This window comes from Saccharothrix obliqua, from assembly GCF_019375475.1.
GTDB lineage: Bacteria > Actinomycetota > Actinomycetes > Mycobacteriales > Pseudonocardiaceae > Actinosynnema > Actinosynnema obliqua.
Genome location: NZ_JAHXGQ010000003.1, coordinates 806,546 through 863,938 on the forward strand (window position 1 = coordinate 806,546; position 57,393 = coordinate 863,938).

44 protein-coding genes (2 of these 44 only partly in view) are annotated in these 57,393 nt (G+C 73.3%); 21 read left to right on the forward strand and 23 right to left on the reverse strand.

Features of this window, described 5'->3' with window-relative positions:
• The 3 genes in view from KZQ38_RS13215 to KZQ38_RS13225 are tightly spaced (each overlapping or abutting the next) and all read left to right on the forward strand, a layout consistent with a single transcriptional unit that may run on beyond the window.
• A protein-coding gene (locus KZQ38_RS13215; RefSeq protein ID WP_219441633.1) for a glycosyltransferase family 4 protein crosses the window boundary here: on the forward strand, positions 1 to 15 show its end. The gene continues 1,419 nt to the left of window position 1, outside the view; the window shows 15 of its 1,434 coding nt (coding positions 1,420-1,434); the start codon falls outside the window, past its left edge; its stop codon occupies positions 13 to 15.
• Positions 12 to 3,563: a glycosyltransferase gene (locus KZQ38_RS13220; RefSeq protein WP_219441641.1), complete on the forward strand. Its 3,552-nt coding sequence runs from the start codon at positions 12 to 14 to the stop codon at positions 3,561 to 3,563. Before KZQ38_RS13215 ends, KZQ38_RS13220 begins: the two co-directional genes overlap by 4 nt.
• Positions 3,560 to 5,119 carry an ArnT family glycosyltransferase gene (locus KZQ38_RS13225; RefSeq protein ID WP_219441650.1) on the forward strand — a complete coding sequence of 520 codons (1,560 nt, stop codon included), beginning with the start codon at positions 3,560 to 3,562 and terminating at the stop codon, positions 5,117 to 5,119. The genes KZQ38_RS13220 and KZQ38_RS13225 overlap by 4 nt, the downstream gene beginning before the upstream one ends.
• A gap of 53 nt (positions 5,120 to 5,172) precedes the next feature.
• Here KZQ38_RS13225 and KZQ38_RS13230 read toward each other — a convergent pair whose 3' ends face one another.
• Complete coding sequence (locus KZQ38_RS13230; RefSeq protein ID WP_219441651.1) at positions 5,173 to 5,904, reverse strand: TauD/TfdA family dioxygenase; 732 nt, start codon at positions 5,902 to 5,904, stop codon at positions 5,173 to 5,175.
• Positions 5,901 to 7,085, reverse strand: coding sequence for an MFS transporter (locus tag KZQ38_RS13235; RefSeq protein WP_219441878.1), 1,185 nt, complete (start codon positions 7,083 to 7,085; stop codon positions 5,901 to 5,903). The genes KZQ38_RS13230 and KZQ38_RS13235 overlap by 4 nt, the downstream gene beginning before the upstream one ends.
• A 689-nt stretch (positions 7,086 to 7,774) precedes the next feature.
• Here KZQ38_RS13235 and KZQ38_RS13240 point away from each other — a divergent pair.
• From KZQ38_RS13240 to KZQ38_RS13255, 4 genes are all read left to right on the forward strand, one after another.
• The gene (locus KZQ38_RS13240) at positions 7,775 to 7,915 is read left to right on the forward strand and encodes a hypothetical protein (RefSeq protein WP_219441660.1); all 141 of its coding nucleotides are present in this window, start codon (positions 7,775 to 7,777) and stop codon (positions 7,913 to 7,915) included.
• Positions 7,916 to 8,038: 123 nt separating this feature from the next.
• Complete coding sequence (locus KZQ38_RS13245; RefSeq protein WP_219441662.1) at positions 8,039 to 9,919, forward strand: asparagine synthase-related protein; 1,881 nt, start codon at positions 8,039 to 8,041, stop codon at positions 9,917 to 9,919.
• Positions 9,916 to 10,350, forward strand: a complete 435-nt coding sequence (locus tag KZQ38_RS13250; protein ID WP_219441664.1) for a lasso peptide biosynthesis B2 protein — start codon at positions 9,916 to 9,918, stop codon at positions 10,348 to 10,350. Before KZQ38_RS13245 ends, KZQ38_RS13250 begins: the two co-directional genes overlap by 4 nt.
• Positions 10,347 to 10,616 carry a lasso peptide biosynthesis PqqD family chaperone gene (locus KZQ38_RS13255; protein ID WP_219441666.1) on the forward strand — a complete coding sequence of 90 codons (270 nt, stop codon included), beginning with the start codon at positions 10,347 to 10,349 and terminating at the stop codon, positions 10,614 to 10,616. Before KZQ38_RS13250 ends, KZQ38_RS13255 begins: the two co-directional genes overlap by 4 nt.
• Before the next feature lie 7 nt (positions 10,617 to 10,623).
• Here the strand turns inward: KZQ38_RS13255 and KZQ38_RS13260 are convergent, their stop codons facing one another.
• Complete coding sequence (locus KZQ38_RS13260) at positions 10,624 to 11,610, reverse strand: sigma-70 family RNA polymerase sigma factor (RefSeq protein WP_219441668.1); 987 nt, start codon at positions 11,608 to 11,610, stop codon at positions 10,624 to 10,626.
• A gap of 312 nt (positions 11,611 to 11,922) precedes the next feature.
• Here KZQ38_RS13260 and KZQ38_RS13265 point away from each other — a divergent pair, with 312 nt between their 5' ends.
• Together KZQ38_RS13265 and KZQ38_RS13270 are read left to right on the forward strand one after the other, a co-directional pair.
• Complete coding sequence (locus tag KZQ38_RS13265) at positions 11,923 to 12,813, forward strand: coiled-coil domain-containing protein (protein WP_219441670.1); 891 nt, start codon at positions 11,923 to 11,925, stop codon at positions 12,811 to 12,813.
• A gap of 273 nt (positions 12,814 to 13,086) precedes the next feature.
• Complete coding sequence (locus KZQ38_RS13270) at positions 13,087 to 18,531, forward strand: ATP-binding protein (RefSeq protein ID WP_219441672.1); 5,445 nt, start codon at positions 13,087 to 13,089, stop codon at positions 18,529 to 18,531.
• Between the two features lie 46 nt (positions 18,532 to 18,577).
• Here KZQ38_RS13270 and KZQ38_RS13275 read toward each other — a convergent pair whose 3' ends face one another.
• Positions 18,578 to 19,150 carry a D-alanyl-D-alanine carboxypeptidase family protein gene (locus tag KZQ38_RS13275; protein WP_219441674.1) on the reverse strand — a complete coding sequence of 191 codons (573 nt, stop codon included), beginning with the start codon at positions 19,148 to 19,150 and terminating at the stop codon, positions 18,578 to 18,580.
• 27 nt (positions 19,151 to 19,177) lie between these two features.
• Positions 19,178 to 20,074 carry a class A beta-lactamase gene (gene bla, locus KZQ38_RS13280; RefSeq protein ID WP_219441676.1) on the reverse strand — a complete coding sequence of 299 codons (897 nt, stop codon included), beginning with the start codon at positions 20,072 to 20,074 and terminating at the stop codon, positions 19,178 to 19,180.
• A 117-nt stretch (positions 20,075 to 20,191) separates the two neighbouring features.
• Between bla and KZQ38_RS13285 the strand changes: the two genes are divergently transcribed.
• Both KZQ38_RS13285 and KZQ38_RS13290 read left to right on the forward strand, forming a co-directional pair.
• Entirely contained in the window at positions 20,192 to 21,082 is an 891-nt protein-coding gene (locus tag KZQ38_RS13285; RefSeq protein WP_219441678.1) for a LysR family transcriptional regulator, read from the forward strand.
• Complete coding sequence (locus tag KZQ38_RS13290) at positions 21,079 to 21,972, forward strand: serine hydrolase (protein WP_219441680.1); 894 nt, start codon at positions 21,079 to 21,081, stop codon at positions 21,970 to 21,972. The genes KZQ38_RS13285 and KZQ38_RS13290 overlap by 4 nt, the downstream gene beginning before the upstream one ends.
• A 7-nt stretch (positions 21,973 to 21,979) precedes the next feature.
• Here the strand turns inward: KZQ38_RS13290 and wrbA are convergent, their stop codons facing one another.
• Positions 21,980 to 22,585 carry an NAD(P)H:quinone oxidoreductase gene (wrbA, locus tag KZQ38_RS13295; protein WP_219441681.1) on the reverse strand — a complete coding sequence of 202 codons (606 nt, stop codon included), beginning with the start codon at positions 22,583 to 22,585 and terminating at the stop codon, positions 21,980 to 21,982.
• 212 nt (positions 22,586 to 22,797) lie between these two features.
• On the opposite strand from wrbA, the gene KZQ38_RS13300 reads away from it, so the two are divergent.
• From KZQ38_RS13300 to KZQ38_RS13310, 3 genes are all read left to right on the forward strand, one after another.
• On the forward strand, positions 22,798 to 23,124 hold the full coding sequence (locus tag KZQ38_RS13300) for a hypothetical protein (protein ID WP_219441683.1): 327 nt from the start codon (positions 22,798 to 22,800) through the stop codon (positions 23,122 to 23,124).
• 268 nt (positions 23,125 to 23,392) lie between these two features.
• On the forward strand, positions 23,393 to 26,023 hold the full coding sequence (locus KZQ38_RS13305; protein ID WP_219441685.1) for a LodA/GoxA family CTQ-dependent oxidase: 2,631 nt from the start codon (positions 23,393 to 23,395) through the stop codon (positions 26,021 to 26,023).
• Entirely contained in the window at positions 26,020 to 27,117 is a 1,098-nt protein-coding gene (locus tag KZQ38_RS13310; RefSeq protein WP_219441687.1) for an FAD-dependent oxidoreductase, read from the forward strand. Before KZQ38_RS13305 ends, KZQ38_RS13310 begins: the two co-directional genes overlap by 4 nt.
• Positions 27,118 to 27,125: 8 nt before the next feature.
• Here KZQ38_RS13310 and KZQ38_RS13315 read toward each other — a convergent pair whose 3' ends face one another.
• Complete coding sequence (locus tag KZQ38_RS13315; protein ID WP_219441689.1) at positions 27,126 to 28,415, reverse strand: YcaO-like family protein; 1,290 nt, start codon at positions 28,413 to 28,415, stop codon at positions 27,126 to 27,128.
• A 562-nt stretch (positions 28,416 to 28,977) separates the two neighbouring features.
• Between KZQ38_RS13315 and KZQ38_RS13320 the strand changes: the two genes are divergently transcribed.
• Positions 28,978 to 30,330 carry a hypothetical protein gene (locus tag KZQ38_RS13320; protein ID WP_219441691.1) on the forward strand — a complete coding sequence of 451 codons (1,353 nt, stop codon included), beginning with the start codon at positions 28,978 to 28,980 and terminating at the stop codon, positions 30,328 to 30,330.
• Here KZQ38_RS13320 and KZQ38_RS13325 read toward each other — a convergent pair.
• From KZQ38_RS13325 to KZQ38_RS13340, 4 genes are read right to left on the reverse strand one after another with little or no spacing between them, the layout of a single operon-like run.
• Positions 30,230 to 32,299, reverse strand: coding sequence for a hypothetical protein (locus KZQ38_RS13325; RefSeq protein ID WP_219441693.1), 2,070 nt, complete (start codon positions 32,297 to 32,299; stop codon positions 30,230 to 30,232). The two genes, KZQ38_RS13320 and KZQ38_RS13325, sit on opposite strands and share 101 nt — an antisense overlap.
• A gap of 18 nt (positions 32,300 to 32,317) precedes the next feature.
• Positions 32,318 to 32,941 carry a TetR/AcrR family transcriptional regulator gene (locus KZQ38_RS13330; RefSeq protein ID WP_219441695.1) on the reverse strand — a complete coding sequence of 208 codons (624 nt, stop codon included), beginning with the start codon at positions 32,939 to 32,941 and terminating at the stop codon, positions 32,318 to 32,320.
• 46 nt (positions 32,942 to 32,987) lie between these two features.
• Positions 32,988 to 33,476, reverse strand: a complete 489-nt coding sequence (locus KZQ38_RS13335; RefSeq protein WP_257901221.1) for a hypothetical protein — start codon at positions 33,474 to 33,476, stop codon at positions 32,988 to 32,990.
• On the reverse strand, positions 33,473 to 34,546 hold the full coding sequence (locus tag KZQ38_RS13340; protein ID WP_219441882.1) for a DNA polymerase III subunit beta family protein: 1,074 nt from the start codon (positions 34,544 to 34,546) through the stop codon (positions 33,473 to 33,475). Before KZQ38_RS13340 ends, KZQ38_RS13335 begins: the two co-directional genes overlap by 4 nt.
• Positions 34,547 to 35,165: 619 nt before the next feature.
• Between KZQ38_RS13340 and KZQ38_RS13345 the strand changes: the two genes are divergently transcribed.
• Positions 35,166 to 35,720 carry a GNAT family N-acetyltransferase gene (locus tag KZQ38_RS13345; RefSeq protein ID WP_219441696.1) on the forward strand — a complete coding sequence of 185 codons (555 nt, stop codon included), beginning with the start codon at positions 35,166 to 35,168 and terminating at the stop codon, positions 35,718 to 35,720.
• Here KZQ38_RS13345 and KZQ38_RS37065 read toward each other — a convergent pair.
• From KZQ38_RS37065 to KZQ38_RS13380, 7 genes are all read right to left on the reverse strand, one after another.
• Positions 35,697 to 36,926 carry a cytochrome P450 gene (locus KZQ38_RS37065; RefSeq protein WP_219441698.1) on the reverse strand — a complete coding sequence of 410 codons (1,230 nt, stop codon included), beginning with the start codon at positions 36,924 to 36,926 and terminating at the stop codon, positions 35,697 to 35,699. The genes KZQ38_RS13345 and KZQ38_RS37065 overlap by 24 nt on opposite strands.
• A 62-nt stretch (positions 36,927 to 36,988) precedes the next feature.
• Positions 36,989 to 38,293 carry an NAD(P)/FAD-dependent oxidoreductase gene (locus KZQ38_RS13355; RefSeq protein ID WP_219441701.1) on the reverse strand — a complete coding sequence of 435 codons (1,305 nt, stop codon included), beginning with the start codon at positions 38,291 to 38,293 and terminating at the stop codon, positions 36,989 to 36,991.
• Between the two features lie 11 nt (positions 38,294 to 38,304).
• The gene (locus tag KZQ38_RS13360; protein WP_219441703.1) at positions 38,305 to 38,994 is read right to left on the reverse strand and encodes a class I SAM-dependent methyltransferase; all 690 of its coding nucleotides are present in this window, start codon (positions 38,992 to 38,994) and stop codon (positions 38,305 to 38,307) included.
• Positions 38,978 to 40,567, reverse strand: a complete 1,590-nt coding sequence (locus tag KZQ38_RS13365; protein WP_219441705.1) for an amino acid adenylation domain-containing protein — start codon at positions 40,565 to 40,567, stop codon at positions 38,978 to 38,980. The genes KZQ38_RS13360 and KZQ38_RS13365 overlap by 17 nt, the downstream gene beginning before the upstream one ends.
• Positions 40,564 to 40,836 (reverse strand): acyl carrier protein, encoded by a 273-nt coding sequence (locus KZQ38_RS13370; protein WP_219441707.1) that lies wholly within the window; start codon positions 40,834 to 40,836, stop codon positions 40,564 to 40,566. Before KZQ38_RS13370 ends, KZQ38_RS13365 begins: the two co-directional genes overlap by 4 nt.
• Positions 40,833 to 41,990, reverse strand: coding sequence for an acyl-CoA dehydrogenase family protein (locus tag KZQ38_RS13375; RefSeq protein ID WP_219441709.1), 1,158 nt, complete (start codon positions 41,988 to 41,990; stop codon positions 40,833 to 40,835). The genes KZQ38_RS13370 and KZQ38_RS13375 overlap by 4 nt, the downstream gene beginning before the upstream one ends.
• Positions 41,991 to 42,004: 14 nt before the next feature.
• A complete protein-coding gene (locus KZQ38_RS13380; RefSeq protein ID WP_219441712.1) occupies positions 42,005 to 43,342 on the reverse strand; it encodes an NAD(P)/FAD-dependent oxidoreductase in 1,338 nt (445 codons plus the stop codon).
• Between the two features lie 867 nt (positions 43,343 to 44,209).
• Between KZQ38_RS13380 and KZQ38_RS13385 the strand changes: the two genes are divergently transcribed.
• The 4 genes from KZQ38_RS13385 to KZQ38_RS13400 all read left to right on the forward strand — a co-directional run bounded on the left by KZQ38_RS13385 (position 44,210) and on the right by KZQ38_RS13400 (position 49,615).
• On the forward strand, positions 44,210 to 45,394 hold the full coding sequence (locus tag KZQ38_RS13385; RefSeq protein WP_219441713.1) for a cation:proton antiporter: 1,185 nt from the start codon (positions 44,210 to 44,212) through the stop codon (positions 45,392 to 45,394).
• Between the two features lie 269 nt (positions 45,395 to 45,663).
• On the forward strand, positions 45,664 to 46,380 hold the full coding sequence (locus tag KZQ38_RS13390; protein ID WP_219441715.1) for a hypothetical protein: 717 nt from the start codon (positions 45,664 to 45,666) through the stop codon (positions 46,378 to 46,380).
• Positions 46,377 to 47,312: an ATP-binding protein gene (locus tag KZQ38_RS13395; RefSeq protein ID WP_219441717.1), complete on the forward strand. Its 936-nt coding sequence runs from the start codon at positions 46,377 to 46,379 to the stop codon at positions 47,310 to 47,312. The genes KZQ38_RS13390 and KZQ38_RS13395 overlap by 4 nt, the downstream gene beginning before the upstream one ends.
• On the forward strand, positions 47,309 to 49,615 hold the full coding sequence (locus tag KZQ38_RS13400) for a hypothetical protein (protein WP_219441719.1): 2,307 nt from the start codon (positions 47,309 to 47,311) through the stop codon (positions 49,613 to 49,615). The genes KZQ38_RS13395 and KZQ38_RS13400 overlap by 4 nt, the downstream gene beginning before the upstream one ends.
• Positions 49,616 to 49,618: 3 nt before the next feature.
• Here the strand turns inward: KZQ38_RS13400 and KZQ38_RS13405 are convergent, their stop codons facing one another.
• From KZQ38_RS13405 to fxsA, 3 genes are all read right to left on the reverse strand, one after another.
• Entirely contained in the window at positions 49,619 to 50,608 is a 990-nt protein-coding gene (locus KZQ38_RS13405; RefSeq protein ID WP_219441721.1) for a hypothetical protein, read from the reverse strand.
• Positions 50,586 to 54,278: an FxSxx-COOH system tetratricopeptide repeat protein gene (fxsT, locus tag KZQ38_RS13410; protein ID WP_219441723.1), complete on the reverse strand. Its 3,693-nt coding sequence runs from the start codon at positions 54,276 to 54,278 to the stop codon at positions 50,586 to 50,588. The genes KZQ38_RS13405 and fxsT overlap by 23 nt, the downstream gene beginning before the upstream one ends.
• A gap of 100 nt (positions 54,279 to 54,378) precedes the next feature.
• Positions 54,379 to 54,543, reverse strand: coding sequence for an FxSxx-COOH cyclophane-containing RiPP peptide (gene fxsA, locus KZQ38_RS13415; RefSeq protein WP_219441725.1), 165 nt, complete (start codon positions 54,541 to 54,543; stop codon positions 54,379 to 54,381).
• 215 nt (positions 54,544 to 54,758) lie between these two features.
• Between fxsA and KZQ38_RS13420 the strand changes: the two genes are divergently transcribed.
• Complete coding sequence (locus KZQ38_RS13420) at positions 54,759 to 55,898, forward strand: aKG-HExxH-type peptide beta-hydroxylase (RefSeq protein ID WP_219441727.1); 1,140 nt, start codon at positions 54,759 to 54,761, stop codon at positions 55,896 to 55,898.
• Between the two features lie 33 nt (positions 55,899 to 55,931).
• Here KZQ38_RS13420 and KZQ38_RS13425 read toward each other — a convergent pair whose 3' ends face one another.
• Both KZQ38_RS13425 and KZQ38_RS13430 read right to left on the reverse strand, forming a co-directional pair.
• Entirely contained in the window at positions 55,932 to 56,471 is a 540-nt protein-coding gene (locus tag KZQ38_RS13425; protein WP_219441729.1) for an RDD family protein, read from the reverse strand.
• 45 nt (positions 56,472 to 56,516) lie between these two features.
• Positions 56,517 to 57,393: the 3' portion of an aminotransferase-like domain-containing protein gene (locus tag KZQ38_RS13430; RefSeq protein ID WP_219441730.1), read on the reverse strand. 560 nt of this gene lie beyond the right edge of the window; 877 of the gene's 1,437 nt are visible here — the last part of the coding sequence; its start codon lies off the right edge, out of view; its stop codon occupies positions 56,517 to 56,519.

A 57,393-nucleotide genomic window follows, 5' to 3' on the forward strand; every position in this document is an offset into this window, starting at 1 on the left:
TCGGGCCGGCTATGAGCGGTCGGAGCGCGTTGCACGCGAGTGCCGTGGTGACGGCGGCGGCCGGGCTGGTCGGTGTCGTGAGCTTCGCGGGCACCATGGTCATGGCACATCTGCTGCCGACCGGCCAGTTCACCGTCTACAGCGCGGCGCACTCGTTGCTCACCACCGTTGGGGTGGTCTCGGGGGCATTGGTGCCGTTGCCGCTGGCACGTGTAGTGCGGGCGCATCGCACCGGCGAACCCGAGCGGAGGTCGGCCGTCGCGTTCGCCTCGACGGTCGCGCTGTCGGGTGGCGTGGTCGCCGCGGTGGTGGTCTTCGCGATCGTCCTTGGCCTCGCGTCGCCGGTGATGGCCGTGTTGACGGGCATCTCGGCATTGGCGGTGTTCGCCGCCTCACCGGTGTGGGGCTGGATGCAGGGCGAGTCCCGGTTCGGTCTGCTCGCGACGGTGGCGGTCGCCGAGGTGCTGTTGCGTCTGGCGCTCGCGTTCGCCGCGGTCGCACTGGGCTTCGGTGCGTCCGGTGCCATCGCCGGTTACGCGGTCGGCACGGTGGCCGTGGTGGTGCTGGGCCTCGTGGTGATGTGGCCGGACCGCGGTGCGCGACTCGACTCGATGTGTGATCGCGACCGCTGGAAGGAGACCGTCGCGCTCGCATCGGTTCAGTTCACCGTGTCGGCTCTCGTGAGCGCGGACGTCGTCCTGGTGGCGGTGGTCGCGGCGGAGTCCGCGGCAGGTGCCGGTTACCAAGCGGTCGCGGCCATCGCGAAAGGGCCCGTCTACGTCGCGGCGAGCGCCGCACTGGTGAGCTTCCCGGCGCTTCGCAACGCTTCCCGGAGTGCCGCGCCGCGGGTCGCCGGAGAGATGCTGCGGTCGTTCGCCCGCCTCGCGCTCCCGGTCACCGCGGTGATCGCGACGGTGCCGACACCGTTCATCGGCGCGATCCTGCCCGGCGCGTACCTGGACTCGGTGCGGCTGGTTCCGTGGTTGGCCGTCGCGGGTCTCGGTTCCGGCGCCGTGAGCACCCTGGTGATGGTGCTCCTGGGCTCGGGCGCGCTGCGGAGGTGCTGGGCGGGGCTCGCCGTTTCGGCGGTGATCGTCCCGGCGGGGCTGGTGACCGGTTGGGCCTCGCAGGGGACGATCGGGATGGCGCTCGGCGCTGCGGCGGGCACCTGCCTCTCCGCGGCCTTCTGCCTGGCACTGGCGTGGCGATCACTGCCAGGAGCGCTGGGAAGCGCGGCGTGGCGAGCCCTCCCACTCCTCGCCGTGCTCACCGGAACCCTGGTCCTGGCCCGGTTCTCCACCCTGTTGTGGTCGGGTGTGGCCGTGGTCGCCGCGGTCGCGGTACTGCGGCCCCGGGACGGGGAGTCGAAGGCCCCGGGTCGTCGGCTCGACGTCCTGCACCTCGGGTTTGAGGACGTGGCCATGCCGGGTGCGGGCGGTGGCGCCCTTCGCACCCACGAGATCAACAAGCGCCTGGCCGCCGCAGGGCACCGGGTCACCGTGCTGGTGACCAGGTTCCCGGGTTGTCGGGACCGGGTCGAGGACGGCGTGCGGTACGTCCACGTCGGCATCGGCGCGGGCCGGACGCTCGTCGGGCGGGTCGCCGGGTATGCGCTGACCCTGCCCTACCACGTGCGTCGCTTTCCCGCCGACCTGGTCGTGGAGGACTTCTTCGCCCCGATCTCGACCATGGCCGCACCGCTGTGGACCGGGCGCCCGACGGTCGGAGTCGTGCAGTGGCTCAACGCCAGGGGGAAGAGCGACCAGTACCACCTGCCGTTCCACCGGGTGGAGCGGTTCGGCGTGCGCCGGCACCGCGACCTGATCGCGGTGTCGCACGGCGTTGCCGGTGCGCTGCGAGAACTCAACCCCCACGCGGACGTCGAGGTGATCGGCAACGGCGTCGACCCGGCCGCGTTCACACCTCCGGCCTCCGATGGTGACGATGTCGTCTATGTCGGCCGCCTGGAGGCGGAGCACAAGGGGTTGTACGCACTCCTGCACGCTTGGACGACGGCGAGCAGGCACACCGGGGGCGATCTGGTGATCGCGGGGACCGGACCCGACGAGGCAGCCCTGCGCACGTTGGCGGAAGGACTCGGTATCGCCCACCGCGTCCGGTTCGTCGGCTGGATCAGCGGAACCGCGAAGTTCGAGCTGATGGCCCGTGCCCGCCTGGTGGTCGTCCCGTCCCAGTACGAGTCCTTCGGCATCGTGGCCGTCGAGGCGATGGCCACCGGCACGCCCGTGCTCGCCTTCGACATCCCGTGCCTGCGCGAAGTCGTGCCCGCCGGCTGCGGAGAACTGGTCCCGCCGTTCGACGTGGCGGGGTACGCCGATGCGATCGTCCGTGGTTGGCACAGGCGCAAGACGCCGTCGAGCGTCGACCGGGCGAAGCGGTTCGCCTCGTCCTTCGACTGGGACATGCTGGCCCGCTGCCAGGAGAACGTCTACCTGCGCCGCGTGCACGGCAGGACCGCGCACAGCCCCACAGCCGTGGTTCGTGCGCAGGTGGCCGGGCTGGGACGTGGTCGTGCGAGGAGCAGGCCACCGCGGCTGGTGCTGGTCGGCGACGTCGCGGCGGACGGCATCACCGAGTGGTCGGCGCTCCTCGCCGCACGTCGAGCGCTCGACGAAGACGCCGGGGTGACCGTCCTGTCCGGTGTGCCCGAGCGGATCGGCTCGCTGCTCCGGACGCCCGCGGTCCGGCTCACCGTCGGCAACCTCGTCAGGGCTTTCCGCGGGTGCGACGGCATCGTGGTGGCGGGAACCGCCTTCGGCCCCGGGATGTCGGTGGCGGGGCGTCTGCTACCGCACCTGGCCGCGATCGCACGGTGCGCCGGGCGTGATGTCGTCTACGTCGGGATCGGTGTCCGCGACGGACTGGCGGCACACGTTCTGCGGAGTCTGCGCCGGGCGGCCGCAGGGGCACGAGCGTTCACCGTGCGCGATCGGAGGTCCTTCCGGCACTTGGATTCGCGTCGCGCGCGGATCTGCCACGTCGGCGACACGGGCGTCCAGGTGCCGTCAGCTGACCCGGCGGTCGCGCGTCGGCTGCTGCACGAGGCGGGTCTTGCCACGACGAGGCCGATCCTGCTGCTCGTACCGGAGGCGCCGGTTGACGGCACGTGGTTCGGGCGAGTGGCCGAGGATCTCGTGACCGCCGCGCGAACGTGGTTGGCGGGCGGGGGCTCCGCGGCGGTGGTCGGCCTGTCGCGAGCCGCGAACGGCACCGACGAACAGGAGCGGACGACCGCCTCCCTCATCCACGCGATCGCCGCCGCGGCCGGCGACGTCGCTCTACCGGTCCTCGGGCCAGACCTCACCCCACCCGTGGTGCGGGCGGTCTTGGGCGAGGCGGATGCCGTTCTCGGACAACACCTCCACCTCCTCCTGACGGCGTGGCACATCGGCGTTCCGTGTGCCTGCTCCACCACCGACGAGCAGATCGGATCGCTGGTCCAGGAGCACGGACTTCCCGTCCTGAACGGCGAACGGGCTGCTCAATGGCTCGACTCGATAATCCGAAATCCGATACTGATCGACTCAAGGCGGTACAGATGACGGCAACCGTGCGCACGATCAAACCACGCGCGGGCGTCCTGGGTTCGCTCCGGGTTCAGGGAGCGTGGTGGTACTGGCTCGTGCCGGTGGCCTTGGGCCTGGGTGCGTTCTACATCCGGGCGGTGGGGCTGCGGACCGCCAACGAGGTTTTCATCGATGAGCTGACCTACGTGGACCTCGCCCGCGACGTCGCGGACGGTTACCTGCCGAACTTGAACGGGGAGCTGTTCTTCCTGCACCCACCGGGTTGGTTCCTGGTCACCGGTCTCGTCGTCAAGGCTTTCGGCCTGACCGGGTCGGCCATCGAGGTCGTGTACCAACTCCGGTGGCTCAACGCCGTGCTGGGCGCCCTGGTCGTCGTGCTGGCGTACCTCATCACCAGGCGGGTCAACAACGCCGCCGCGGCCACGCTGGTAGCGGTTGTCCTGGCGTTCGACCCCTTCGTGCTGCGGATGGACAGTCGCGTGATGATGGAAACGCCGACCACGGCCCTGCTGATGGCCGGTTGGCTGGTGCTGCTCCCCGCCGTGCGCCACTCGGCACCGTGGCGCCCGGTCGTCGCCGGGCTGCTGTTCGGTTGCGCGGTGCTGGTCAAGGACATCGGCTTCGTACTGGCGGTCGTCCCGCTGCTCCTCGCCCTCGTCTGGCGGCGGACGTTGGCACCGCGCCTGGTTCTGGTCGCCGCGGGGGCGACGATCGTGCCATACGCGATCTACCTCGTGTTCCTGCTGCTCGGTGGTCACCTGGGTGATTGGTGGACGGCCAAGTCGCTCGGACTCGGGCGAATGGCGGGTCTGGTGCAGATCAGTGGCTTCAACGCGCCGAACGCGCCGAACCTGGGCAGCCGCCTGGTCGAGGAGGTCGGCCGCTTCGGCACCAGTTACGTGCTGATCCTGCTCTGCCTGCTGGCCGGTGTCGGCGCTTCGTTCAGCGCCAGTGCGCCACGACGGTTGATCGGGCTGATCGCGCTGGTCAGCGGAGCCCTGGGCGTTTACGCGGCGTTCATCGGCACGCTGGAGGAGCAGTTCGGCTACTACGTCGTCGTCCCTTCGGCGCTCGCACTGGCCGTCGTCGCGGTGGAGAGCGTGGAGCGCGGTCTGCTCAACCGGAAACTCGTGGTCGGTGTGGCGGTGGCGTTCGCGGCGCTGACCGCGGTGCTGGGGCTCAGCGCGAGGCTGGTCACGGACGACGCGTACCGGCGGGTGGACGCGTGGTTGACCAAGAACGTCCCACCCGGGACGAAAGTCGGTTTGACCGGGGTGACCGCCGAGTTCGCCTACCTGCCCCGGACCGGGTACGGGGTGTGGCCGTCGTTGGAGTCCCTGGCGAAGCACGACGCGGAGTACGTCGTGACCCAGCGCCGGAGCCTGCGCGACGGCTACGGGTACGCCGCACCGGAACTCCTCGACTGGCTGAGTCGCAATGCCTTGCCCGTTTACTCCGCCGGTGGTCCCACCGGCGAGCAGACGACGGTGTGGCAGTTGAGCACCTACCGCACGGCGAAGGCGGTCCGCACCGGCGAGCGGATCCCACCGGTCAACGGGCCGCACGAGTAGCGGCCCGGGTCCGCCGATGCGCCTCCGCCCGGAGGCGCATCGGCATCTTCGTGTCAGAACGCGTCGTCCGTGCGGACCGTTTGGATGTGGGTGGTCCGCACACCGCGGTGCTCGTCCCTGCCGTGCCAGCAGCGGTAGTTGTCCAGCACCAGGATGTCGCCTTCGTGCAACGTGAAGCGGGGTAGCGCCGCCTGTGCGCGGTGGACCTCCTCGGTGATGCGGGACAACGTGGCGGTGATGTCGTCCGTCGCGGGGTCGCGGTGCAGCGGGGCGACGCCGTCGGTGCGCCGGGTGATGCGCCTGCCGGTGCGGGTGTGCTCGACGAGCCTGCCGACCCGCGGTGTTGCCGGCATGCCGCGGGTCCCCGCCCACCGGCCGTAGAGGTCGACATCCGTGCCCGTGAGGAACGCCCGCAGGTCCGGGGGCAGGGAGTCCGTGAAGGCGTGGGCGTCCAGTGCGAACGACTCCCCACCGGTGGTCGCCTGGCGCGTGAGCATGACCAGCACGTAATCCTCGTCGGGGTGCCGGCGGCGAACAGGCGTGCCCGCGACGTCCACGACGATGTCGAAGCTGTCGGCGTGCAACGGCACGACGTTCCCGTTCACCGAACGCCTCGTGCGACAGGGGTACAGCTCGCGGAGGCGGGAGCCGAAGAGCCGCGCGGCGGCCGTGGTGAGCGAGTCCGGCACGGCCGGGAGTCCGGTGAGGACCACGGCCCCGGTCCGGGTGAGGTCGTCGCGGGCTCGCTCGATGTCGTCCGTGCGCCGCGGGACGATGGCCGTCATCGAGCCGCCCGGAATTCACGTGCGGACGGGACGAGCGCCGCCACGGCCGGTGCGGCGAAGCAGACCACCGCGCACGTGATCAGCACCGGTTCGGCGCCGAAGGCGTCGATCGCGGGTGCGATCAACGACAAGCCGAGCGGCGCGAGGCCGTAGGACAACAGGAAGTCGAGCGAGGAAACGCGGGCCAAGGACTGCGGCGCCACTTCCCGCTGGGTGGCGGTGAACCACGGGACGTTGAACAACTCGATGCCCAGTCCCGCCACCACGTAGGCGAGGACGACGATCTCCGCCGGAACGGGCAGCAGGAGGATCAGCGGGGCGAAGCCGTAGCAAGCCAGCCCGGCGAGCGCCACCCAGCCCTGTGCGCGCGGTTGCCACCGGGCCACGACCACCGCGCCCACCAGCGCTCCCGCGGTGTAGGCGGTGAGCGCCGCAGCGAGCACCGCCTCACTGCCGTACCGGTCGCGGCTGACCAGCGGCAGCACGACGCCGGTCGCGGAGTAGCCGGTGGCTATCACAGCGGTGAGGGCCCCGAGACCGGCGAGGAACCACGGGTGGCGGCGCGCTTCGCGGACACCGGCGCGGAAGTCCTCGGTGAACCGTGGCCGAGCGGTCCCGGACGCGCCGACCCGGGTGGTGCCGGGCGGCGGGATCAGTGCTGCTCCGAGCCACAGCGCGCCCACGGCGATGAGCAGTGCACGGGTGTCCACGACCGCGGCGAGCAGCGCGGTGCACCCGGGTGCGACCAGCGTGGTGATCCGCACCGCGAAGGTCATCGCCGCGTTGGCCCGCTGCCGCTGGTCCTCGGCCACCACCTCGGCCGTCAGCGCTTGGAAGGCCGGGCGGCAGGCCCCTTGTCCGGCCCCGGCGCACACCGCGGCGGCTGCCATCAACGCGGTCGACCGCCCCATCCCGAGCGCGATCACCGGAGCCGCGACCCCGGCGACCAAACCCGCCCACAGCACGACCAAACGGCGCGAGTGCCGGTCGGCGAGCACGCCGGCGACCAGCACGGCCGCGATGAAGCCGGCCGTGCGAGCGGCGAGCAGGAAGCCCAACTCGACCGGCGTGATCGACCGGTCGAGCACGGCGAGGCCCAGGATGAAGGGCAGTGCCCAGGTGGCGAGACCGGATGCCGTCGCACCTGTCCAGAGCCGGAGGAAGGGCACGCTCCGGAACACCGGTGCCGCCCGCTCTTCTGTCGGTACGACGTCAGGCACGGCGTGGACTCCTCCCGTAGGGGCTATTTGGGAACGATTGTCGGAAGTGTATGCGGCGGGGAGGTGGGGCCGTGTGCTCCGTGCTCCGCTGCCCGCCGGTCGGGCAGCCGGTGCGTGGTGCCGGAGCCGTCGCGGGCGAGAACCCTTCCGGGAGAAGGGGTTCGTCCGGGAAGCGGTCACCGGGGTCGTGGCGGCTCGCCCTGCGGTGAGGCGACCCGGGCGGCCTCGTCACGTGGTCGGGTGTGCTCCGACCCCGTCGACCGGAGGCGGAACGTGCGCGATCGGACTAGCCGACAACCCCCGCGGGCAAGTGCGCGCCGGGCCACGGGGTGGCCGTGCGGTCTCCACCGCCGGGCGATGGTGAATTCTCGCGAATCGCCCGGACGGCACATCGCCAAATGCGGTCCGTGTGCGGAATCCGGTGCAGAACACGGTTGGGCGGAGCGGTGAATCACACGTGTGCGTGAGCCGGCACATTCGAAACCCTTCACCGCGTTCCGGTGGAGTGGCTCGACTAATGCGTGTGGCGGGATACCCGGGTGAACCATGCGGACGAGTGGTTTGCCGGCGGTCGTCTTGCGACCTTTTCGGCGTGCCCGGCATGTTGGGGCCGATGGCTTCCCGGTCATCGAAACACACGAGGAGTGGAAATGATCAAGAAGTCGCTTCCGGCGCGTTACGAGTCCCCGGTCGCCGCCGAGGTCGGCCGGTTCACCACGGAGACCAAGGGCAGCAAGCCCCGGGGCAAGCGGGACGGTACGACGCCGTTCCGGAAGATCAAGACCTGGTGACGTCGGCCTGACCGCCGGTTGTTACCGAAGAGCACGTCGAGGTGGGAGTCGGATTTGTTCGGCTCCCACCTCGACGCGCGGGGCGCGTGAATGCGGTGGGACCTACGGCGAAAGGGCAGTGACGTGCTTTTCAAGCAGCGGCGGAGCAGGCGGTTCGCGATCGACGGCGGCCTGGTCGTGCTGCCCGATTCCGCGGCGGCGGCGCGGGTGTTCGAGCGCGTGCCGCACGACGAACCCGACGTCGTGCGCCACCCGTCCGGTCGGCCGTGGCTGGTGGGGCGGTGGTCGCCGCGGGACCTGGTGGTGGTCGACGAGGGGCCGGTGCGCGTGGTGTTGTTCGGGTTCTGCCCGGTCGACCCGCGTGAGGTGCGCGCGCACCTGGTACGCGTCCGGCACCCGGCCGACCTCGACGCGCTGGCGCGGGTCCTGCCCGGCTGCGCGCACCTGGTGGCTTCGGTCGACGGCGAGGTCAGGTTCCAGGGCACGATCGCCGGTGTGCGCCGCGTGTTCACCGGACGGGTCGACGGGGTGTCGGTCGCGGGCGACCGGGCCGACGTCGTGGCCGAGGTGGTGGGTGCGGAGCCCGACGTGGACATGCTCGCGGTGGGATCGGTGTTCCCGCTGTTCATCCCGCCGCTCGGGGAACGCTCCTGGTGGCGCGGTGTCGAGGCCGTGGCCCCCGACTCGTACCTGCTGCTCACCCGGGACGGGAGGAGCCGGTCCGCCCGGTGGTGGACGCCGCCGGAGCCGGAGCGCTCGCTCGCGGCGGGCGCGGCCGAGCTGCGTCACGTGCTGGGAACCGCTGTCGCGCGGCGGAAACCGGCGGTGGGCAGGTTGTCGGCGGACCTGTCGGGCGGCATGGACTCCACGTCCCTGTGCTTCCTCGCCGCCGAGGGCACCCCGGACCTGCTCACGTTCCGCTGGCTCGACGGCAGCCCGCTCAACGACGACCGGCACTACGCCGTCGAGGCGAAGCGCCGGCTCGACCGGGCGGAACACCTGGAACTGGCGGTCGACGGCGGGCTGCGCGAGCTGGTCGCCGTGGACGAGTTCACCGACGCGGAGGAACCGCAGATCTGCGCGAGCGGGATGACCCGCATCAGGCGCGGCATCGACACCCTTGTGCGGCAGGGCGCGACCACGCACCTGTCGGGCCACGGCGCGGACGAGCTGTTCACCGCGACGCCCTTCTACCTGCACAGCCTGCTGCGCCGGAAACCGTGGACGGCGTTGCGGAGAGCGCGGGTGTACCGCGCACTGGGGCGGTGGCCGCTGCTGCCCACCATCGCCGCGCTGGCCGACCGCCGCGGCCTGGACGCGTGGTGGCGGAGGTGCGCCGACGAGCTGAGCCGCCCACTCCCCAAGCGCGCGCCCCTGCTGGACTGGGCGTCACGCATGGCCGCCTCGCCCTGGGCCACGCCGGAAGCGGTGGACCTGTGCCGGGAAGTCCTGCGTGGTGTCGCCGACGAAGCACGACCCTTCGCGGTCGACCGCGGCCAGCACGAGGCGGTGAGCAGCCTGCGCACGGCCGGGATGTTCGCGAGGCAGATGGTCCGCACGCACGCCGACCGCGGCTTGCGCTTCGAGGTGCCGTACCTGGACGACGGCGTGGTGGAGGCGGCGCTCGCCGTCCGCACCGACGAGCGCTACACACCTTGGCGCTTCAAGCCCCTGCTCGCCGAGGCCATGCGAGGACTCGTGCCCGACATGATCCTCAACCGGTACACCAAGGGCGACTACGAGGAGAACAGCGAACTCGACATGAAGCGGCAGATCCCGAAGATCCTGGAACTACTGGAGGATTCCGCGCTGGCCGCGCGCGGCATGATCGACCTCGACGCCGTGCGCGCCCGGTTGAGCCTGCCCCCGGACGTCATGAACGACGACATGTCGGTCCATCTCGACAACGTGGTGAGCATCGAGATGTGGTTGCGCGCCACCGACGCGCGGAGTGGTGGGCGGCACAGCGCATCCGCTGTGCACGAACCGGTGGAGGTGTCATGAGCACGCCCTGCGCCGTGCCCCCGCGGGCACGGCTTCCCTGGCACAAGAAGGTGCTCCCGGCCGCGGCCGCGGGGGTCGCGGCCGGGTTGGCGCGGCTCTCGCCGAAATCCCTGCGCGCCGTGATGGAAGTGGTCCGCCGCAACGCGCGGGCCGCCACCGCGGCCGAGGCGTCCGCGGCGCGTTCGGCGGTCGTCGCGGTCAGCCTGCGCTGCGCCGTCGACGGCTGCCTGCAACGGTCGATCGCCACGGCCCTGCTGTGCCGGGTCCGGGGCACGTGGCCGACGTGGTGCGTCGGCGTGCGGACGATCCCGTTCGGCGCGCACGCCTGGGTTTCGGTCGACGGCCGCATGATCGACGAAGGCGTGCCCGACGACACCTACCGGCCGCTGATCACGATCGGTCCCATGCCCACCCACGTGGAGGAACGGTGAACCTGAGACTGGGAGCCGACACGGTCGGCACCGAGGCCGAGGACGGCATGGTCCTGCTGAACCAGCGGACGGGCGCCTACTGGCAGCTCAACCAGATGGGCGCGCACACGTTGGAACGACTCCTCGCCGGGCGGACGGAGAGCGAGGTCGCGGACGAGTTCGCCGCCGTGTACGGCGTCGACCCGGCCCGTGTGCGCGACGACATCACCGCCATGACGGAACGACTCCGGGAGGCGGGGCTGGTCGAGCGCGGTTCCGGCCGCTGACCGCGGCTCAGCCGGCCATGGCCAGCACCGCGCCGCTGCGGTCCGGGTCGCGCAGCAGGCGCAGCGACTCCTTCTCCAGCTGGCGGATGCGCTCCCGGGTCAGGCCGATCTCGGCGGCGACCTCCTGGAGGGTGCGCTGGCGACCGTCCCGCAGGCCGTAGCGCAGGGCGATGATGTGCGCCTGCCGCTCCGGCAGCGACGCCACCAGCGCCCGCAGCTCCTCGGCGAGCTGCGCCTGCTCGACGATCTCGTGCGCCTGCACGCCGTCGCCGTCCTCGATCAGCTCACCCACCACCGTGTCGGTGTCCTCGCGCACCGGCGCGTCGAGGCTGATCGCGGCGCGGTCGGCCGCGCGCAGCTCCACCAGCCGGGCGGTCGACATGCCCGCCGCGGCGGCGATCTCCTCGGTGGTCGGGTCGCGGTCCAGCTCCAGGCGCAGCCGCCGTTCCGCGGCCGTCGCCTTGGCGAGCTGCTCGGCCACGTGCACCGGCAGCCGGATCGTCCGCGTCTGGTCCGCGAGGCCGCGCTCGATGGCCTGGCGGATCCACCACGTCGCGTAGGTGGAGAACTTGAAGCCCTTGGCGTAGTCGAACTTCTCCACGGCGCGGATCAGCCCGAGGTTGCCCTCCTGGATCACGTCCAGCATCGGCATGCCGCGGTTGGCGTGCTTGCGCGCCACCGACACCACGAGCCGCAGGTTCGCGCGGACCATGTGGTCCTTGGCGTCCCGGCCGTCGGCCGCCACCGCGCGCAGGCCGGCACGGCGCTCGGTGGTCAGCGGTGCGCTCTCCCCGGCGTCGGCCGCACGCAGCAGCTCGGCGGCGTACACGCCGGCCTCGATCCGCCTGGCCAGTTCGACCTCGTGGGCCGCGTCGAGCAGCGGCGTGCGGCCGATTTCCCGCAGGTAGCGACCCAGCAGGTCGGCGTCCTGGGACTGGTCCCGACCGGACTCCGCGCGGCGCGTCCGGCGGGCGGCGTCCATCGTCGACGGCATGTCATCTCCTTGTCGGATCACACCCCGGCGCGCGCGAAACGGCAGGGGGAAAGGGCGAGTTGACCGGAGGCGGCGCGATGCCCGCCTCGCGCCCTGGAGGGCGACTTCTGTCCAACGAAACCCGTGCACCGTGAATTCCCGGTCGTGGGCCGCCGTAATCGCGTGACCGCGACGCGGGCGTGGGGGGTGACGGGAACCACCGCGAAACACGCCCGTTCGGCGCAATACCGGGAACCCGGACCGGCTCAGGTTCGTAGTAGCGGGTGAGCGGCCCGAACGGGCCGCCGGCGGACGAGAGGAAGGTGGGATCAGGTGTCGGCCCCGGACCTCAGCACCGGCCAGCGCACCGGCGACGACGGCGTGGTGCCGCTGCGCACCGACTTCGACCTGGTGTGGCGTGGCTACGACCGCGGCCAGGTTCAGCACTACGTCCGCGCCGTGGAGGCGGACCTGCGGCTGCTGGCCGCCGACCGCGACGCCGCGGTGGCGAACGCCGAGGCACTCGCCCGCCGGTTGGAGGAGACCCGCCGGCAGGTCCGGGAGCTGACCGAGCGGGTCGACCGGATCAGCCGCAGCCCGATCGACCCGGACGCGTTGTCCGAGCGGTTGCGGCGCGTGGTCGAGCTGGCGCACGCCGAGGCCGCCGAGATCACCACGCGGGCGCGGGCCGCCGCCGAGCAGCACTGGTCGGCCGCGCGGCAGGCCGCCGACCGGCTGCGGGAGCGCAGCGAACGGGTGGTCGCCGAGCTGGACGCGCGTCGTGCGGAGCTGGAGGCCGAGCACAGCGAGGTGATGGGCCGGGCCCGCGCGCAGGTCGAGGCCATGACCAGGCAGGCCGAGCAGCGGCGCCGCGATTTCGACGAGCAGGCGGCGCGGTTGCGCGAGGAGGAGGAGAAGGACTTCCACCTCGCGATGGCGTCCCGCCGGGAGGAGGCGGCGCGTGAGCTGGCCCGGGAGCGGGCCGCCGCGCGGCAGGAGGCGGACCGGCTGGTCGGCGAGGCCACGCGGCACGCGGACCGGATCGTCGCCGAGGCCCGTCGCCAGGTGGCCGAGCTGGTGGACCGCCGCGACCGGGTCGCCGCCGGCCTGCACGCCATCGAGGGCATCCTCGCCGACGCGGAACCGCTGCTCGACCCCCTCCCCGAGGAGGTCGAGCCCCCGGAGCGCACGCTGCGCCTGGCCCGCGAAGGGGCTGCGGCGTGACGCGGCGTCACCGGCCGGTCGCGGTGTGACGAACCCGGCTCGCTACCGCGCGGCACGGGTTCGCGGCCGAACGTGAGGTACGGCACGGGCGCGGGCCGCCGGGTACCGCGCCTGTGCCTGTGATCGACGTCATCTTTGTCGGGTCTCTACAATTTCCCGGGCGTGACACGGTTGGTTACGGCATTTTGCTGTGGACCAGGTACACGAGAAGGTTCCGGGTGGAGTGGGTCTGCCAGGCCCACCGCGGGGTGTCTACAGCAGGAGGCTCGGTCGGTGTTCAGTCGTGTTGCCATCGTCAACCGCGGAGAGGCCGCGATGCGGTTGATCCACGCCGTCCGGGAGCTGTCCGCGGAGACGGGGACGCGGATCGAGACCGTCGCGTTCCACACCGACGTCGACCGGACCGCCACGTTCGTCCGCGAGGCGGACCTCGCGCACGACCTCGGCCCGGCGTCGGCGCGGCCCTATCTGGACCTGGCGGTGCTGGAGCGCGCGCTGCGGGAGAGCGGCGCGGACGCGGCGTGGGTCGGCTGGGGCTTCGTCGCGGAGGACCCGGCGTTCGCGGAGCTGTGCGAACGGGTCGGCGTCACGTTCATCGGGCCCGGCCCGGAGGCCATGCGGCAACTCGGCGACAAGATCGGCGCGAAGCTGATCGCCGAGGAGGTCGGCGTGCCGGTCGCGCCGTGGAGCCGGGGCGCGGTCGAGGACCTGGACGCCGCCCTGGCCGCGGCCGACGAGATCGGCTACCCGCTGATGCTCAAGGCCACCGCGGGCGGCGGCGGGCGCGGCATCCGCGTGGTCACCGACGCGGCCGAACTCGCCGACGCCTACGAGCGCACCAGCCAGGAGGCGGCACGGGCGTTCGGCAGCGGCGTGGTGTTCCTGGAGCGCCTGGTCACCGGCGCACGGCACGTCGAGGTCCAGGTGATCGCCGACGGACAGGGCACGGCGTGGGCGCTCGGCGTCCGCGACTGCTCGGTGCAGCGGCGCAACCAGAAGATCATCGAGGAGTCGGCGTCGCCGGTGCTCAGCGCGGAGCAGGCGGCCGAGCTGAAGTCGTCCGCCGAGCGGCTGGCCGTCGCCGTCGGCTACCGGGGCGCGGCGACCGTCGAGTTCCTGTACCACCCCGGTGACAGGCTGTTCGCGTTCCTGGAGGTCAACACCCGGCTCCAGGTCGAGCACCCCATCACCGAGTCGACCACTGGGTTCGACCTGGTCAAGGCCCAGCTGTGGGTGGCGTCCGGGCGTCGGCTGGAGGGCGAGCCGCCGGTGGAGCGCGGTCACGCCGTCGAGGCGCGCCTGAACGCCGAGGACCCGGACCGCGACTTCGCGCCCTCGCCGGGCCGCATCGCCCGGCTCGACCTGCCGTCCGGTCCGGGCATCCGCGTGGACACCGGCGTCAGCGAGGGCGACACCATCCCCGCCGACTTCGACTCGATGATCGCCAAGATCATCGCGCACGGCCGCGACCGGGACGAGGCCCTGGGCAGGCTGCGCCGCGCGATGGCCGAGACCACCGTGATCATCGAGGGCGGCGCGACGAACAAGAGCTTCGTGCTCGCCCTGCTCGACCGGCCCGAGGTGGTGGGCGCCACCGCCGACACCGGCTGGATCGACCGCGTGCGTGCCGAGGGCGACCTCGTCTCCCACCGGCACTCGGCCGTCGCGCTGGCCGCCGCCGCCATCGAGGCGTACGAGGAGGACGAGCGCGTCGAGCGGCAGCGCCTGCTGTCCACGGCGTTCGGCGGCCGTCCCCAGGTGCGGCACGAGAGCGGCCGGCCGCTGGACCTCAAGCTGCGCGGCGTGGGCTACCGCGTGCGGGTGGCCCGGGTCGGCGCGCACCGCTTCCGGGTGGGCGTCGAGGCGGGCGGCGACGTCCGCACCGCCGATGTCGAGATCGACCGGTTCGACCGGCACACCGGGCAGATCGCCGTCAACGGCGCGCGGTACCGCCTGGCCACCGACACGCACGGTCCGGTCCACCTGGTCGAGGTGGACGGCGTCACGCACCGGGTCAGCCGCGACGAGGGCGGCGTGCTGCGCGCGCCGATGCCCGCGCTGGTGGTCGCCACGCCGCTGGAGGTCGGCGCGGAGGTCGAGGCGGGCGCGCCGGTGCTGGTGCTGGAAGCGATGAAGATGGAGGCGGTGCTGCGCGCGCCGGTCAAGGCGCGGCTCAAGGAGTGCCTGGTCTCCGTGGGCAGCCAGGTCGGCGCGGGCGCGCCGCTGCTGCGGCTGGAACCGCTCGTCGACGACGCGGCGGCGGACATCGTGACCGACGGGGCCGTCGAGCTGGACCTGCCGCCCGCACCCACCGAGATCCCGGCGGCGGACCGCGCCGCGCGGGGCCGGGAGGACCTGCGCGGCCTGCTGCTGGGCTTCGACGTCGACCCGCACGACGACCGCCGCGTGCTGGAGGACTACCTCGTCGCGCGCCGGGCCGCCGGTGCGGGCAACCGGCCGCTGGCCGAGGAACTGGCCCTGGTCGACGTGTTCGCCGACCTCGCCGACCTCAGCCGCAACCGGCCGACCGGCGAGGAGGCGGGCGCGCACGTGCACAGCGCCCGCGAGCACTTCCACACCTACCTCCAGAGCCTCGACGTCGAGCGCGCCGGGCTGCCCGCGTCGTTCCAGGACAAGCTGGCCAAGGCGCTCGGCCACTACGGCGTCGCGGAGCTGGCGCGGTCGCCCGAGCTGGAAGCCGCGGTGTTCCGGATCTTCCTGGCCCAGCAGCGCGCGGTGGCGGACTCGGCCGTCGTCACGGCGTTGCTGCGTGCCTGGCTGCGCGAGCCGCCGCCGGGCGAGGCGATGCGGGAGACCGCCGGCCGCGCGCTGGAGCGGCTGGTGTCCGCGACCCAGGTCCGCTTCCCGGTGGTGTCCGACCTCGCGCGCGGCGTGGTGTTCGCCTGGTTCGGCCAGCCCCTGCTGCGCCGCAACCGGGCCCGCGTCTACGCGGCCGTCCGCGCCCACCTGCGTCACCTCGACGCGCACCCGGACGCCGCGGACCGCGCCGAGCGGGTCGCCGAGATGGTGCGCAGCACCGAGCCGCTGGTGCGGCTGCTCGGCAGGCGGCTGGTCCGGCCCGGCCTGGACCACTCCGCCATGCTGGAGGTGCTGACCCGGCGGTACTACGGGAACAAGGGGCTCACCGCCGTCCACACCCGCGAGGTGGCGGGCTGCCAGTTCGTGGTCGCCCAGCGGGACGGTTCACGCGTGGTGTCGTCGGCGGCGCGGTTCGAGGCGTTCGGCGACGCGTTGCGCGGGCTCGCGGAGCTGGCGGGCGGTGCGGACGCCGTCGACGCGGACATCTACCTGGCGTGGGAGAACCAGCCGGAGGACTTCGACGCGATGGCCGCCGCGCTGCACGCGGTCGTCGCCGCCCACCCGCTGCCGCACCGGGTGCAGCGGGTCACCGCCACCGTCGCGGGCAGCGGCGGCGCGGTCATGCACCACCACTTCACGTTCCGCCCGTCGACCACCGGGATGGCCGAGGAGCGGCTGATCCGCGGCCTGCACCCGTACATCGCGCAGCGGATGCAGATGGAGCGGCTGCGCGAGTTCGACCTGACCCGGCTGCCGTCCACGGACGAGGAGGTCTACCTCTTCCAGGCGGTGGCCCGGGAGAACCCGTCCGACGACCGGCTGGTGGCGTTCGCGCAGGTGCGCGACCTGACCGAGCTGCGGGACCAGGACGGCAGGCTGGTCGCGCTGCCCACCGCGGAGGACACCGTCGCCGCCTGCCTGGAGTCGATCCGCCAGGCGCAGTCGCGGCGGCCGTCGGGCAAGCGGTTCAACACCAACCGGATCGTGGTCTACGTGTGGCCGCCGAGCGAGATCACCCGGGCGGAGCTGGAGGTGCTGGTCGAGCGGGTGCTGCCGACCACCGCCGGCGCCGGGCTGGAGGAGGTCCTGTTCATCGCGCGGCAGCGCGACCGGAAGACCGGTGCGCTGGCCAAGATCGCGGTGCGGATCTCGTTCGACGCCACCGGCGGCACCGCGCTGACCGTGGGCGAACCGCCGGTGGACCCGGTGGTGCCGATCGACGCCTACCGGCTCAAGGTGCTGCGCGCCAGCAGCCGCAACACCGTCTACCCGTACGAGCTGACCAACCTGCTCGGCGAGTTCGTCGAGCACGACCTGGACGACGACCACGCGCTGGTGCCGGTGGACCGCCCGAAGGGGCGCAACACGGCGGCGATCGTCGCGGGCGTGGTGACCACCCGCACCCGGCGGCACCCGCAGGGCGTCCAGCGGGTGGTGCTGCTCGGCGACCCGACGAAATCCCTCGGCGCGCTGTCCGAGCCGGAGTGCCGCCGGGTGATCGCCGCGCTGGACCTGGCGGAGCGGACGGGGGTGCCGGTGGAGTGGTACGCCCTGTCCTCCGGCGCCCGGATCTCCATGTCCTCGGGCACCGAGAACATGGACTGGGTCGCGGCGGCGCTCAAGCGGATCGTCGAGTTCACCCAGGCCGGCGGTGAGATCAACATCGTGGTGTCGGGCATCAACGTCGGCGCGCAGCCGTACTGGAACGCCGAGGCGACGATGCTGATGCACACCAGGGGCGTGCTGGTGATGACGCCGGACTCGGCCATGGTGCTCACCGGCAAGCAGGCGCTGGACTTCTCCGGCGGCGTGTCGGCGGAGGACAACTTCGGCATCGGCGGCTACGACCGGGTGATGGGCCCGAACGGGCAGGCCCAGTATTGGGCGCCGGACCTGGTGTCCGCGCGCAACGTGCTGATGGCCCACTACGAGCACACCTACGTCGCGCCGGGCGAGTCGGGCCCGCGACCCGCGCGGAGCACCGACCCGGTGGACCGCGACATCTCCGACTACCCGCACGTGCTGGAGGGCAGCGACTTCACCACGGTCGGCGAGATCTTCTCGGCGACCGCGAACCCGGACCGCAAGAAGGCGTTCGACATCCGCACGGTGATGCGCGCGGTGTCCGACCAGGACCACCCGGTGCTGGAGCGCTGGGCGGGCATGGCGGACGCGGACACCGTCGTGGTGCAGGACGCGCACCTCGGCGGTCGGCCGGTGTGCCTGCTCGGGGTGGAGTCCCGGTCGGTGCCGCGTCGTGGTTTCCCGCCCACCGACGGGCCGGACGCCTACACGGCGGGCACCCTGTTCCCGCAGTCGTCGAAGAAGGCGGCGCGGGCGATCAACGCGGCCAGCGGCAACCGGCCGCTGGTGGTGCTGGCCAACCTGTCCGGTTTCGACGGTTCGCCGGAGTCGATGCGCAAGCTGCAACTGGAGTACGGCGCCGAGATCGGCCGGGCCATCGTGAACTTCGCGGGCCCGATCGTGTTCTGCGTGATCTCCCGGTACCACGGCGGCGCGTTCGTGGTGTTCTCCAAGGCGCTCAACCCGCGGATGACGGTGCTCGCGGTGGAGGGTTCGTTCGCGTCGGTGATCGGCGGCGCGCCCGCGGCGGCGGTCGTGTTCACCGGCGAGGTCGACCAGCGCACGTCGGCCGACCGCCGGGTCGCCGAGCTGGAGGCGCGGCTGGCCGAGACCACCGGCGCGGAGCGGGCCGAGCTGAGCGCGAAGCTCACCGAGGTGCGTGCCGCGGTGCGCGCGGAGAAGCTGGGCGACGTGGCCACCGAGTTCGACCGGGTGCACAGCGTGCACCGCGCGGTCGAGGTCGGCTCGGTGGACGCGGTGGTGAGCGCGGCCGAGCTGCGGCCGAAGATCATCGAGGCCATCGCGGACCGCTGACACCTCCGCCGGTCCGCCCGGGGTCGTCCCGGGCGGACCGGCGGTGTCACGTGCCGGTGGCGCTGGGCAGCAGCGCGGGGCACCCGGCCGTCGCGTACGACGGGTCGTGCTCGAAGTGCCAGTATTCGTTGTCGTAGCGGCGGCACCAGCCCAGCGGACCGGCGTTGCGCTCCAGCCACAGCGCGGAGTCGTGCGGCTGCACGTCCACCGCCCGGCCCCGGACGTGCATCGACTTCTCCGGCGGCAGCACGTACTGCGCGGCCAGCTCCACCGAGCCGAACCGGCGCACCGCGTCGTCGAACTCGTGCTGCTGCTGGCCGGTGCTGCGCTTGCCGTCGTTCAGGCACAGCCGCACGCCCTGCCTGCCCGCCGCGTCGGTCAGCCGCTGCCACGCGTCGAGCACGTCCGGCGGCAGCCCGGTGGGCGGCTCGTCGACGAACCGGGCGTCCAGCGGGCAGACCGGGCCGGTGTCCGGTCCGGGAACGCCCTCCACCAGCGCCAGCGGGCGTCCGGGCACCGGGTCGGGGACGAACGACATGCGGCCGGTGGCGCCCAGCGCCACGACACCGGCCGCCAGGAGCGTCACCACCACGAGCGGCAGAACCGCGCGCAAGAACATCAGACCTTCACCTGCCTCGAAGATTCGTCACGTGAGGACGTCGACCACGTGCGCCGCCGCCTTGGCGATGATCGCCTCGTCGTACTTCGCGTCCCGCGTCGCCTTGCTGGACATGATCGCGATGACGAGGGGCGCCGAATTCGGCGGCCACACCAGGCCGATGTCGTTGACCGTGCCGTAGGACCCGGTCCCCGTTTTGTCGGCCACGGTCCAGCCCTCCGGCACACCTCCGCGGATGCGGCGCGGCGCCGCCTCGGTGGCGTTGCGCTCCAGCAGGTCGCGCAGGAACGCACGCCGGTCGGGCGGCAGCACGTCGCCCAGGACGATCCGCTGGTAGGCCGTGCCGATGGCGCGCGGCGTGGTGGTGTCGCGCGGGTCGCCCGGCGTGGCCTCCGTGATGTCCGGTTCCCACCGGTCCATCCGGGTCTCCCGGTCGCCGAGGCCACGCAGGAACGCGTTCAGCGCCTCCGGTCCGCCCAGGTCGCGGAGCAGCAGGTTGCCCGCCGTGCCGTCGCTGTAGCGGACCGCGGCGTCGCACAGGTCGCGCACGGTCATGCCGGTGGCCACGTGCTGCCGGGTGATGAAGGCGCTCCGCAGGAGGTCGCTCTCCGCGTAGGTGACGACCTCGTCGAGGTGTTCCACCGGGTTGCGCTGGAGGACCGCGGCCGCCGCGAGGCCCTTGAAGGTGGAGCAGAACGCGAACCTCTCGTCCGCCCGGTGGGTGATCGTGGCGGAGGGGCCGACGGCGTACACGCCGAGCCGCGCGTCGAACTCGCGCTCCAGCGCCGCCCAGCGGTCGTCGGGTGCGGTCGTGGTCGTGGTCGGCGGTGCCGTGGCGCTGGTCGGGTCGGGTGGGGGAGCCGTCGTGCACGCGGCCACCGGCAGGAGCGCGGCGGCGCCGAGCAGGGCGCGGCGGCTGATCATCGGTGCGTCGTCCTCTCACGTCGCGGAGCGGGTCGTGAGGGAGCCTCGCAGAACGCCACGCATCCCGTCCAAGACGTGAATGACTTGATCCATGCTGATCCGGCATATGATGTGCCCGTGGACGTGGTGGCGGCTTGCCGGGCCTTCGTCGCCGTGAGCGGGCGCGGCAGCTTCACGGACGGGGCGGCGGTGGCGCGCATCCCGCAGTCCGTCGCCAGCAGGCGGGTCGCCGCGCTGGAGAAGCACTTCGGGGCCAGACTCCTGACCAGGTCGTCGCGCAGCGTCGCGTTGACGCCCTTCGGTCGGGAGGTGCTGCCCGCCGCGCGACGCCTGGTGGAACTGGCCGAGGCGCTGGAGCGCGACGCCGAGCAGGCGCGGCTGCGGCCGTTCCGGCTGGCCGTGCCCGCCGTGTGCGCCCCGCACCTGCTGGCGCGGCTGGTCGCCGGCGCGCGCGAGCACGGCCTGACCCTCGACCCCTGGCCCGCCGACCCCGGTCGGCGCGCCGAGCTGGCCCGGACGCTGGAGGTGCGCGCGGCCCTGGTCGCGGTGCCGCCCGACGAGGCCGCGTGGCGGGTGCCGCTGGGCCTGGCCGCCCGTGCCGACCCGGGCACCGCCTCGGCGTTCTTCCTGGAGACGCTGCGCGTGAGCCGGGTGGAGCGGGGCGTGCGGTGGCGGCGGGTGTGGCTCCAGGCCGAGGACGACGTGCCGCACGTCCGCGACCGCCTGACCCGGCTGCGGGACGCGGTCGGACTGCTGCCCGCGCAGGTGGCCGTGGCGCCGTCCCTGGTCGCCGCGACCGCCGAGGTGCTCGGCTCGACCGACCTGCTGCTCTGCTCACCGGCGCAGGCGGGTGAACTCGGGCTGCACTGGCGGCCGGTGGGCGAGTTGCGGCTGGCCCGCGGCTACGCTGTGACCTCCCACGCCCGGGAGGACGGCGGGTGGGTGCGCGACCTGCTGCCCGAGCTGGTCGGCGCGTGTCTCGGCGCGAAGGTGGGTGACGCGTCGTGACGGCGGTGCGGGAGGCGCGGGAGACGCTGGCCGCGGCCGGGTTGCGTGGTTCGTTCCTGGTGCGCGACCTCGACACGGGCGACGAGCTGGGCATCGACCCGGACCTGGAGTTCCCGGTGGCGTCCCTGGTCAAGGTGCCGCTGGCGATCGCCACGCTGGAGCGCGTGACGCGTGGCGAGCTGGACGGCGCCACGCCGGTCCAGGTGCGACCCGGCCGGATGACGGTGCCGGGACCGACGGGGCTGGGCAAGTTCCTGCACCCGGCCACGATCGCGATCGACGACCTGCTCTACCTGAGCACCGCGATCAGCGACAGCGTCGCGGCGGACGCGTTGTTCGCGCTGACCCCGCCCGCCGCCGTCACCGCCGAGCTGCGCCGCCTCGGCCACCAGGGCATCACCGTCCGGCACCTCATGGAAGACCTCACCGACACGCCCGCCGAGCGGTTCACCCGGCCCGAGGCGCACCTGGCGCACTCCCTCGCCATCACGGCGGGCACCGCCGGGCAGGGCCACCCCGTGCCGCAGCTCGACATCAGCCTCGCCAACACCGGGTCGGCCCGTGCCTTCGCGGACCTCGTGCAGGGTGTGTGGCGGCCGACGTCGATCGCGCCGCCGGTCGCCGCGCGGGTCCGGGAGCTGATGGGCGACAACGTCATCCGGCACCGGCTGGCGCCCGATTTCGCGTCCGACTCGGCGCGGTGGTCGTCCAAGACCGGCACCCTGCTGAACCTGCGGCACGAGGTCGGGGTGGTGGAGCACGCCGACGGCCAGGCGTACGTGGTGGCCGCGTTCAGCGAGTCCCGCGTGCCCGCCGCCGTCCAGCCGGGTGCGGAGGCGTTGCTGGCCCACGTCGCCCGCACCCTGCGCGACCAGCTCCGGATGGGGTGAGCGGGCGTCAGCCGGCGAGCTTCGCCGCGATCCGGATGACGCGACCCGCCAGGTGGTCGAGGGCGGCGAGCTGGGCCTCGCCCAGCGGCGCGTCGTTGGTGCCGCCGGTGACGTGCGAGACGCCGTACGGGTTGCCGTCGGAGAACTTGAGCTGGTCGGTGTAGCCGGGCGCGGCGATGATGCCGCCGAAGTGGTGGATCGTGTTGTACAGCGCGAGCAGCGTCGACTCCTGGCCGCCGTGCTCGGTCATCGAGGCGGTGAAGCCCGCGTAGACCTTGTCGGCGAGCAGGCCCTGCTGCCACTGCGGCCCGAGCGTGTCCAGGAACTGCTTGAGCTGGCTGGAGACGTTGCCGTAGCGGGTGGGCGTGCCGAGCAGGACGGCGTCGGCCCAGACGATGTCGTCGGCGGTGGCCTTGGGCTCGTCCTTCGTGCGGTCGAAGTGCTGGCTCCAGGCGGCGTTGGAGGCGATGGCCTCCGCCGGGGCGAGTTCGGCGACCTGGCGCAGCCGCACCTCGGCCCCGGCCCGCTTGCCCGCCTCGGCCAACCGCTCGGCCATGGCGTGGATGTTGCCGGTGGACGAGTAGTAGATGACTGCCAGTTTGGGGTCGGCCATGGCGTGCTCTCCTCCGGTGTTCCGTCGAGGGCTGGTTCGCACTGTACGGAGCCGGGACGTCGATCGCTCGCCGGCGCGGTGGTTCGCCGTCGGTGACACGCGGTCACCCGCGTGGCGGACGGCCGGGGTGAATCAGGCCGCCCGTGTTGTCCCGCATCGCGTCACGTGTCCATCGTGGAGCGTCTGTCACATCGACCGGAAGGACGCGAGCCATGTCCCGTCGACCCCTCCGAGCCGCCGCCGTCGCACTCGTCACCGCGACCGCGATCCTGGCCGCTCCCGGTTCCGCGCTGGCCGTGACCGGCAGCTTCGTCGTGGACGGGAAAGTCGTGCTGCAAAATCCCGAGGACAAGAAGTGCCACAAGGTGAAGATCAAGAAGAAGCAGGTCATCACCAACATGACGTCGGGTCGCGCGCAGCTCTACAAGAAGCGCAGCCTGTTCGGCAAGTGCTCGGGGCTGTGGACGATCGTGCAGTCCGAGGCGCCGAACTTGCAGGCCGAGCACGATTTGCAGGGTGTGGTGTTCGTGTCGAACTGACCTTCGCACCGCCGGGTGACCACGTCGGCTGCGCAGCGTGAGGTGGAGGTGGTGATCCGGGCCCGAACCACTCGTCGCGCCACCCGATGCGGGCATTCGGCGCGGCGTGCCTTGGGGGCGCGGGTGGTCGCGGTCGAGGATGGGCGCGCACCGATCCGGCTTCGGCGTGGGAGGGCCCGTGATCGCGACCCGCGCGGTCCGCTGTGGACGGTCCCACCACGCGGCAGGGGTCGCCCGGTCGGGCCAACCCACCAGCGCGGAGGCCGTCATGGGCATCGAGACCATCAGGATCCACCCCGGTATCGGGGTGGCGCGGGTGGGCAACAGCCCGGAGCACTTCATCGGCCCCGAACACCCGGACCAACCGCCACCGGAGTCGTTCAAGGACGACAAGGGCCGGGTGCGCGGGCAGGGCGCGCGGTTCCGGCTGATGGGCTACGACGCGGCCGGCCGGTTCGTGCGGGAGGTCACGGCCGCGGACGCCCGGATCACGTGGCGGGTGCGGCTGGGCAACGCCAAGGCCGCCGACCACCGGGTCAACCCGGAGGAGAGCTACCGGGACATGTACCTCCACGGTGACGCCGCCCTGACCGTGTCCGGTTCGGACGGTGTGCCCGCGCCGGCCGCGCTGGGCGGGCGGATCACGTTCCGGAGCGGGGTGGCCACGCCGAAGGGCTTCGACGTCCGGTTGGGCGAGCTGCGCCCGGACGTGGCGCGGGGTCGGCCGACCGGGCGGCTGGTCGTGCTCGGCGGTGCGGGGCGCGCCGGGTGCCGGTTCCCGGCCGTGGACAACCAGAACTGCGGTGGCGTGCGGAACCCCGGCTGGTTCGACGACACGTCCGACGGGCCGGTCGGCGCCACGGTCGTGCTGGACGACGGGATAGTCGAGGCCGTCGGCGCGTGGGTGGTGGTCGCGCCGCCCTGCTACGCGCCGCACTTCCGCGACGTCGTCACGCTGGGGGACCGGTTGCTGGAGCTGGCGGTGGCGCACGGCTGGGTCGGGGTGGACGAGGACTGGCCGCTGGTGGACGGGGTGCGCGTGCCCTCCTACGTCCGCCACGTCGACCCCGTGCTGCGTGCGGTGGAGGCGGTGCGCTACGTCAACCACGCCGCACCTCTCGCCGAGCACGAGTGGCGACATCCCGTTACCGGGGACGAGGAACGCGCCGCCGTCTTCCGCCTGCTCATGGATTCGGTGACGTTGACCGGGCCGCAGCGGACCGTGCTGGCGGAGTGGGCGCGGGGTCGGTTCTCGCGGGACCGGCCGCCGACCGCCCCGGCTCCCGCGGACGTCGACCACGCGGCCCTGGCGGGCATGTCGGGCGCGGCGTTCCGGCCGGGCGTGGAGGTCGGGGAAGCGGTCCTGGACCCCACCCGCTACTACGGCTCGGACGAGCCCTCGGACCCGTTGCGCCTGCGTCACGACCGCAACCGGCCCGGTGCGTTGACCGAGGGCCTGGGCCTGCCGTGGCAGGCGGCGTTCCGGATCTGCGGCGACCTGTGGTGGCCCGTCACGCGACCCGACCACGTGCTGCACCCGGAGACCTCGGCCTACCAGGCGTGGGACCGGTCCGTCGGCGACAACGCGGCGATGGTCGCGCACTGGCACCGGGGCGGGTTCGTGGTCCCGGACGGGCCGCGGTACGTCGAGCGGGAACGCGACCCGGTGGCCGTCGTGACACCGCGTCGGCCGCAGGTGTTCCTCCACCACGACGCGGGGCAGATGGCGTTCGACGTCACCTCCCCGGAGGAGATCACGCTGGTCGTCCACCCGTCGCCGGACGGGCAGCTCACCGTGCGGCCCGCGGCGGCGGTGGTGCCGCCGACCGGGGAGGACCGGGTGCGCACCGTGTGGTTCGGCGTGGAGGGCAGGCTGGCCGAGCTGGTGCCGCGCACGGTCGAGGTCGCGTGCCCGCGGCTGGGCGAGGCGTGGCACGTCCAGGTGGTCGCCGCGCTGCCGGGCCTGGACGACCTGCCCGACCCGCTGCCGGACGCGCCGGGCACCGCGCCGGTGCTGACCACGGAGGTGGCGGTGGTGCCGGGAACCGTGCTGCGGGTGCCGTTCCAGGCGACCGAGGTGGACACCGGGCTGGAGGTCGCGCTGGTGGGCGGCGACCCGAGGAGCGTGCACCTGCTGCTGCAAAGCCCCACCGGCGCGCTCATCGGGCCGGAGACGGAGGGGGCGCACTGGGAGGCGCGTGGCGGTCGGCAGGTCTACCGCTTCCCGCTGCCCGCGCGGCTGCGCCCGGACCGCGCCGAGGGGCCCGGCACGTGGCACGTGCTGGTCGACGCCGAGCAGGCGAGGGAGGCGGCGCCCTGCGCCCTGGCCGTCCGCGTCCGGTCCGCGATCGACCTGGACGTGGAGCGGTCGGCGGGGCGGCTGGTGGTGAGGCCGCGTGGACCGGTCGCCGTCCAGGTGTGGGCGGAGTTCACCGGTGCGGACGGCGAGGTGCGCCGGGCGGAGTTCGCCGGTGACGGCGAGGTGGACCTCGCCGGTGCCGGTGCGGGCCGGGTCCGGCTCGAACCGGGTGGCGCGGATCTGCCCGGAGTCGCGGACTCCGCCGGTGTCGTGGGGGAGGAGGGCCGTGTCGTGCCCGCGAACACCGGCCCGCTGCGTGCGGACCTGCCACCGGGCAGCGGTGGTGTGCGGGTGCTGGCGCGCGGCACCAGCCCGCTGGGGTACCCGTTCCAGCGCGAGTACCGGCTGGCGGACGCCGACGTGCCGACCCGACCGGTGGTGGACCTGGCGACCACGGCGTCCGTCCAGTTGGACACCGCGCTCGACGAGGCGGTCACCATCCCCGTCCGGCCGGCTGTCCTGCCGGGTGACCGCCCGGGCGCGGCGGCCGACCAGCCGAGCACGGCGGCCGACCGGCCGACCGCCTCGGACGACCGGTGAACGGCGTGGTGTGCCGCCCGGTCGACGTGGTGGTGGCCGGGGCGGGACCGGCCGGGTCCGCCGCCGCCCTGGCGCTGGCGCGTGCCGGTCACCGCGTCCTGCTCGCCGAGGCGAGCCGCTTCGACCGGCCGCGGTTGGGTGAGACGTTGTCGCCGTTCGCGGTGGCGCTGCTGGACGACCTCGCGCTGCCGCGGACCGGTGTGCCGCAGTGGGGTTTCGCGTCGGCGTGGGGTTCGGCGGAACTGGCCGAGTCCTCGTTCGTGTGGTCGCCGTTCGGCGGTGGCGAGCACGTCGACCGCCGCGCCTTCGACGTGGCCCTGGCGGGTGCGGCGTGTGACGCGGGCGCGCGGCTCGTGCCGGGCTGCCCGGTCACCGCCGCCGAACCGGCCGGTGACGGCTGGCGGGTCGCGGTGGGTGGCCGGGCGGTGCGTGCGCGGGCGGTGGTCGACGCGACCGGTCGCGCCGCCGCCGTGGCCCGCCGCCTGGGCGCGAGGTGGGTGCGGCTGGACCGGCTGGTGGGTGTCGCCGCGTTCTTCCACGAAGGCGTGGTGGACGGCGGGATCGGGCTCCTGGAGGCGGTTCCGGACGGCTGGTGGTACACCGCGCCCGTGCCGCCGGAGCGGCGGGCCGTCACGTTCATCACCGACGTGGACCTGTGCCGCCGCCACCGCTACCACGAAACCGGGACCTGGCGGCAGGCGCTCGCCGGCACGCGGTACGTCGCCGCCCACGCGACGGGCCCGCCGACCGGTCCGCTCACCCTCGGCTCGGCCGCGTCGGGTGCGTTGCGCGGACCGGCCGCGCCGGGCCGGTGGCTGGCCGTCGGTGACGCCGCGCTGGCCGTGGACCCGTTGTCCGGCAGCGGGATCGCGCGTGCGTTGAGCACCGGGTACGCGGGCGGCGAGGCGATGGCGCACTGGCTGGCGGGCGATCGCGGCCCAGCCGTCGCCCACGAGGCGCGGCTGGCGTGCGACCTGCACGACTACCTGCGCAACCGGGTCGACCACTACCGCCGCGAGCAGCGCTGGCCGACCAGCCCGTTCTGGGTGCGGCGGCACCGGTCGGCACCGCGCGCGGCGGTGCCGGTGCGGTGACACCCGGTTCAGACCGGCGTCGCGACGGCCTGGTCCGCGGTTTCGGTGCGGGCCGCGGCGAGGCCGCGCGGACCCGGCAGGACCAGCGCGCCGTCCGTGACGAGCGTGAAGCGCTCCAGGCCGGGGACGAACACGTTGACCACGGCGAGGTTCGCCGTGGTGTGGTGGTTCCTGATGTGGACGGCGAAACCACTCCGGTGCAGCGTGGTGATCAGCCGTTCCGCGTGCTCACGCGGCGAACCCGGCGCGGGTGCGTCCTCGAACGGCGTGAACCGCGCGGTGCGCAGCGCTTCGGTGAAATCGGCCAGCCGGCAGCGGTGCAGCGCCGGGTAGCCGGTCGTCCGGTCGCGGCGGGGCGGGGTGTCGTCGTCATCCCCGGCCATGGTGGTGTGGATCTGGATCAGCTCGGTGATGGCGCGGTTCAGCGCGTACCGGCGGGACAACGACGCGCCGCAGCCCCGGACGCGGGCCGGCTGCCCGGCCGGTGGCGGCAGGAAGGCCCAGTAGGCGGGCACGCCCAGGTCCGTGGTCATGTCGATCAGCCGCACCTCGCCACCGGTCAGGGCCTTCGCCCTCTCCCACAGCAGCGCCAGGTCCTCGGGCAGGGTGGCGGGGTCGACGGCGGTCAGCCGCGCGGGCGGTGACTTGAGGAAGGTCCTGGCCAGCAGCAGGGACATCGCGTCCCGCTCGACGGTCTCGTTGAGGCCGTGCACCAGCGCCTCGGTCGGGTCGGAACCGGCGGCCCAGCCGTTGTTCATCGAGTACCGCCGCAGCCAGTTGTACCGGTAGGGGTCGCCCACCAGGTAACGCAGTTCCTCCGCGTTCATGCGGAGGTACTGGGGCACCGAGAGCGCGACCGGCACGGCGACCTCGCTCCCGTCGAGCGCCGACCGGTAGGTGAAGCAGGCGATCGGGTCGTCCGGGCCGTCGACCAGCAGCGCGACCGCCGCGTCGCGGATCAGGTGCCGCTGCGCCGCCACCTCGTGCGCCGACCGCAGGACGATGTCGTGCTCGGACAACGTGCTCGCGCCGCTCAGCCGGTGTTCCAGCGCCTCGAACAACGCGCCCACCTTGGCTTCGGCGGTCGTGCCCTTGCCGAGCCCGATGCCGTCCAGCACCACCACGCCGTCCCGCCGCAGCTCGCACCGCCACGTGGACGCCGCGTCCTCGAGCAGCGGTGTCAGCACGACGTCCAGGTGGAGTTCCGCCGCGGCGGCCAGGCCGCGCGACAGGGCTCGGTCCAACGCGATCGTCCGCTCACCGAACTGGTGCGCCTGCTCGGGTGTCGCTGCGTGCATCAAGGCTCCTGGGGTTCGGTGGGAGGGCTTGCGGTGTGGTGCCCGCGAAGCACTGCCTCGCGGGCACCACACCGAGCGCGGTTACCAGTTCTCACCGGCGTTCGCGGCACAACTCGTCGATGGCCTGGGTCTCCCTGAGCGACAGGTCGTTGTCGTCGTCCTCTTCTTCGCCCGCGAGCCAGTCGGCGTCATTACCCATGATCTACTCCTCCGAAGTGGTGTACTTCTCGGACCAGTGGCGGATCACCGCCGGAACCCATCGTCCTTGTCCTTGCGCCGCAAGGGAAATCGTCGGGGAGGTATTCACCCGGGCCGGCACACGTCCGAGGTGGGTGACCCCGGGGATCGGCTACCGAACGTCGCATTGGGACCACAAGGGTGATGTCCCCGACGACACCGGCCGCGTGGTCGTGTACTGAATCGCCCGGCTCCCGGGCGGAAGCGCACCCCTACATCCCGTCGGGCGGTGCGCGCATCGCCGTGCGGGCCGGACGCGGTGGTGGTTGGGCCAGGTGGGTGAAGGGCTTGGTCGCGGAGCGCTGGTGTGCATACCTTCGAGCGGGTGGACCGGGAGGGGGTCGGTGTGCTGGCCGTGCTCATGGGCGGTTACCGCGGCACCGCGCTGCCCGACGTGGTCGCCGCCCGGCACAGCGTCCAGGCGTTGCGCGGGGTGTTGACCGGTCGACCCGGCACCCGCGTCGAGGTGCCGGCGGCCGGTCCGCGGTCCGCGGGTGCGATCGCCGCGTTGCTCGGGGAACCCGCCGACCGCCTGCTCCTCTACTACGCGGGCCACGCGCGGTTGACCGACGACGGGGACGTGCTGCTGGGTCTGCCGGACAGCGACCCGGACGACGTTTCCACCTGGCTGCGGTTCGCCGACGTCCGCGCGTCGGTGCGCGCGCACGGCGCGCCCGGGAAAGTCGTTGTCCTGGACTGCTGTTTCACCGACGGCGCGGACAACGCGGACAGCGTGGACGACCTCGCCGACCGCGTCGAGCGGGCCACCCGGGTGGACGGGGCGCGCACGCTGGTGTTCTGCCTGGCCAGCCGGGAGGCCGTGTACGACGATCGCGCCAACGGCCTGACGTACCTGGGGCACGCCCTCGTCCGCGCCTTGTCCCGGGGTGCGGACGTGACCGCCGCCGCCGACGACCCCGGGCTGCGCGGGGTGCACGCGGGCCGATTACGGCCGACTCCTGCCGTCGAGCCGGTGGCGACCGCCGAGCCGAATCCCGCGGTGGAGGGGGAAACCGTTGCCGCGCGGGACGTCGAGCCGGTGCGCTTCCGGGTTTCGGTGCCGCGTTCGGTCGTCGTGTACGACAGGGTCGCCCTCGTGGCGGTCGCGGCGATGACCGTGTGGATCGGCTCGGTGCTCGGCGTCGACGTCTGGGCGTTCGCGATGATGACGCTCGTGGCGGCGCGGATGATGGAATCCGAGGTCCACGTCCCGTGGTGGAGGTGGGTGCGGGTCGGCGACGAGCTGACCCTGCACCGGGGGCGTGGCGTGGCGGCGTTCGTGAAACGGGGCCTGAAGAAGGAGTTGTCGCTCGACTGGCGGCACGCCGGTGTGGAACGCGTGGTGGTCGGCCGGGTCGGGAGCCGGTCGCGGGTGAACCTGCACGTGTCGCCGGACGCGGCGGCCCGGCTGTGGAACGTCGTCCCGTTCACCGGTTTCGGCGGCTACCGGTACGGCTTGTTCGCGCACGGCGCGCGTGGTCTCGCCTGGCCGCTCGGCGACGTGCACGCACCGGCCGAGGAGGTGGCGGAGGCGTTCCGGGCCGCCGTTCCGGCCGGTGTGGACGTGGCGGTGGTCCTCAACGCCGAACCGCCGTACCGCCGCGCCCGGCGGTGGGTGCTGGTGTTCTACCTGCTGTTCTTCGGTTCCCTGTTGCTGGGGGTCTCCGTCGTCGGATGAGCCGCAGCCGGGGCGCGGCGGCCACCCGTCCGGCTACCCGCACCGCGAGGAAGACCGCGTCCACGAGGAGGACGACGATCGCGGCGAAGGCCATGCCCGCCAGGAAACCGGCGGGCACGGCGGCGACGCGCACGGCCACCTGCTCCACCCACCCGGCGTCACCTAGTTCGATGCCCACCGCGGCCAGCAGCCCGGCGAACACGCCGAACCCCGCCATGGGACTCCACAACGTCGTGCGCAACCGCCAGCGCGCGGACTTCCGCCGGGCCTCGACCCGTTCGGCGCGCAACGCGCCCGCGCGGACGAACGGGTGGACCGCGGGCGGCGGGTCGAAACCGGAGTCCTGGGCCAGGACCGCGGCGCGGACGGCGTCGAGCACCCGCGCGACGTGCTCGGCGTGGCCCGGGAAGTCCAGCGCCGCGGGTCCGACGTGGAGCGTCGCGTAGTCCGCGGTGACGGTCGCCGATGCCAGGTCCGCGTGGGGCAGCACGACAACGCCTCCCCGGTAGCGGATGTGCACGGCGCGGTCGGTGCACCAGGTGCGCGCGTCGCCGAAGTCGGACCGGGTGTCCAGCACGGCGATCACCGGGTCGGTCGCCCCGGCGACGACCTCGCCGTGCCGTCGGGGCAGCTCGGGCGCGACCCGCAACGTGGCGGGGAACGGTCCGGGCAGCGCACGCGGCAACGCCAGCAGGGCGTCGCGGATCGCGGTGGCCCGGTGCTCCAGGAACGTGTCCGAGCCCGCTGCCGCGCGGGTGAGCGCGTAGACCGGTGCGCCGTCCACCCGGAGCTGCACGTCGTCGCCGGTCACGAGCCGGGCGACCGGTCCGCGCGGACCCAGTCGGAACTCGTGCCCGACCCGCTTCCCGTCGACCAGGACGGCGGTTTTTCCCTTGCGGGACGGTCGGTACTCGACAACGTGCTCTTCCACGCCGTCACCGACGCGCACGACGAAGTCCACACCGCCCGTGCGGACCCGCTCCGCCCGCCACCGGCCGCGGGCGATGCGGACGGGCGGCACGGCGGGCTTGTCGCCGGGCGTCACCGGTACGGCGGGGCGCACCCGCCGCCACCGCCGGGGCTGCCGCACACCGGCCCGCTCGTACACCTCGGTCAGGGCACGGGAGAACACGCTCGCGACCCAGTTCCGCGCGCTGCCGGGGCCGTCGAGGTGGCGCAGGTGCGGCGTCCAGTCGGCGTCGAACCACACGGCCGCGCGGGTGTAGGCGTGCGCGGCGGCCGGCAGGGTCGGTGTCCGGGGCCGGTACTCGGGCAGGCCGCGCGGGAACCGGTCGCCGGTCGACGCGCGGAACGACTCGTACTGGGCGGCGTCCCGGCACACGACGAGCACCACGCGTTCCGGCGCGATCCGCGCGACCACCTGGTCCACCTCCCAGCGCAACCCGTCGCCGGGCCCGGCGGCCAGCAGCACCAGCCCGGCGCGGTCCAGGCCCGCGAGCACCTGCTCCCGCCACCGGTCGTCGGAGGAGAAGTGCCGCGCCGCACCGGCCGGCGGCAGCACGTCACCGGGTTGGCCGAGCGCGACCACCCGCCCGAACGGCGCCAGCGCGGCGGCCAGCTGCTCCTCCTCGGTGCGCGTCGTGCCCCAGTAGTCGAGCAGCTGCTCACCGCGCTGCTGGGCGGAAAAACCCTCGTCGTCCACAAAGGACCTGAGGAACAACACCACTTCCCGGTCGGCCGGCAACGCGTCGAGCGAGCGCAGCACCTCCGCCGCGTGCCGCCGCCCGCGCAGCACCGCGCGGCGACCGAACGCCAGCAGCACCACACCGCCCGCGGTGCACAGGATCGGCCGCAGCAGCGGGTACGGCCCCGAACTCGCGCCGCCGTGGCCCACCAGCAGCAGCACCAGCCCGAGGACGAACGCGGGCCACCCGACCAGGCGCAGCAGCCGGGCGCGGGCGGGTGATTGCCGGACCCGCGTGGCCGGACGGGACGGACGATCCTCCACTCGCGCCCCCGTGTCCCCTCAGGATCGCCCGTCCAGCGCGCGGAGCGCGGGCTCCAGGTGACCGAGCGCTTCCCGCAGCAGGTCGGCCAGCGGCCGGTCACTCGTGACGACGACGAGAGGTCCGGTGCCGCCGGGGTGCACCCACCGCTCCAGGGCGACGCGTGCGGCGGCCGAGACGGCGGCGGCCAGCACGGCGGGCGCCAGGGTGTCGGTGCCGCCGGTGCGCTCCGCGATCGCCGACGCGAGCGGCCGGGCGATCGTGGACATGGCGTTGACGAACTCCGCGCGCAACCGGGGCGTCGAGGTGATCAGGCAGAGCGCGTCGCCCGCCGGTTCGGTCGTGTACTGCTCGACCACGGCCTCGGTCACGGCTCGGGCCAGGGGTTCGCCCGCCGGGCGGGCCCGCAGCGCCTCCGCGACGCGAAGCGCGCGTTCGGCGGTGACGGCGGCGACGATCGCCTGCTCGCGGCTGGCGTAGTAGTTGTTGTAGGTCCGCGGCGAGACGCCGACGGCGTCGGCGATGTCGTCCACCCGGACGTTGTCCGGTCCGCGCTCCAGCGCCAACCGCAACGCGGCTTCGCCGAGGGCCTTGCGCGTGGCTGCTTTCTTGCGCTCGCGCAGCCCGCCCTTCCCGTCCGCCATGCGGGCAGCCTACCTTGCGCAGGCGCATTTTTGCGTCATCGCAATTTCAGGGCGCGCTCTCCCGGCGTTCGGTGGACCGCCGCTCGACCGCCTCCGCGACCTCTTCGATCGCACGGCGGATCAGTGCGCCGTAGTCGTCGTCGCCGAGGGCGCCCTGGTGCTGCCGGGCCGCGGCGAGGTGGTCGCGCGCGGCGTCGAACGAGCCGAGCCGGCGGAAGTTGTCGGCGAGGTTCAGGTGCAGCGACGGGTAGAACCCGGCGACGGCCAGGTGGTCGTGGTGGCGTTGGACCCGCGCGTCGGTGAGGGTCGCCGCGGCGTCGAGCGCGCGGACGTCCCAGACGAGGGCCTGCGCCGGGTCGTCGTGCAGGTCGGCGAAGTAGTGCGCCAGGACGCAGCGGTGGAAGGGGTCGCCCGCCGGTCCGATCCGGTCCCACAGGCGGCTCAGCCCGGCGCGCGCGGCGGCGGTGTCGCCGGTGCGGCCGAGGGTCACCGCCTCGGTGATCTCGGTCATCGTCGGGTCCGGGGTGGTGGTCATCCGGTGGTTCCTCCGGGTTCGGGGCGGAGCGGCATCACCAGGGTGGTGAGGTCGCCGTCGTCGGCGGAGCGCACGACGACCGGTTCGTGGGGCAGTGCGAGGTCGAGCATCACGTCCGGGCCGACCGCCGTCGTGACGGCCGGGTGGAGGGTGGCGGCGGCGAACTCCACCACCGTTCCCGGTCCGGTGACGTCGGCGGTGACCGCCGACCGGCCGTTCGGCGAGGAGATCACCAGTCCCGTCGCCGAGACGTCGAGCCGGACGCGTGGGGCGTGCTGCTCCTCCAAGCCGCGTGCCAGCGCGTTGCGGGGGACCAGCACGCGCGTGCGGGCTTCGGGCAGGGACGCGAGCAGCAACCGGTGGTCGGGGTACGGCTCGGTCAGGGTGCGGCAGTCGCGGGTGGTCTCGTCGCCCCACAGGCGGACGTGGCCGGTGCGGGCGCTCAGCCGCAGGTCGTGCTGGCGGCGCGTCCAGGGCAGCGCGGGTCGCAGGTCGTCGGCGTCGACGGTGGCCGACCAGGTCGGGCCGGGTCGGGTCGGGACCAGCGTCCGGGTGGACAGCCGGTAGCGATCGGTCGCGGTGAGCACCACGGTGTCCGAGGACACGTCGATGCGCACCCCGTTGAGCACGGGCAGCCCCGGCTCGTGCGTGGTGGCGGTGAGGACCTGCTCCACGGCCGTGGTGAACACCAACGCGTTGACACCCGTGACCAGCGCGTCGACGCTTGTAGCGGGCGACCGCGCGTCCGACCCGCCCAGTGCGGCCTTGACCGCCACGGCCGTCTCCCGAGCGTGCCGAGCCCGTTCCGCCAGCCCCGCGACGTGCTCGTCCACGATCCGAGCCGCCTCCCCGGCAGCCCCGCCGAGCACCTCCCCGATCCGCTCCAGCGGCATGTCGATCTCCCGCAACCGCCGGATCGCCACCGCCCGCGCGACCTGGTCGCGCGCGTAGTAGCGGTAGCCGGACACGTGATCCACACTCGCCGGCCGCAGCAGACCGGAGTCCGCGTAGAAGCGCAGGGCACTCGCGGTCAGCCCGCAGGCGCGGGCGAAGACCCCGATGGTGAGCATCTCGGACACCCGCCCATCATCGGCCTTCAAGTAACTCGAAGGTCAAACCGCGGGCGCGACCTGCCCCGGAGGCGCCCCGACCTCGATGCCCGGCCGCGGACCGGCGGCACCGAACATCGCGACGCGCCTGTGGGTGGCCGGCACGTGATCGGCCCGCCCGCCACCCGCTCCAGGCCCGCCACCCGCTCGAGGCCCGCCACCCGCGCCAGGGCCGCCACCCGCCCCCGGGCCGGCACCCGCTCCAGGCCCACCACCCGCCCCCCGCCCCCCGGGCCGCCACCCGCTCCGCGATGTCCTGCCGGCCGAAGCTTCAGGCAGGCTCCCTGAAGGTTCACCCACCTAACTTTCAGGGAGCCTGCCTGAAAGATCCGCCGCCACCTAACTTTCAGGGAGGCTCCCTGAAAGTTTCGGCCCGCCACAACTTTCAGGCAGGCTTCCTGACAGTTCCGGCCCGCCCCAACTATCAGGCAGGCTCCCTGAAAGTTTCCGGCGCGGCTTTCTTTCAGGGAGGCTCCCTGAAAGTTTCGGCTCAGCCCGGCCCCGGCGTGGGCGACCCGGATGACCGACCAGGTGCGGTCAGTGCGATTTGCCCACGGGGCTTGGGAGGCATCATTGATCCATGCCCATCATCTCCAGCCCCGAGACCCTGTTCGGCGAGGTCGTCATCCGGCCCGCGCGACCCGGCGAAGAGGACGTCGTGCTCGACCTCCTGGCCGATGCCGCCGCCTGGCTCGACGGGCGGGGCATCACGCAGTGGCCCCTGCGGTTCCCGGCCGACTCCGTGCGGGCGCAGATTTCGCGGGGAGAGGTGTTGCTGGTGGAGGAAGCCCGACAGCCCGTCGCGACGTTGGCGGTCACCGACGACGAGGCGGAGTTCTGGGGCCCCGTCACGGAACCGGCCTACTACGTCGGCCGGTTCGCCGTCGCCCGGCGGGCCGGTGGTGGCGGTCTCGGCCGTCGCCTCATCGGCTGGGTCGCGGGCAAGGCCGCGGACCACGGTCGGCAGTACGTCCGCCTGGCCACGGTCCGCCACAACCCGGGCCTGCGGGGCTACTACGAGCGGGCCGGGTTCGTGCACGTCGTCGACCCGCCCCACGCGCGGTGGGAGATGAGCCTCTACCAGCTGGCCGTGACACCGGCCGTCGAGGTCTCAGGACGGGAGCACCACGGGTAGGGCCGCGTACGGGTTCATGATCGAGGAATCACGACGCCGCGGCGCCTGGACGGCGAGGCGGGCACGTGGGTGCCGCGTGCTCAGCTCGCGCAGCACGGTGTTGACCTCCAGCCGCGCGAGCTGGGCGCCCAGGCAGTAGTGGACGCCGTGGCCGAACGAGATGTGCTGCGCGGCGGTGGCCCGTGCCGGGCGGAACAAGGCGGCGTCGGCCCCGTGGACGGCGGGGTCGCGGTTGGCGGCCCCGATGTTGATCAGGACCAGCTCGCCCGCGCGGACGGTGGCGCCCAGGACGTCGAAGTCTTCGGTGGCCACCCGGTGCGGCGCGTTGCGCACACCGTTGTCCACCCGCAGCGCCTCGTCCACGACGCGGGGTATCTCCTCCGGGTGGGCGACGACCTCCCGCCACCCGGCCGCGTCGGCGGCGAGCAGCAGGGCCAGTGCGTTGCCGATGGCGTTCGCGGTCGTCTCGTGACCGGCCACGACCAATATGAACGCGTTGCCGAGCAGTTCCTCCGGTGTCAGCCGGTCGCCGTCCACGCCGACCTGGACCAAGGCGCTGAGCAACCCGTCGTCGGGGTGGCGGCGCTTGTGCTCGATCGCCTCGGCCATGTACGCGGTCATGTCCCGCGTCGCCTGCGGGCTGACGTCCGGGCTCTCCGCCATGAGCGCGTCGGTCCAGGCGCGCAGCCGGTCGTGGTCCGACCTCGGCAGGCCCAGCAGCTCGCTGATCACGATCAGCGGCAACGGGGACGCCAACCGGTCCATCAGGTCGACGGGCTCGTCCACCGGCAGCGCGGCCACCAGCTCGGCCGCGATCCGCTCGACGCGCGACCGCAAGGCGCGCACCCGGCGGGGCGCGAACGCGGTGGAGATCAACCCCCGCAGCCGCCCGTGCGTGGGCGGGTTCGACATGAGCACGGACGGCGCGAACATGCCGTTGACCTCCTCCTCGGCGACGCCCTGCGCGCGCAGCGCGGCGGTGAGGTCCGCCGAGTCCTTGGACAGCCGCGGGTCGGCGAGCAGCGCCTTGGCGGTCTCCAGCGGCACCGTCGCCACCAGGACCCGCACCCCGTTGGGCAGCGCGGCCGGGGTGATCCACTGCCCACGATCGCGCAGCCCGTCCTCGACCACGTGGTGCGCCACGCCGCGCAGACCGGCGGTGCTCACGAGGTTCCGGGTGGACGGGACGTGGATCGGGTCTACCACCAGCAGCTCCCAGCGCTCGACGGGCCACCACCCCCGGCGGCGCCGGAGGTGAGCCGCGAGGATCAGGTGGTGGTCAGCCCGAGCCGCGGGCTGACCACCACCCGCAACCCCGTGGTCACGTCCCGGATGGCGTTCGGCGGCAGGTCCGCCGCGGCGCCGTAGCCGGCGTCCTGGAGGTCGCTCAACCCCGAGATCAGCTTGGTGAACGCCCACTGCGGCAGCCGGCGGCGGGCGCCGTCGCGGGTCAGCCGCTGGGCCAGCCAGAAGTAGGTCTCCTTCCCACGATACTGCTGGTACATCAGGGAAACCAGGGCTAAAAAGCGTTCGTACGAACGGCGGTAGTGCTGTTGGAAGAACTCCAGTCCCCGGTCCTCCGCGACGTCGCCGCGCAGGATCGAACTCACGCAGGCCGCGCCGAGCAGCGCGCTGTACATGGCCAGGTGGGTCCCGGTGGACAGCAACGGGTCCAGGAAGCACGCCGCGTCGCCGATGATCACGTGGCCGGGCCCGCAGAACCGGCCGGCCGCGTAGGAGTAGTCCTGCTCGATGCGCACCGGCGACCGGAACGTCGCACCACGCAACAGCGACGCGACGGTGTCCGACTCCGCCACGGCCTCCAGCAACACCTCCTCGTCGCGGGAGTGCCGGGCGCGGCGCTCGCGGAACAGGTCCCGGTGGGTGACGAAACCGACGCTGAACCTCCTGCCGCCCAGCGGGATGACCCAGTACCAGCCGTCCGGCGACGAGATCGAGTTGAGCCCGCCCTCGGGCGTGCCGGGCAGGGTCCGGGCGCCGTCCCAGTAACCCCAGATCGCGACGTTGCGGAACACCTCGTGCGGCACCCGGTCGCGGTGGTGGCCCACCGACAGCACACCCGCGCGGCCGGAGGCGTCGATGATGAAGTCGGCCGCCGTCTCACCCCGCGTGCCGTCCCGCCGGACCCACCGCACGGCACGCGGCCGGTCGCCCGCGAAGACGACCTCCCGGACCGCCACGCCCTCCTCGACCCGCACGCCCTGCTCGCGGGCGTTGCGCAGCAGCAGGTGGTCGAACTCGGCGCGCTCGACCTGCCACGAGTACACCTCGTCGCCGAACTGGGCGGACCAGTCGACGGCCCAGCCCTCGTCGCCCCAGCGCAGGTAACCGCCCCGCTTGACCTGGAAACCACGTGCCTCCACCAGGTCCAGCGCGCCGGACAGGCCGAGCACCGTGCGGCACGACGGCGCGAGCGATTCGCCGATGTGGTAGCGCGGGAACGCGTCCCGCTCGAACAGGTGGACCTCGAAACCCGCTCGGGCCAGCAGCGCGGCGGCGGTGCTGCCCGCCGGACCGCCGCCGATGACCAACACGGTGTCGGGGCGTGGCATCGCGTGTCCCTTCAGTCGCGGGCGAGGCGGGCGGTGAGGTGGAACGCCGGTATCGACGCGCGCCCGCCGCCGGGCAGGGTGTGGGTGGTGGGCAGGACGTCGTGGCCGCCGGCCACGGCCACGTAGCGGGGGCCGAGCAACGCCATCACGTCCTCCGCCGTGAGCACGCCCGGCCGGATGCCGGCGGACAGCACCCGGGACAACGCGGGCGGCGGCCCGCCGGCGGTCAGCGCCGCGAAGTACGCCTCGGCGGTGGGCGCGAGTTCCACGAGGTGGAGGGTGCCGCGCTCGCCGAGCAGCCGCCGCACCGCCGCGGCGAACGCGGGCCGCAGGTCCGGCGCGACCTGGTGCAGGACACCGCGCAGGTGGACGTTGGCGTCGCCGCACCGGTCGTGCAGGCGGGCCACCGCGGCGGTGTCCAGGGCGTCGAGCACGACGTAGGTGACGTTCGGGTGCGGGTGCGTCCGCCGGGCCAGGTCGATCGCCGCCGCCGACGCGTCCGCGCCGATGACCCGCTCGAAGTGCGCGGCGAGCTGGACGGCCTGCGTGCCGTTGCCGCACCCGACGTCCACCACCGGCAGGCTGCCGTCCAGCACCTCGGTCAACCGCGCCAGGTCCGCGGGCACGTCCCACAGCGGCGGCCTGCCGTCCCGCGCGGTGGCCCGCCAGAACACCTCCCAGACGTCAGCGCCGGTGCGCACCGGGCGCCTCCTCGTCCGGTGTGCCCAGTGCGACCGCGGCGCGGTCGCGCAGGGCGGCCCGGTCGGTCTTGCCGGTCGGCGTCCGGGGCAGCTCGGGCAGCACGTCGAACCGCTCGGGCACGGCGGCGCGCGGCAGCCGTTCGGCGCAGTGCCGCGTCAGCTCGGCCGCGTCGACGCCCGGCGCGGCCACCGCGGCGACCAGGTGCAGGTCACCGTCGGCGTCCGGGACGGCGAGCACCGCGCAGTCCGCGACCGCCGGGTGGTCGTGCAGCACCACCTCGACCTCGCCGGGTTCGACGCGGTTGCCGCGGATCTTGACCTGGTCGTCGCGGCGGCCGAGGAACGTGTAGCGGCCGTCGCCCTCGTGGCGGACCAGGTCGCCCGTGCGGTAGCACGTGCCACCGCCGTCGGGCGCGGGCACCAGTGCGGCTCCGGTCCGGTCCGGGTCGTTCCAGTAGCCGCGCATCACCGTGGGACCGCGGACGTGCAGCTCGCCGGTCTCACCGGGCGCGGCGAGGTGGCCGTCATCGGTGACCGCGAAGACGCTCACGCCGGTGATGGCCCGCCCGATCGGGATCGACGTGGTGGTGGGCGGCAGCGGGTGCGGCACCTCGTGCCAGGTGCACACGTTGGTCTCGGTGGGCCCGTAGAAGTTGAGGAACCGGGCGTGCGGCAGCAGCGCCATCAGCTGCCGCAGGCGGGGCACCGGGAACACCTCGCCCGCGAACGCCACCAGGCGCAGCCGGGACAGGTCGCGCCGGGCGAGGTCGCCGCGTTCGCGCAGCATCACCAGCGCCGAGGGCACCGAGTACCAGACCGTGACGCCGGCGCGTTCCACGAGGCTCGCCACGCTCATCGGGAACACGCCGACCCGGGGCGGAATCAGGACCAGCGCCGCCGCCGCGGAAGCGGTGGCGAAGACGTCGAAGACGGACAGGTCGAAGTGCAGCGGCGCCTGGCCGCCGACCCGGTCGTCCGGCGCCAGTTCGCACGTCCGGGCCGCCCACCGCACGAAGGCCAGCGCGTTGCCGTGGCTGAGCGCCACGCCCTTCGGCACGCCGGTCGACCCGGACGTGTAGAGCACGTAGGCGAGGTCGTCGGGACCGATCCGGGGCGCGGGCGCGACCGGCTCGCAGCGGTCGAGGTCGGCGCGGCCCAGCCACCGCACCGGCCCGGTGCCCCGTCCCGCCCCGTCGCACACCACCACGGTGTCGAGCGGCGGGACGACCGGCACCGTGCTCGCGGTGAACTCGGTGACCACGACGCACCGCGCGCCGCTGTCGCGCAGCAGCACCGCGGTCCGCGCCGGCGGCGCGAGCGGGTCCAGCGGCACGTACGCGGCCCCGGCGGCGAGCACACCGTGGATCGCCACGACCGCCTCGGTCGACTTCGGCAGGTACAGCGCGACGCGATCACCGGGGCGCACGCCCGCCTCGACCAGCAACCGGGCCATCCGGCTCGCCTCCGCGTGCAGGAGTGCGTACGGGACAACGCGTTCGCCGTCGACCACCGCCGTGCGCCCGGGGTGCTCACGCGCCGCGGCGGCGACCAGGTCCGGCAGCACGCCCGTCATGGTCGCCGCCCCGGGTCCTCGACCGCCGTCACCCGGCGCTCGACGTACCAGCTGATGGCGGAGATGGACTCGAAGTTGTCGGCGGTCAGGTCGATCTCGTCGACCGTGATGCCGAACTCCTCCTGGAGCCACGCCGACAGCTCCAGCGTGCCGAGCGAGTCGAGCAGGCCGCGGTCGATCAGCGAGTCGTCGTCGCCCAGCGCGGCCAGTGCCGCGGCCCGGCCGGGTGTCGTCGCCAGGAACGCGCGGATGCGTTGCGCCACGGTCATGTGCCCACTCCCAGTCCGAGAAGACGTGCGGCGATGTTCTTCTGGATCTCCGTCGTGCCGGAGTAGACGCGACCGCCCAGGGCGTCGCGCAGCTCCCGCTCCAAGCCCAGCGCGGTGGTGTACCCGCTGCCACCGTGCAGGTGCACCGCGTCCGACGCCGACTGCACCAGGCACTCGCTCAGGTGCAGCTTGAGCAGCGCCGCGTCGGAGTCGGTGTCGCGCTTCTCGTCCAGCAGCCAGGCGAAGCGGTAGAGCAGCGTCCGGGCCGTGTCCAGGCGCAGCCGCATGTCCACGATGCGGTGGGCGACCGCCTGGAAGTCGCCGATCGCGCGACCGTGCTGCCGCCGACCCCGCGCGTAGGCCACGCACTGGTCGAGGTGGCGGCGCATCGTGCCGACGGCCGGCGCGAGGATGAAACCGCGTTCCCGCCGCATGGTGGCGTTGAAGATGGCCATACCCGCGCCCGGTGGGCCCAGCACCGCGTCGGTCGGGACGTGGCAGCCGTCCAGGTGCAGGTCGGCCATCGGGGACGTGCGCAGGCCCATCTTGTCGGTGGGCGGGCCGACCGTGAGCCCGCGTGTGTCGCGCTCGACCAGGAACGCGCACAACCCGGCGTGCCTGCGCACCCGGTTCGTCGTGGCCAGCACGAGGAACAACCCGGCCACGGGCGCGTTGGTGACGAACGTCTTCCCGCCGTCCAGCCGGAAACCGCCCTCCACGGGTGTCGCGGTGGTGGTCAGCTGCGCCGGGTCGGAACCGGCGTCGGGTTCGGTCGCGGCGTGCGCGATGACCAGCGATCCGTCACACGCCGCGGGCAGGTAGCGACGGCGTTGCGCGTCCGTGCCGAAGCGGGCGATCGGCACCGCGCCCGCCCACAGGTGCGCGCCCAGCGAGAAGATCAACCCGTTGTCGCGGCACCCGTGGCCCAGCGCCTCCAGCGCCGCCGCGGTGGTCACCGCGTCCGCGCCCCCGCCGCCGTGCTCCACCGGCAGCGGCAGGCCGGTCAGCCCGAGCCGCGCGCACTTGCGCCACGCCTCGGCCGAGAACGCGCTGTCGCGGTCGCGCTCGGCGATGGCGTCGTTGAGTTCCCGCGCGGCGAACTCCGCCACGGTCGCGGCGTACGCCGACTGCTCGGCGGTGAGCCCGAAATCCATGTCCGCACCGGGTTTCAGAACGCGGGGTCCATGGCGGGCGCGCGCAGACCGCCCAGGTACCGGTGCCACACGTGACGCGGGTTGTCCTCCACCGCGCGCAGCACGGCACGCATCTTGGCAAGCGCCGGTGGCTCGTCGTCGTCGTAAAAGCAGCCCTGGAGCATCTGGAGGACGTCGCCGCGGTAACGCGGGTCGTGGACGAATGCCGTGTAGAGGACGTTGAGCCGGTAGTAGATCGAGATGAACTCGTACCAGTTGCGCATGGCCCGGCGCATCATCGTCTCGAACCGCGTGAACCGCGGCTTGCGGAAATCACCGGCCGCCGCAGCGGCGATGATGTCGTGACTGGCCAGGCGGGCGCTGTTGAGCGCCACGCTCACCCCGCTGGAGAAGATCGGGTCGACGAACCGCCCGGCGTCGCCGACCATCAGCCACCCGTCGCCGCAGATCTCGCTCATCGCGTAGCTGTAGTCGCCCTCGTGCCGGAACGGGCGCACCCGGCGCGCCGCGCCCAGGGCCGCGCGCATCTCCGGCCGGCTGTCGACGCAGCTCCAGAAGAAGGACTCGCGGTCCTCCTTCGCCGCGGCGAACCGCTGCTTCTGCGTGACCACGCCGACGCTGGTGATCGTCTCGGTGATCGGGATCTGCCAGACCCACGTGTCGGTGATCGGCAGGAAGTGCACGAAGATGTAGTCGGCCTTGTCCTCGCTGACCGCCACGGCCGTCCGGTCCAGGCCCTCGAACCAGGTGTGGATGGCGTACTGGTTGAAAACCGGGTCGGGTTTCTTCAAGCGCAGCCGGTTGCCCAGGAACGTGCCGCGCCCGCTCGCGTCCACCACCATGCGCACCGTGACGTCCCGGTCCCGGCCGTCGAGCGCGACGCCGAGCCTGGGGTGCGGGCCGGACAGGTCGGCGGTGCGCACCCGCGCGCCCTGGTGGACCTCCGCTCCGGCGGACTCCGCGTGCCGTAACAGCAGCAGGTCGAACTCGGCGCGGTCGACGTGGTAGGTGTAGTCCTGCGCCACGCCCGGCTGGTCCCGCTCGGCGAACCGCGTGCTCGCCTCCCGGAACCCGTGCGGCAGTTCGTAGTCCAGCGTCGGCACGGTGCGGGGCAGCGCCGACGTCCAGACCGCGCCGTACTTGCGGACGAAACCGGCGGAGTCCACTGTGGGCAGCACGCCGATCTCGTCCAGGACCGGTGTGGTGGCGGGCACCAGCGACTCGCCGACGTGTGGTCGCGGGAAGCGCTCGGACTCGAAGACCACGCACGAAAGCCCTGCTCGGGCGAGGTAGGACGCGGTCGTCGAGCCGGCCGGTCCACCCCCGACGATGCCGATGTCGAAATCGGGCATGTCATCCTCCTCGGTCGCCGCGGTTGACGCGCACCAGGTCCGTCCGAAGTGGACTCCGGCGGTGCGGGCGGTCGACCGGTGCGGAGTGGGCGACCCGGGACCAGTGTGCGACAAGCGGCGGATCGACCGCAGTACGGCAGACGAGTGACCTTCGTGGTGCCGGAAACCCGCATTCTGCGAGGTAGGAGTGAATATTCCACTACATGACCAAGTCTCGGTTACGGCCGCGCACCGGGGCCCGGCACCCGGGTCGTCCGTCCGAAGCGGACGGCGTGGTGGACCGGCTCCCGGTCGCGGTGTCGGACTGCCGAAGCGCCGGGTCTTCGGCACCGCACTTCGGATATCCGATCGCCGTGCCGCGGTGACCGGCCCCGCCGGCTGTCCGGACAGCGCACCGCGGGCACGTGATCACCGGGTGGCCGGTCGTCGGCACGGCGGACGCGTGACCGTCGGCCGTCCGCTCGTCGGCGCTCCGGGCACGGCGCGCGCCCGCCCCGCTCGGTGGCGGCGTGACACCGCGGTGTGACACCCGACCGGTTCTCGTTCGTGCCCGCGACGTGGTCGACCGGCCGGGCGTTCCCGGCCCGCGGGTGGCCGGTCGCACGGGGTGCGCGCACCGGTGAACTCCACCGGCCTGGAATTCGACTGGCCGGACCCCCGATCTCCCGGGACGTGCGCCGGTCGCGCGAGCCCGGTGGCGCGCCCGCGCACCGTCGAACAATCGGTCGAACCGGCTCGGTACCGAAGTGCACGCAATCCGCGCAACTGCGGAAAAGGCCGCACAATGACTTGTGGGTGACGATGATCCGGTAATACAGTCTTATGGCCGGGGGGAATCGCCCAACACAGGCGAATTCAGGGGAGACCATGGACGGCGATGGCGGCAGGCCGACGGCGTGGGCCCGGTCGGCGGGCCTGCTCATCGCGGTGGGCGCGGGTTGGTTGCTCGCCCGGTCGCTCGGCGTGCACGACATCTCCTCCTCGCCCGGCTACTTCTTCGCGATCAACGCGCTGCTCGGGTTCGGCCTCTACGCCAGCACCCGCGGCATCGACCTCGCCGAGTTCCGGGAGCACTGGGGCACCGTGCTCGCGGCCGTCACGCTGGGCGTCGGGCTGAAGGTGGCGTTGATCTTCGGCTTCCTCTACCTGTTCTACAGCCGCCCCGAACACCTGCTGCTCGCGGTGGCGGTGGCGCAGATCGACCCGCTGTCGGTGGCCGCGCTGCGCGCGGGTTCCCGCCTGTCGGAAGCGGGCAAGACGCTGCTGGCGGCGTGGTCCTCGTTCGACGACCCGATCACGGTCCTGCTGAGCGTGTACCTCACCGCGCTGGTGATCGGCGGCGACGCGCCGCTGTCCGGCGCGGGCCTCGGCACGTTCTCGCTGAACATCGGGCTGAACCTGGTGCTGGCCGGTGCGGCGTTCGCGGCGTGGCGCGTGCTGCGCCGCCGCGCACCGTCCGCCGCGGGGTGGCGCCGCGTCGTCGGCCGGGTGGTCGCGGTGGTGGCGGTGCTGGGTGTCGGCGCGCTGGCCGTGCGGTACTCGCTGCTGCCCGCGCTCGCGTTGATCGGGCTGTTCTTCCGGCCGGGCCGTGACGCGGACGTGGACCGGACGGCGCGGGGCGCGATGTACGCGGGCACGTTCGCGGTGGGCGCGGTCCTGGTCGACGGGGTGGACCCGACCACCGGCGCGCTGCTCGGCGTGGGCGCGTTCCTCGCGCAGGTGGTGGCGGCGGCGCTGCTGACCGCCCGCCCGCGCTGGCGCGGTGACCGCACCAGGCTGGCGCTGGGGCAGCAGAACGGCCTCACCGCGATCATCCTGGCGCTGACGCTGCAACCGGTGCTGCCCGGCGCGGTCGCGGTGATCGCGCCGGCGGTCGTGGTCGTCAACCTGCTGCACGCGATCACCAACTCGCTGCACGACCGCTTCCGGCCGCCCGTCACGCGGCCGGACGTCCCCCGACCGCCGGTCGCGCCACCTGCCGCGCCACCGGCCCGCCGCGGCGGGCCGCCCGTGCCGAAAACGGTCGCGGTCGACCCGCTCGCCCGTCCCTGATCATGAATCGCCGCCGTTCTCCGCGAATCCGCACATCGGCGGTCCCGGTCGGGACGAATACCGGCGGGTGAGATTCATTCCAGGCCGGGTGGAAATCCTGCGTCGCCGGGTTCCCGACCCGGCCACGACGGGTGACCGGCGGACATTCCGGTGTGGGCCGTCCCGGTGGCAACGGCCGGGCGTTCGGGGTACGCCGAGTAACCAATTTTACCCTCTTTGCGATTCTAAGACCGGTAGAGTCACAAGTCCGACACCGCAAGGGGGATGGGATGCGGGGCTCGCGGGCAGCCATGGCCGCGTTGCTGTGGTGCGCCCTGGCCGTCCTGTCCCCGCCCGCGGCCCGAGCGGACACCGAGGACGACGCGAAGGTGGTCCACTGCCTGTCGCCCACGCGGCGCGACGCACTCCGCCAGGCCGCCGAAGCCCTGGAGACCAGGCCCGAAGCCGACCTGGCGCAGTGGCGCAAGCACCGCCCCGACGACTTCGAGCGTGCCTGCGACGCCCTGTACACGGCGCAGAAGTCCGCCGACCCCGGCTGGTTCGCCAACCTCCTGCCCTTCCTCACCGGCCTGTTCAGCGCCGCCGCCGCGTTCGCCTTCACCACCTGGCAGAACCGCGTTTCCCGCGGCCGGGTCGTCGCGGACGCGCTGAGCACCGCGGTCACCGAGTTCCGCGAGGCGGCCGACGCCTACCTCCGGAGCTGGACGGCGGGGCGCTCGGACGCGGACGTGGTGGCCAAGCGGCACAAGCTGGTCGACCAGCTCGCGAAGCTCCGCTCGCAGCACCCCGCGTGGCAGGCGCCCGGCGACGCCATCACCCGGCTGACCGACGGCCCGCTGGGCGATGCGCTGAGCACCGGGTGGGGCCGGGAGCAGGCGGCGAACCGGAAGCGCCGCGAGGAGTGCGCGGCGGCGCTCATCGCCGTGCGGGACGACGTGTTCGCGATCGCCGCCGCGCTCACCCGCCCGCTGCGGGGGCGCCGATGACGCTCGAACCCGTCAACCCCTTCGCGGTGCCCCACCTGCACGGCCCGGTGCAACCGCTGCGGCCGTTCGCGCACGACCACGACGGCCTCTACGTGCGGGTGGACGACGGCGAGCAGCAGTACCTGAGCTTCCAGCGGCAGATGGGCGACCTGCGCGCGTTGCTGGAGATCGGCCGCACGGTGCTCGCCATCGGTGAATCGGGTTGCGGCAAGACGGCCCTGCTGCACCGCTGCGCCGCGTGGGTGATCGCCGAGCTGGGCGGGCGCGGCGTGACCGCGAAGGTGGTCGACGCGACCCGCCGGTTCCTGGTGGCCAGGGAGATGCCGTCGGCCGAGCGGCTCGTCGCCGTGTGCGACCACCTCTACGACCTGATGCGCCAGGACGGTCTGATCCGGCCGGACGCGGACGCGGAGTTCAAGGAGAACCGCCGGGAACCGTACCGGGTGTACCAGAACCTCGGCGGCTTCATGCCCGACGACCACGTGCTGATCCTCCTGCTGCCCTCGCCGAAGGAGTTGTGGGAGGAAGTCGTGCAGTACGCGGGTTTCGCCCAGGGCAGGGTGCTCTTCCTGATGGAGTCGGACATGCTGGCCGATGAGGACGTCGCCCGCATCCGCCGCGACGTGGCGCACTTCACCGAGCCGGTCGTCCTGCAGGTGGGCCCGCTGGTGGCGGGCGACGTCGAGCGGTTCGTCACCGATCGGTTGGGACGTCGGGGGAACACCGCCCGCTTCCCGCGGCTGAGCGACGAGGCGATCGCCGCGGCGGGCCGGAAGTTCAAGACCGTTGCGCAGTTGCAGTTGGCGTTGCACAGCACCTACCAGTCCCGGATGGATCGGGCGACGGGATACGAGAACGACGCGTGGGTGACCGCCGAGGAGATCCTCGAGGACTCCGAGCGTCGCTCCGTCAAGGGATCGGGGACCTCATGAGCGGCGGACGCGGCGACGGGACACCTTTGCGCAACCCGTTCTCCACCATGGCGGTCTCGCGCATCGTGGGCTTCGGCGAAGACCTCGGCACCACGGACGTCACGGTGGAGACCGACGCGATCCGCCGCGCCGTCACCTACCTCACCGAGTACCTGGACGCGCCGCCCGCCGAGCGCGGTGGACCGGAGTCGGCGACGGTGATGCTGATCCTGGGCGAGCACGGCAGCGGCAAGTCGCACCTGGCGCGGCACCTCGTCCGGCTCGCCGGCGCGCGCCTGTCGGACGAGACCAGCTCGCTGCACATCGAGGCCACCGCGGACGACGTGCTGCACACCTACCAGCGGCTCCTGCTCCAGGTGGGTCTCGACCGGGTGCGCGCGCGGGTCAACGAGTTCTACGCGGACATCGTCGCCGAGCAGCTCCAGGACACCGGGCTGGCGAGCAACGCCGTGGAGCTGCTGCGCCGCCGCGAGATCGAGCCGCGCAGCGTCGTCCGGCAGCTGCAACTGATGGAGAGCCAACTGCTGCGGCGGGTGCACCGCAAGCTCCACGACGTCACCGCCGACGCGCGGTACGGCCAGGCGCTGTCGTTGTTGCTGCGCCCCGGTTTCGAGACCGCCGTCTGGAACTGGCTGACCGGTCTGGAGCCGGAGGGCATCCTCGTCGAGCGCGGTATCGCCACGCCCATCGCCACCGACACCGACGTGCTGGAGGCGATGGGCGTGCTGGCGCTGCTGTTCGGCGGCGAGCGGCGGCGGTTCCTGCTCGTGGTGGACGAGTTCGACAAGATCTTCTCGGCGGCCAGGGACGCCGACCGGCGGGTGGTGCCCGCGTTCCAGGAGATGCTGGAGGTCTTCACCAGGGCCGGCGCGTGCCTGGTCCTGTGTGGTCACCCGGATTTCGTGGACATGCTCGACAGCAGCACGGTGGAGCGCGTCACGCACACCGTGCGCATGGCCGGGTTGAGCGCCGCGCAGGTCGAGCAGTTCGTCCGGCTCGCGCAGGAGGCGGAGTTCGGCAGCCCGCGGCTGGAGCCGTTCTCGGTGGAGACCGCGGCGTACGTCGCGGCGCTGACCGGCGGCAACCCCCGCAAGGTCATCCGGATGTGCCACGCGCTCTACCGCATGGCGCACGAGAGCCCCGAGGGGCGCGTCACCGACGAGATGGTGCGGGAGACCGCGAGGGACCAGCTGGGGTCGCTGAGCACCGACGAGGTCGTCCAGGCCGCGCGCCGGGTGTTGCTGCACAACGGCTGGACCTACCAGCCGGACCACTACCTGGCGCTGGGCCGGGACTCCCGAGTGGACTTCTGGCTGACGTTCGAGGACCGCACGGGCGGCTGCGCCGTCGTCTTCACCGACTCGGTCCTGACCGAGCAGGACTTCACCGCCGTGCACCGCCGGACGGCGGCGGTGCGCAAGGCGGTCCCGGTCGCGGAGGTCGTCGTCGTGGTCAACGGCGTCGTCGCCGTCGAACCGGCCGCCCGGTTGCGCCAGGTGCTCGGCCGCGAACCGCTCGTCTACTCGGGCCGGGGTTTCGCCGAGGACTTCCGCGCCGCCGTCCGGGCCGCCGCGCGGCTGCTGCCCGGCGACCCCCGGCGCGACCCGATGGGTGGTGTGGGGCAGCGGATCGACCAGATCAACCGGCAGCAGTCGAGCCTCTACGACTTCGTCGAGCAGCTGGCCGACCACCTCGACGTGATGCGGACGTCGTCGGACCGGCGGCTCGACGCGATCCAGCAGCACCTGGCCGCGCTCGACACCGGGCCGGGACGCGTCGGCGCGCCGAGCGCCGATCCCGCCCTGCCACCGGAGGTCGCGCGGTTGTTCAGCGACGGGCTGGCGGCGTTGGAGGAGATCACCCAGACCGAGCTGATGGTGCGGGAGGCGTTCGACTCCGCCGCGCCCGACGTGCTGGAGGCGGCGCAACGCAGGCAGGGCTCCGCCGGTTACCTGGAGGCGGTCGGGATCGCGGCCCTGCTGCGGCAGGCGCTGCTGAGCTTCCGGGACACCGTGCTGCGGTGGTACCGGACCGAGCACGTGCCCCGGTTCGCGGAGGAGCTGCCGCCGAGCACGGCGGACAGCCTGGACGAGATCTGCCGGACCTACGACGCGGTGGTGGAGTACCTGCCGCTGCACCGGCTGGAACCGCTCGTCCAGCTCCCGCCGTGGAGTTCGCGTGGCGGCGTCGTCTCGGAGCTGACCCGGTCGACGCGCCGCGCGCGGCTGTGGCAGCGCTTGGACAACCTCAGCCTGCACGTGCGCGACACCCTGGTCCGGGCCGCGTTGTCCGGGCAGGGCTGACGGTCAGCCGCGCACGACGGTGCTCGCCAACCGCGCCAACGCCGTGTCGGCGTCGCGGACGCGGCTCTGGTCGATGGTGACGCCGACCAGGTAGGTGCCCACGTCCAGCCGGTAGTAGTAGATCGCGCCCTGCTCCACGTCGAGCACGAGCCGCCGCAGCAACCCGCCGGGCTCCGCGCCCGCGATCACGCGGTTGAGCCGCCGGGCGAGCCGGTCCAGCTCCCGGCCGAACACGCGGTAGAACGTCCGTCGCGTGTCGACCGCGATCTGCGTGAAGAACGGACCCAGCGACGGGTGTCCCAGGTGGTCCGCCTCCAGCACCAGGTCGCCTTCGGTGTAGTAGGCCAGGTACTGGAGGGCGTGCGGGCGGACGGTGGCCCGGAACGCGTGCGTCAGCTCGTCCGGCACGGCGTCGAACTCCTCGACGCGTGGTTGCTCGTCGTCGAGGATGGCCGCGGCGGGCGCCGTGCCCACCGACTCCCAGCCGCCGTGGTTGAGCGACGGCAGGCTGATCCGGTTGCGCAGCCTCGTGACGAGCGCCGACAGCGCCCGGTCCGCCGAGTTCACCGGCGCGACGTCGGTCAGCGGCGTGCCGGACGAGCCGGGCACGCCGCGGGTCACCGCGACGACGCACTCCCGGGGCACGACCGTGTCGCACAGCACGGCGCCGTGCTCGGTCTGGAGCACCGCCCGGATGAGCGGCCCGGTGCGCGGCTCCTGGAGCACGCGGTCGAGGTCCCCGGTGAGGTAGGCGAGCCGCCTGCCCAACTGCCGCAAGGCGTCCCGGCCGGCGAACCCCGTGCCGAGCAGGTCCGAGGAGAACGCGAACACTCCTTGGCTGAAGTAGGCGACGTAGGGCAGCGCGGGTTCGGCCGCGACCGCCTCGCCGCACGCCTGCCTGGCCTCGCCGAACCCGTTGCCGAGGAAGTCCGCCTGCTCCTCGTGCGGTGTCACCGGCGCGGTGGCCGCGTCAGGTTTGGGGGATGTCGACATCAATGCTCCTCCAGCCCTCGTCGCGGACGGCGCCGGGTTTGCGCACCACCCGCAGGTCGTCCCGCGCGATCACCGTGCCCGGGTGCCCGTCGCCCAGGTACTCGCGGCAGTCCCGGTGCGCCCGCGCCAGCAGCGCCTCGGCGCCGGGCAGGTCGCCGCGGGCGGCGGTGGCGCGGGCGTGGGCCACCGCCGCCGCCAGCGTCCACGGGTGCGCCTCGCCCAGCTTCGCGTCCAGCGCGTCCAGTGCCCGGTGCACCTCGCCGGCGCCCTGCTCGACCCGGCCCGCCGCGCACCGGCTGAGCCCCAGGCAGAGGAGGGCCAGGGCGGTGAACGGGTGGTCGTCGGCCAGGCGCAGGTGTTCGCGGAGCCCGGCGAGCACCAGTTCGGACAGCTCCACCGCGGTGTCCGCCTCGCCCAGCGCACGGTGGTCCATGGCCAGGCTGAGTTGGCACGCCAGGGTTTCCGGGTGGTGCGGGCCCTGGACCTCCCGGAAACCACGCAGCGTGCCGCGGTCGCGCTCCTTGGCGGACCTGAGGTTGCCGCTGAGGCGTTCGGCGATGGCCAGGTGCCACTGGGCGGCCAGTTCGACGGGGCGGATGCCGGGGCCGAAGGCACGCAGCCGGTCGCGCGCGGTGCGCAGCGACGCCATGGCCTCCGCGTACCGGCCCAGTTCCCGTTGGTACACGCCGATCCGCAGTCGCGACCACCACGTGTTCGGGTCGCGCGAGCCGAACAACCGCAGCCTGCGCTCGAAGTTGTCGGCCTCCACCTGGAGCGCGCCGGCGGGGTCGCCGGACAGGAACAGCGATTCCGCCAGGTTGTTCGCCGCGCTGCGGGTGTGCGGGTGGTCGTCGCCGAAGGTGTCGCGGAAACCCAGCCAGGTGACGCGGTCCTCGTCCAGGGCTTCGGCGAAGCGCCCCAGCCCGCGCAGGTCGCCGCCGAGCCCGCGCGCGGTGATCAACGCCTGCGGGCTGGTGAGTTCGGCCGTCCGCCGCTGCTGGAGCAGCGCGCTCTCGTCCAGCCGCATGGCGACGTCGGCCCTGCCCAGGCGGCGTTCCACGTTCGCGAGCTGCACGGCGAGGCGGGAGCGCAACGCGTCGTCCGCGCCGAAAACCGCCGTCCACGAGGTCACCAGCTCGTGCCCCGGTTCGGTGGAGGCGAAGTCGACGCCCGCGCCGCCGTCGGTGTAGAGGAACCGGAGCTGGTTCACCAACCAGCGGCGGACCACCTCGTCCCGGCTTTTCAGCGCACCGGAGGGGAACACGTGCTTCTGGAGTTCCCGGAACCGCCACGACCGGCTGCGCTTGCCGTCCGGCGACTCCTCGGCTTCCTCCGCCTCGGTGGGCGCGAACGCGGCGAGGGCGCGGAGCGCCTGGGCCTGCCGCTCGGCCCGGAGGTCGGGCCCCATGGCGTCGAGCAACGCCCGCTGCACGACGCGGTGCAGGCGCAGGCTGTTGCGCTCGCCCCAGTCCACGCGGAACAAACCGTGCCGTGCGCCGAGCCACAGCACGCGGTCGACCTCCCAGCTGTCCAGCCGAAGCGGTCCCGCGTCCACCCCGCCGACCTCGACCAGCGTCGAGACCACCGCGGTCGAGCGGACCAGCCGCAGGCCGACGCCCTGGGTGGACAGGAACGAGCACAGCTGCGCCAGCAGCACCGCGATGCGCCCGGCGGGATCGGCCGCCAGGGATTCCACCAGGACGGCGACCACCCGGGCGACCACGCCGCGGTCCGGCCGCGCCGCCTCGTCGAGCCGTTCCAGGAAGGCACGCACCGACCAGGCGACGGCGTCGGCCACGGGCGAGCCCGTGCGGCGCTCGCGGGTGACGGCCTCGGCGAGCCAGGAGACGCTGAGTTCCAGGGCGAGCGGCAGGTGCTCCACCGCGCGCGCCACGCGCTCGGCGTCCTCGTCGCCCAGGCCGGGCACCCGCGCGACGAGGAGGCGGTTGCTGTCGCGCACCGGGAACTGGTCCAGTTCGAGGTCCGGTTCGGCGGTCGCGGAGGTGATCAGCACGTGACCGGGCCCGTGTGCCGGGACCAGGCCGTCGAGCACGTCGGTGTCGTCGGCGTTGTCGTAGACCAGCAACCACCGGCGGAACCGCTGCCCCGCGGCCAGTTCCGCCGGCGGCGACGGCGTCCCGTGCTCGGTCGCCGCGTGGTCGCCCAGGTCCGAAGCACGCATCCGGTCGCCGAGCTGGGAAAGCGCGATCAGCACGGCCTGCCGGTCGTGTGCCGGGACCCACCACACCAGGTCGTAGTCCCCGGCGAACCGGTAGGCGTACTCCAGCGCCAGTTCGCTCTTGCCGACGCCGGGCACGCCGCCGATCGTGACGGCACCGCCCTGCTCCACCACCCGGTCGCGCAGCGCTTCCAGCGCCTCCTCCCGACCCACGAACCGCTGGTGACGTGCCGGCAGCAACTGCACGGCCGGTTCGGTCCCGGGCAGGCCGGGCCTGCCGTCCACCGCGTCGGGCGGTTCGATCAGCCCGAAGTGCTTGAGCAGCCGGGCCCGCGCACCGGGTTCGTCGGCACCGGCGACGTCGACCACGGGTGCGACCGCGGCGGGTCCGAAGTCGCCGCTCTCCACCCGCAGCCGCACCGCGTCGGCGGAACGACCCGCCACCAGCCGGTTGAGCCGCGGTCCCACCGGGGACGCGTCCAGCCGGGACGAGGAGATGATCAGCAGTTCCGCGTCGGGCGGCCACGACGCGTCGTCACGCAGCGGGGACGTCCGCGCGCCCGCGTGCTCCAGCGCTTCACGCGCCCAGTCCGCCCACGCCCGGTCGCGCGGGGCGTACGCCACGACGACGTGGTCCGGTTCGGTCGCCACCTCGATGCCGAAGACGCGTCGGTAGCGCGAGCGGATCCTCCGCTGCACGGGCGCCATGCGGGTGACGGAACCCCGGCTGACCGTCGCCGCGAGCTGTTCGTACGCCGCGCGCAGGCCCGTCGGGTCGTCCGGCTCCTCCACCACCACGGCCAGCAGGGGTTCGTACGTCTCGTAAGGGCGGTAGGGGATGCGGATCGAGGTGGCGTCGTCGTCACCGGCGTCCACGAGTTCGGCGAAGGCCACGCGGATCGAGGCGAGGCCGCGTTGCGCGCGCGGGCCGTCCTGGTCGTTGACCTTGGTGGCCAGCGGCACGATGGTGAGCGGGACGGACGCGTGCCGGCGCAGGTCGTCGGCCAGTTCGGCGGCGTCCCGGATCGCGCGTTGCCGCGGCACGAAGCAGATCACGGCGAAGTCGGCCACCTCGGCGATCGCGGCCGGTGCCGCGCCACCCCCGACCGGCGCCTCCAGCAGCACGAAGTCGTACTCGGCCGCGACGAGCCGGACCCGCGACTCGACGGCCTTCGCCGACGTGGCGCCGCCGCCCACCGCCGGTGGTTCGGTGAGGACGTCGGCGTACCCGGCGGAGCCGGGTGGTTCGTGCCGCCGCGCGGTGGCGGGTGGTTCGGCCGCACCGTCCGGGCGGGGCAGGGCGACCTCCCGCGTGGCGAAGGGTTCCAGGTACTCGGCGACCCGCGGCGCGCCCGAACCCAGGTCGAGGACCAGGACCCGCCGGTCCGCGCTCGCCAGCACCCACGCCAGGTTGGCGACCGCGCTGGTGCGCCCGGCGCCGTCCGACGCCGACAGGAAGGCGGCGGTGACCGCTCGCCCTGAGCTGTTCATCACTTCTCCAGATCGCCGCGGGGCGGTGCGCAATTAGCGGTGTCCGCTCAATTGCGGGAAGGGCGGGGACAAATCACTCGAATGGCGGCGCGTGGGCGCACTACAACGAACTCTGGAACGCGGCGTATTGATCCGACGCCTGGCGCTCGGCCAGTATCCGGCGCAGTGAGGCACGCAGCGCGGGCGCGGCTACCTCGTCCAAGTCCTGCGGAGACAGGTCGGCCAGGTCGAGGAGTTCGGACTCCAGCACGCCGTCATCGGCCATCTCTCCACTCCTCCGCGTGCGGCTGCGCTCGGCGGTCCCGGTGGAAACCGGCGACCGCACCGCGCGGTCCGGTGGTCGCGCCGAGTCGCCCGGGGTGCTCCGTGCGAGGCTAGCGGAAGAATGAGCGGGTATCCCGGCAAAATTCCGGGTTTTCCGTGAGATCATTTGTCGGGTCGGTCGCGCCGACTCGCCCGCGAACCGTCGTGGAGGCCGCCATGACCCCCAGATCACGCATGTCCCGGGCGACCTTCTCCGCGTTGGCGGACGGCGGCGGTGGCGTCGCGGGGATGCGGTGCCTGGTGCGGGCGCGGCGCAGCCGGACGCTCCAACTGGTCCGGTACATCGCGGACCGGCGACCCGAAGCGCGTGAGGCGTTCGACGCGGTGAAGAGCCTGCCCGCCGCGGCGGTGCACCGGGTGGTCGACCACCCGGCGGTGGGGGAGTGGGCCACGCGCACCGCGCTCGGGCGGGCGTCACCGGCCGGTCTGGCGTTCGTGGCGGCGGCTGCCGCCGTGCACGCGGGCACGTCGTTGTCGTTGGAGCTGCCGCCCGCGGACCGGCCGCGCCTGCCGACGCTCGGCGTGGTCAAGGGCAGGCCGTCCGGCAAGGTCTCGGTGGACGGGCTGGCGTGGGAGCCGACACCTCGCGTCGTCATGCGTGACGGCACGGTGTTCCTGGTGGAGAAGTGGGCGGTCGGCGGGCAGCCGGCGGAACTCCGCGTGGCCGCCGGCGTGGACGTCGCCCGGTGGCAGGAGGTGGTGTCCGGCGCGTGGGAGCTGCTGTCCCGGGACCACGCGGACGTGGCGGCCGAGTTCGCCACCGCGGTCACCGTGCTGACACCGCTGGCCGAACCGCGCTCGGGCATGAGCAGCGCGACCCACGCCGACGCGTTCGGCTGCGTGTTCATGTCGTTGTCGGCGGACCCGGCGGTGGTCGCGATGACGTTGGCGCACGAGTTGCAGCACACCAAGTTGGTGGCGTTGATGGACCTGTTCCCCTTGGTGGTACCGGATTCCGGCGAGCGGTTCTACGCGCCCTGGCGCGACGACCCGCGTCCGGCCATCGGCCTGCTGCACGGCGCGTACGCGCACCTGGGCGTGGCGGGCTTCTGCCGCCGCGCGGGCCGGGAGGTGGAGTTCGCCCGGTGGCGTGCGGCGTCCCTGCGCGCGGCGCGCACGCTGCTCGGCGGCGCGGTGCTGACCGCGTTGGGCCGGGAGTTCGTGACGGGCATGGCGGCCACGCTGTCCCGGTGGTGTGCCGAACCGGTGTCCCCGGCGGCGCAGACCCGGGCCGACCGCCTGGCGGCGGCACACCGCGCCCGGTGGTCGGCGGCGGGTCACGGCGCGCCGGGGTGATCGCGCCGGTGGTCGGATGGTGCTCGGGCCCGCTCAGGTGCGGCGGATGAGGCCGGTGGCACGCAGTCGCGCGTCGGCCCGGTCGTCGATGCTGACCCGGATCTCCCCGCCGTCCGCCCCGGCGCCGCTGAGCGCGCCGATCAGCAGGACCAGGCAGCCCAGGGTGCGGACGAGCATCGCCCAGCCGCCCTTGGCCAGGCCGATCCGGCTGCCGTCCTTCGCCCGCACCAGGCGCGTGCCCGCCAGCAGCGCCCCCAGCCCCCGGCCGTTCGCGTAGCACCAGCCGTACAGCAGCGGCACCGCGATCAGGCTCGCCAGGAAGACCACGCTCGCACCGGCGGCGTCGTAGGACGTGTTGTAGTACGCCACCGCCGCGCCGACCGAGAGGCCGAACACCAGGAAGAGGTCGACCAGCCACGCGAGGAAGACGGCACCACGACCCGCCTCCACGTAGTAGGCGCCGTTCTGGAACGTCTTGATGCGCTTGGCGACATCCGGTCCCATGGTGGCGGCGACCTGTTCGCGCAGCGGCATCCGGGATGTGACGCGTTCGTCCCGCCGGCTGGTGCTCATGTCCTCGACCTCTCCTCGCGCCCGGAACCACCCGGGGTCCGGAGATCATGCCTCGCCGAGGTGGGCGGCGTGCCGCCCCTGCCCGGCCAGCGCCCGCCCGATCAGCTCCGCGCCCGCGGCGAAGCGGTCGGGGTCCGGGCCGGCGTAGTTCAGACGGACGAACGGAGCGGGCGGTTCCGCCGGGAACCACTCGTGACCGGGTGCGATCGCCACGCCCGCCGCCGCGCAGTCGCGGACCAGCCGGTCCACGTCCACCCCGGCCGGCAGCCGGACCCACAGGTTCAGGCCGCCCGGTGGCACGTGCGCGAGGTCCGCCCGCGGCACGTGCTCGGCCAGGCTCGCGACGAGCAGGTCCCGCCGGGCACGCAGCCGGTGCCGGACGGCACGCAGGTGGGTCCGCCAGCCGGGTTGGGTGACCACGTCCAACGCGGCGGCCTGGAGGACACCGCTGACGTACGCCGACTCCGCGCCCCGGTCGGCCAGCACCCGGTCCCGCGCGGGGCCGCGGGCGACCACGGCGGCCACCCGCACCGCGGGCGACACGCTCTTGGTCAGCGAGCGCAGGTAGACGACGTGGCCCGCGTCGTCGTGCGCCGCGACCGGTCGGGCGGTGGTGTCGATGCCCAGGTCGTGTGCCCAGTCGTCCTCGATCAGGAACGCGCCGTGTGACCGGACCACGTCCAGCACCCGTTCGGCGAGCCGCGGGGACCACTGCGCGCCGGTGGGGTTGGCGTAGTTGGGCTGGGCGTAGAACGCGCGGGCGCCGGTGTCCCGGAACGCACGCGCCAGGTCGTCCGGATCGGGACCGGCGGGTCCGCTGGGCACGGGCGCCAACCGCACCCCGGCCTGCGCCGCCGCCAGGATCGCGCCCCAGTAGGTCGGCGACTCGACCAGCAGCGGCTGCCCGGCCCCGACCAGGGCG

Bases quoted from the DNA above. Each gene is read 5' to 3' on its own strand.
- KZQ38_RS13335 (WP_257901221.1), bottom strand. From the start codon at position 33,476: ATGACCACCACCCCGGACCCGACGATGACCGAGATCACCGAGGCGGTG.
- KZQ38_RS13250 (WP_219441664.1), top strand. From the start codon at position 9,916: ATGAGCACGCCCTGCGCCGTGCCCCCGCGGGCACGGCTTCCCTGGCAC.
- KZQ38_RS13390 (WP_219441715.1), top strand. From the start codon at position 45,664: ATGCGGGGCTCGCGGGCAGCCATGGCCGCGTTGCTGTGGTGCGCCCTG.
- fxsA (WP_219441725.1), bottom strand. From the start codon at position 54,543: ATGGCCGATGACGGCGTGCTGGAGTCCGAACTCCTCGACCTGGCCGAC.
- KZQ38_RS13355 (WP_219441701.1), bottom strand. From the start codon at position 38,293: ATGCCACGCCCCGACACCGTGTTGGTCATCGGCGGCGGTCCGGCGGGC.
- KZQ38_RS13220 (WP_219441641.1), top strand. From the start codon at position 12: ATGAGCGGTCGGAGCGCGTTGCACGCGAGTGCCGTGGTGACGGCGGCG.
- KZQ38_RS13260 (WP_219441668.1), bottom strand. From the start codon at position 11,610: ATGCCGTCGACGATGGACGCCGCCCGCCGGACGCGCCGCGCGGAGTCC.
- KZQ38_RS13385 (WP_219441713.1), top strand. From the start codon at position 44,210: ATGGACGGCGATGGCGGCAGGCCGACGGCGTGGGCCCGGTCGGCGGGC.
- KZQ38_RS13305 (WP_219441685.1), top strand. From the start codon at position 23,393: ATGGGCATCGAGACCATCAGGATCCACCCCGGTATCGGGGTGGCGCGG.
- KZQ38_RS13365 (WP_219441705.1), bottom strand. From the start codon at position 40,567: ATGACGGGCGTGCTGCCGGACCTGGTCGCCGCCGCGGCGCGTGAGCAC.
- KZQ38_RS13315 (WP_219441689.1), bottom strand. From the start codon at position 28,415: ATGCACGCAGCGACACCCGAGCAGGCGCACCAGTTCGGTGAGCGGACG.
- KZQ38_RS13230 (WP_219441651.1), bottom strand. From the start codon at position 5,904: ATGACGGCCATCGTCCCGCGGCGCACGGACGACATCGAGCGAGCCCGC.
- KZQ38_RS13400 (WP_219441719.1), top strand. From the start codon at position 47,309: ATGAGCGGCGGACGCGGCGACGGGACACCTTTGCGCAACCCGTTCTCC.
- KZQ38_RS13330 (WP_219441695.1), bottom strand. From the start codon at position 32,941: ATGGCGGACGGGAAGGGCGGGCTGCGCGAGCGCAAGAAAGCAGCCACG.
- KZQ38_RS13225 (WP_219441650.1), top strand. From the start codon at position 3,560: ATGACGGCAACCGTGCGCACGATCAAACCACGCGCGGGCGTCCTGGGT.
- KZQ38_RS13395 (WP_219441717.1), top strand. From the start codon at position 46,377: ATGACGCTCGAACCCGTCAACCCCTTCGCGGTGCCCCACCTGCACGGC.
- KZQ38_RS13275 (WP_219441674.1), bottom strand. From the start codon at position 19,150: ATGTTCTTGCGCGCGGTTCTGCCGCTCGTGGTGGTGACGCTCCTGGCG.
- KZQ38_RS13240 (WP_219441660.1), top strand. From the start codon at position 7,775: ATGATCAAGAAGTCGCTTCCGGCGCGTTACGAGTCCCCGGTCGCCGCC.
- fxsT (WP_219441723.1), bottom strand. From the start codon at position 54,278: ATGAACAGCTCAGGGCGAGCGGTCACCGCCGCCTTCCTGTCGGCGTCG.
- KZQ38_RS13340 (WP_219441882.1), bottom strand. From the start codon at position 34,546: ATGCTCACCATCGGGGTCTTCGCCCGCGCCTGCGGGCTGACCGCGAGT.
- bla (WP_219441676.1), bottom strand. From the start codon at position 20,074: ATGATCAGCCGCCGCGCCCTGCTCGGCGCCGCCGCGCTCCTGCCGGTG.
- KZQ38_RS13425 (WP_219441729.1), bottom strand. From the start codon at position 56,471: ATGAGCACCAGCCGGCGGGACGAACGCGTCACATCCCGGATGCCGCTG.
- KZQ38_RS13345 (WP_219441696.1), top strand. From the start codon at position 35,166: ATGCCCATCATCTCCAGCCCCGAGACCCTGTTCGGCGAGGTCGTCATC.
- wrbA (WP_219441681.1), bottom strand. From the start codon at position 22,585: ATGGCCGACCCCAAACTGGCAGTCATCTACTACTCGTCCACCGGCAAC.
- KZQ38_RS13405 (WP_219441721.1), bottom strand. From the start codon at position 50,608: ATGTCGACATCCCCCAAACCTGACGCGGCCACCGCGCCGGTGACACCG.
- KZQ38_RS13375 (WP_219441709.1), bottom strand. From the start codon at position 41,990: ATGGATTTCGGGCTCACCGCCGAGCAGTCGGCGTACGCCGCGACCGTG.
- KZQ38_RS13300 (WP_219441683.1), top strand. From the start codon at position 22,798: ATGTCCCGTCGACCCCTCCGAGCCGCCGCCGTCGCACTCGTCACCGCG.
- KZQ38_RS13370 (WP_219441707.1), bottom strand. From the start codon at position 40,836: ATGACCGTGGCGCAACGCATCCGCGCGTTCCTGGCGACGACACCCGGC.
- KZQ38_RS13420 (WP_219441727.1), top strand. From the start codon at position 54,759: ATGACCCCCAGATCACGCATGTCCCGGGCGACCTTCTCCGCGTTGGCG.
- KZQ38_RS13380 (WP_219441712.1), bottom strand. From the start codon at position 43,342: ATGCCCGATTTCGACATCGGCATCGTCGGGGGTGGACCGGCCGGCTCG.